The sequence below is a fragment of the Vibrio sp. R-1 genome (genome assembly GCF_035615595.1).
Lineage (GTDB): Bacteria > Pseudomonadota > Gammaproteobacteria > Enterobacterales > Vibrionaceae > Vibrio > Vibrio cholerae.
Genome location: NZ_WPDC01000021.1, coordinates 1 through 48161 on the forward strand (window position 1 = coordinate 1; position 48161 = coordinate 48161).

The 48161-nt window shown below is 48.5% G+C and carries 41 protein-coding genes and 1 other annotated feature; of the genes, 29 read left to right on the forward strand and 12 right to left on the reverse strand.

Annotated elements, in window-relative coordinates; translation table 11 throughout:
• Positions 1–175: 175 nt before the first annotated feature.
• The 3 genes from trxB to cydC all read left to right on the forward strand — a co-directional run bounded on the left by trxB (position 176) and on the right by cydC (position 4753).
• Positions 176–1132, forward strand: coding sequence for a thioredoxin-disulfide reductase (gene trxB, locus GOU96_RS06840; RefSeq protein ID WP_000073135.1), 957 nt, complete (start codon positions 176–178; stop codon positions 1130–1132).
• 119 nt (positions 1133–1251) lie between these two features.
• Positions 1252–3039, forward strand: a complete 1788-nt coding sequence (gene cydD, locus GOU96_RS06845) for a heme ABC transporter permease/ATP-binding protein CydD (RefSeq protein ID WP_267780598.1) — start codon at positions 1252–1254, stop codon at positions 3037–3039.
• Positions 3032–4753 (forward strand): heme ABC transporter ATP-binding protein/permease CydC, encoded by a 1722-nt coding sequence (cydC, locus tag GOU96_RS06850; RefSeq protein WP_267780600.1) that lies wholly within the window; start codon positions 3032–3034, stop codon positions 4751–4753. Before cydD ends, cydC begins: the two co-directional genes overlap by 8 nt.
• A 150-nt stretch (positions 4754–4903) precedes the next feature.
• Here the strand turns inward: cydC and rluB are convergent, their stop codons facing one another.
• The 3 genes from rluB to rnm all read right to left on the reverse strand — a co-directional run bounded on the left by rluB (position 4904) and on the right by rnm (position 7497).
• Positions 4904–5869, reverse strand: a complete 966-nt coding sequence (gene rluB / locus GOU96_RS06855; protein WP_267780603.1) for a 23S rRNA pseudouridine(2605) synthase RluB — start codon at positions 5867–5869, stop codon at positions 4904–4906.
• A 132-nt stretch (positions 5870–6001) separates the two neighbouring features.
• Entirely contained in the window at positions 6002–6622 is a 621-nt protein-coding gene (locus GOU96_RS06860; protein ID WP_000077260.1) for an L-threonylcarbamoyladenylate synthase, read from the reverse strand.
• A gap of 2 nt (positions 6623–6624) precedes the next feature.
• Positions 6625–7497 (reverse strand): RNase RNM, encoded by an 873-nt coding sequence (gene rnm / locus GOU96_RS06865; protein ID WP_001217212.1) that lies wholly within the window; start codon positions 7495–7497, stop codon positions 6625–6627.
• A 64-nt stretch (positions 7498–7561) separates the two neighbouring features.
• Here rnm and GOU96_RS06870 point away from each other — a divergent pair, with 64 nt between their 5' ends.
• From GOU96_RS06870 to GOU96_RS06905, 8 genes are all read left to right on the forward strand, one after another.
• The gene (locus GOU96_RS06870; RefSeq protein WP_001880954.1) at positions 7562–7699 is read left to right on the forward strand and encodes a hypothetical protein; all 138 of its coding nucleotides are present in this window, start codon (positions 7562–7564) and stop codon (positions 7697–7699) included.
• Positions 7646–7748, forward strand: a sequence feature (Trp leader region). Its footprint overlaps the gene before it by 54 nt.
• A gap of 84 nt (positions 7749–7832) precedes the next feature.
• Positions 7833–9404, forward strand: coding sequence for an anthranilate synthase component 1 (locus GOU96_RS06875; protein WP_114742864.1), 1572 nt, complete (start codon positions 7833–7835; stop codon positions 9402–9404).
• 2 nt (positions 9405–9406) lie between these two features.
• Positions 9407–10012: an aminodeoxychorismate/anthranilate synthase component II gene (locus tag GOU96_RS06880; protein WP_001961401.1), complete on the forward strand. Its 606-nt coding sequence runs from the start codon at positions 9407–9409 to the stop codon at positions 10010–10012.
• Between the two features lie 20 nt (positions 10013–10032).
• Positions 10033–11031 (forward strand): anthranilate phosphoribosyltransferase, encoded by a 999-nt coding sequence (gene trpD, locus GOU96_RS06885; RefSeq protein WP_001961403.1) that lies wholly within the window; start codon positions 10033–10035, stop codon positions 11029–11031.
• Positions 11032–11036: 5 nt separating this feature from the next.
• Entirely contained in the window at positions 11037–12446 is a 1410-nt protein-coding gene (gene trpCF, locus GOU96_RS06890) for a bifunctional indole-3-glycerol-phosphate synthase TrpC/phosphoribosylanthranilate isomerase TrpF (RefSeq protein ID WP_267780610.1), read from the forward strand.
• A gap of 40 nt (positions 12447–12486) precedes the next feature.
• Entirely contained in the window at positions 12487–13677 is a 1191-nt protein-coding gene (gene trpB / locus GOU96_RS06895) for a tryptophan synthase subunit beta (protein ID WP_055027193.1), read from the forward strand.
• The gene (gene trpA / locus GOU96_RS06900) at positions 13677–14483 is read left to right on the forward strand and encodes a tryptophan synthase subunit alpha (RefSeq protein WP_001083164.1); all 807 of its coding nucleotides are present in this window, start codon (positions 13677–13679) and stop codon (positions 14481–14483) included. The genes trpB and trpA overlap by 1 nt, the downstream gene beginning before the upstream one ends.
• A 315-nt stretch (positions 14484–14798) precedes the next feature.
• A complete protein-coding gene (locus GOU96_RS06905; protein WP_000453412.1) occupies positions 14799–16055 on the forward strand; it encodes a dicarboxylate/amino acid:cation symporter in 1257 nt (418 codons plus the stop codon).
• 101 nt (positions 16056–16156) lie between these two features.
• Here the strand turns inward: GOU96_RS06905 and GOU96_RS06910 are convergent, their stop codons facing one another.
• Together GOU96_RS06910 and aspS are read right to left on the reverse strand one after the other, a co-directional pair.
• The gene (locus GOU96_RS06910) at positions 16157–16735 is read right to left on the reverse strand and encodes a thymidine kinase (protein ID WP_001880948.1); all 579 of its coding nucleotides are present in this window, start codon (positions 16733–16735) and stop codon (positions 16157–16159) included.
• A gap of 96 nt (positions 16736–16831) precedes the next feature.
• The gene (aspS, locus tag GOU96_RS06915) at positions 16832–18607 is read right to left on the reverse strand and encodes an aspartate--tRNA ligase (RefSeq protein ID WP_258454916.1); all 1776 of its coding nucleotides are present in this window, start codon (positions 18605–18607) and stop codon (positions 16832–16834) included.
• Between the two features lie 291 nt (positions 18608–18898).
• Between aspS and GOU96_RS06920 the strand changes: the two genes are divergently transcribed.
• The 6 genes from GOU96_RS06920 (at position 18899) to GOU96_RS06945 (ending at position 25080) form a co-directional block, all read left to right on the forward strand.
• Positions 18899–19768: a DUF72 domain-containing protein gene (locus GOU96_RS06920; protein WP_258454917.1), complete on the forward strand. Its 870-nt coding sequence runs from the start codon at positions 18899–18901 to the stop codon at positions 19766–19768.
• A 137-nt stretch (positions 19769–19905) separates the two neighbouring features.
• A complete protein-coding gene (gene cmoA / locus GOU96_RS06925; protein WP_001068374.1) occupies positions 19906–20634 on the forward strand; it encodes a carboxy-S-adenosyl-L-methionine synthase CmoA in 729 nt (242 codons plus the stop codon).
• 111 nt (positions 20635–20745) lie between these two features.
• Entirely contained in the window at positions 20746–21717 is a 972-nt protein-coding gene (gene cmoB, locus GOU96_RS06930) for a tRNA 5-methoxyuridine(34)/uridine 5-oxyacetic acid(34) synthase CmoB (protein ID WP_000481534.1), read from the forward strand.
• Between the two features lie 119 nt (positions 21718–21836).
• Complete coding sequence (locus tag GOU96_RS06935; RefSeq protein ID WP_000476328.1) at positions 21837–22574, forward strand: ATP-dependent zinc protease; 738 nt, start codon at positions 21837–21839, stop codon at positions 22572–22574.
• 8 nt (positions 22575–22582) lie between these two features.
• Positions 22583–24091, forward strand: a complete 1509-nt coding sequence (locus GOU96_RS06940; protein WP_000202052.1) for an inactive transglutaminase family protein — start codon at positions 22583–22585, stop codon at positions 24089–24091.
• Positions 24091–25080 (forward strand): alpha-L-glutamate ligase-like protein, encoded by a 990-nt coding sequence (locus GOU96_RS06945; protein WP_000506956.1) that lies wholly within the window; start codon positions 24091–24093, stop codon positions 25078–25080. The genes GOU96_RS06940 and GOU96_RS06945 overlap by 1 nt, the downstream gene beginning before the upstream one ends.
• An 80-nt stretch (positions 25081–25160) precedes the next feature.
• Here the strand turns inward: GOU96_RS06945 and serC are convergent, their stop codons facing one another.
• A complete protein-coding gene (serC, locus tag GOU96_RS06950) occupies positions 25161–26255 on the reverse strand; it encodes a 3-phosphoserine/phosphohydroxythreonine transaminase (RefSeq protein ID WP_181743246.1) in 1095 nt (364 codons plus the stop codon).
• A 121-nt stretch (positions 26256–26376) separates the two neighbouring features.
• Positions 26377–27642: a YdgA family protein gene (locus GOU96_RS06955; RefSeq protein WP_000835928.1), complete on the reverse strand. Its 1266-nt coding sequence runs from the start codon at positions 27640–27642 to the stop codon at positions 26377–26379.
• Positions 27643–27864: 222 nt separating this feature from the next.
• Between GOU96_RS06955 and GOU96_RS06960 the strand changes: the two genes are divergently transcribed.
• The 3 genes from GOU96_RS06960 to GOU96_RS06970 all read left to right on the forward strand — a co-directional run bounded on the left by GOU96_RS06960 (position 27865) and on the right by GOU96_RS06970 (position 31053).
• Positions 27865–29820 (forward strand): ATP-binding protein, encoded by a 1956-nt coding sequence (locus GOU96_RS06960; RefSeq protein ID WP_267780618.1) that lies wholly within the window; start codon positions 27865–27867, stop codon positions 29818–29820.
• On the forward strand, positions 29817–30314 hold the full coding sequence (locus tag GOU96_RS06965) for a response regulator (protein ID WP_001031964.1): 498 nt from the start codon (positions 29817–29819) through the stop codon (positions 30312–30314). The genes GOU96_RS06960 and GOU96_RS06965 overlap by 4 nt, the downstream gene beginning before the upstream one ends.
• 190 nt (positions 30315–30504) lie before the next feature.
• A complete protein-coding gene (locus GOU96_RS06970) occupies positions 30505–31053 on the forward strand; it encodes a hypothetical protein (protein WP_001232641.1) in 549 nt (182 codons plus the stop codon).
• Between the two features lie 95 nt (positions 31054–31148).
• Here the strand turns inward: GOU96_RS06970 and GOU96_RS06975 are convergent, their stop codons facing one another.
• A complete protein-coding gene (locus tag GOU96_RS06975; protein WP_001005364.1) occupies positions 31149–31736 on the reverse strand; it encodes a TfoX/Sxy family DNA transformation protein in 588 nt (195 codons plus the stop codon).
• 377 nt (positions 31737–32113) lie between these two features.
• Here GOU96_RS06975 and GOU96_RS06980 point away from each other — a divergent pair, with 377 nt between their 5' ends.
• The 5 genes from GOU96_RS06980 to GOU96_RS07000 all read left to right on the forward strand — a co-directional run bounded on the left by GOU96_RS06980 (position 32114) and on the right by GOU96_RS07000 (position 37576).
• Positions 32114–33034, forward strand: coding sequence for an HDOD domain-containing protein (locus GOU96_RS06980; protein WP_000019000.1), 921 nt, complete (start codon positions 32114–32116; stop codon positions 33032–33034).
• A 20-nt stretch (positions 33035–33054) separates the two neighbouring features.
• Positions 33055–33960: a lysine exporter LysO family protein gene (locus tag GOU96_RS06985; protein WP_000948497.1), complete on the forward strand. Its 906-nt coding sequence runs from the start codon at positions 33055–33057 to the stop codon at positions 33958–33960.
• Between the two features lie 188 nt (positions 33961–34148).
• Positions 34149–34658, forward strand: coding sequence for a hypothetical protein (locus GOU96_RS06990; protein WP_000826868.1), 510 nt, complete (start codon positions 34149–34151; stop codon positions 34656–34658).
• A 109-nt stretch (positions 34659–34767) separates the two neighbouring features.
• Positions 34768–36414, forward strand: a complete 1647-nt coding sequence (gene panP / locus GOU96_RS06995) for a pyridoxal-dependent aspartate 1-decarboxylase PanP (protein ID WP_057554318.1) — start codon at positions 34768–34770, stop codon at positions 36412–36414.
• A 307-nt stretch (positions 36415–36721) separates the two neighbouring features.
• Entirely contained in the window at positions 36722–37576 is an 855-nt protein-coding gene (locus GOU96_RS07000) for a MurR/RpiR family transcriptional regulator (protein WP_001093848.1), read from the forward strand.
• A 90-nt stretch (positions 37577–37666) separates the two neighbouring features.
• On the opposite strand, the gene GOU96_RS07005 is transcribed toward GOU96_RS07000, so the two are convergent.
• The gene (locus GOU96_RS07005) at positions 37667–38914 is read right to left on the reverse strand and encodes an iron-containing alcohol dehydrogenase (RefSeq protein WP_248430058.1); all 1248 of its coding nucleotides are present in this window, start codon (positions 38912–38914) and stop codon (positions 37667–37669) included.
• A 308-nt stretch (positions 38915–39222) separates the two neighbouring features.
• Between GOU96_RS07005 and GOU96_RS07010 the strand changes: the two genes are divergently transcribed.
• The gene (locus GOU96_RS07010; RefSeq protein ID WP_000498418.1) at positions 39223–39486 is read left to right on the forward strand and encodes a GrxA family glutaredoxin; all 264 of its coding nucleotides are present in this window, start codon (positions 39223–39225) and stop codon (positions 39484–39486) included.
• Positions 39487–39687: 201 nt separating this feature from the next.
• Positions 39688–41364: an aspartate:alanine antiporter gene (locus tag GOU96_RS07015; RefSeq protein WP_001018085.1), complete on the forward strand. Its 1677-nt coding sequence runs from the start codon at positions 39688–39690 to the stop codon at positions 41362–41364.
• 68 nt (positions 41365–41432) lie between these two features.
• On the opposite strand, the gene clpA is transcribed toward GOU96_RS07015, so the two are convergent.
• Together clpA and clpS are read right to left on the reverse strand one after the other, a co-directional pair.
• Positions 41433–43703 carry an ATP-dependent Clp protease ATP-binding subunit ClpA gene (gene clpA / locus GOU96_RS07020; RefSeq protein WP_000932415.1) on the reverse strand — a complete coding sequence of 757 codons (2271 nt, stop codon included), beginning with the start codon at positions 43701–43703 and terminating at the stop codon, positions 41433–41435.
• 38 nt (positions 43704–43741) lie between these two features.
• Positions 43742–44062, reverse strand: a complete 321-nt coding sequence (clpS, locus tag GOU96_RS07025) for an ATP-dependent Clp protease adapter ClpS (protein WP_000041728.1) — start codon at positions 44060–44062, stop codon at positions 43742–43744.
• Positions 44063–44534: 472 nt separating this feature from the next.
• Between clpS and cspD the strand changes: the two genes are divergently transcribed.
• Positions 44535–44756 (forward strand): cold shock domain-containing protein CspD, encoded by a 222-nt coding sequence (cspD, locus tag GOU96_RS07030; protein WP_000190603.1) that lies wholly within the window; start codon positions 44535–44537, stop codon positions 44754–44756.
• A 98-nt stretch (positions 44757–44854) separates the two neighbouring features.
• Here cspD and GOU96_RS07035 read toward each other — a convergent pair whose 3' ends face one another.
• The gene (locus GOU96_RS07035) at positions 44855–47080 is read right to left on the reverse strand and encodes an NADP-dependent isocitrate dehydrogenase (RefSeq protein ID WP_267780622.1); all 2226 of its coding nucleotides are present in this window, start codon (positions 47078–47080) and stop codon (positions 44855–44857) included.
• Between the two features lie 309 nt (positions 47081–47389).
• Here GOU96_RS07035 and rluE point away from each other — a divergent pair, with 309 nt between their 5' ends.
• Positions 47390–48115: a 23S rRNA pseudouridine(2457) synthase RluE gene (rluE, locus tag GOU96_RS07040; RefSeq protein ID WP_001961419.1), complete on the forward strand. Its 726-nt coding sequence runs from the start codon at positions 47390–47392 to the stop codon at positions 48113–48115.
• Positions 48116–48161: the final 46 nt, after the last annotated feature.

Genomic DNA, 48161 nt, shown 5'->3' on the forward strand with positions numbered 1-48161 from the left:
GCCGAGATAGCTTCACGTCGTAAGAGCATAAACAATTACGATTTATGCTCAGCGAACCACTTTTATTCGCCATCCATATTCCCTACAATCGAGTCCAATTATTTTCATTGGCTTGCGTCTTAGTTCCGAATTCAAGCCATGAGTTAACTCCCTTTCGTCCTTATCGGAGTACTTCATGAGTAACGTGAAACACAGCAAACTTCTTATCCTTGGCTCCGGCCCTGCGGGTTACACAGCCGCGGTTTACGCTGCGCGCGCCAACCTAAAACCCGTGCTGGTCACTGGTATGCAGCAAGGTGGTCAGCTCACCACAACGACAGAAGTCGAGAACTGGCCAGGCGATGCCGAAGGCTTAACTGGCCCAGCACTGATGGAGCGCATGAAAGAGCACGCTGAGCGTTTCGATACTGAAATTGTTTTTGATCACATTAACTCGGTTGATCTCTCTTCTCGCCCATTTCGTTTGACAGGCGACAGCCAAGAGTACACCTGTGATGCCCTCATCATCTCTACTGGTGCCTCTGCTAAATACCTCGGTTTAGAATCAGAAGAAGCGTTCAAAGGTCGCGGTGTATCCGCTTGTGCGACCTGTGATGGTTTCTTCTATCGCAACCAGAAAGTCGCCGTTGTCGGTGGTGGTAATACTGCGGTTGAAGAGGCTCTTTACCTATCGAATATCGCCTCAGAAGTGCATCTGATCCACCGCCGTGACAGCTTCCGCAGTGAAAAAATTCTGATCGATCGTCTGATGGATAAAGTGGCGAATGGCAACATTGTTCTGCACACGCACCGCACTTTGGATGAAGTACTGGGCGATGAGATGGGCGTGACAGGCGTGCGTTTGAAAGATACCCAGTCAGATATGACGGAAAACTTGGATGTGATGGGGGTATTCATTGCCATCGGTCATCAGCCAAACTCGCAAATTTTCGAAGGTCAGCTTGAAATGAAAAACGGCTACATAGTCGTAAAATCTGGCCTTGAAGGTAATGCAACCCAGACCAGCATTGAAGGTGTGTTTGCCGCGGGTGATGTGATGGATCATAATTACCGTCAAGCGATTACCTCTGCCGGAACCGGGTGTATGGCAGCACTCGATGCTGAACGTTACCTAGATAGCCAGGGTAAATAACTTACGCTTCGCGTAACGCCAGTTTTTATTTTTGCCAAGCCCGACGGGTATAACCGCCGGGCTTTTCTTTGTATACTGGCGGCCTATTACAATTATTATTCTCATTAAGCCTTTTCAAAATGGACAAGAAAAAACAGCGTAGCTTGAATCTCTGGCTCAAGCAGCAAAGCAAACTGGCTAAGCGCTGGCTCGCAATAGCTGTTGGGTTGGGTGTGTTATCAAGCCTATTTCTGGTGGCGCAAGCCGCACTCCTTGCATCAATTCTGCATCAGCTGATTATTGAACAGGTCGATAAACATCTGCTCATTCCACACTTCTTTGGCTTGGTTGCACTCATTGCCGTGCGTGCGCTCTGCTCTTGGGGACGCGAAATCGCTGGTTTTCGTTGTGGAGAAGAGATCCGCCGTTATATTCGACAGCTAATCCTAGACAAGTTACGCGACTTAGGGCCAGCCTATATCAAAGGCAAACCGGCCGGCTCATGGGCAGCCTTAATGCTTGAGCAAGTCGAAAACATGCACGACTTCTTTGCTCGCTATCTCCCTCAGATGTCTCTTTCGGTTTTGGTACCGTTTGTGATCCTTGCGGTCGTCTTCCCAGTTAACTGGGCGGCAGGACTGATTTTTTTGATCACGGCGCCATTGGTGCCACTCTTTATGGCGTTAGTCGGCATTAAAGCCGCCGATGCCAGCCGGAAAAACTTTAAAGCTCTGCAGCGTTTATCCGGGCATTTTTATGATCGCTTGCAAGCTCTGACCACCATTCGTCTATTCGATCGCACCACAGCAGAAACCGAGCACATGCGCGGCGCTTCAGAAGTGTTTCGCCATCGCACTATGGATGTACTGCGGATCGCGTTCCTCTCTTCTGCAGTATTAGAGTTTTTCACCTCGATCTCCATTGCACTGACCGCCGTGTACTTTGGCTTTAGCTACATTGGTGAACTCAACTTCGGTTATTACGGCGCGAGTGTCACTCTGTTTGCTGGGTTATTTGTGTTAATCCTTGCTCCGGAGTTTTATCAGCCGCTGCGCGATCTCGGAACCTATTACCACGCCAAACAACTCGCGGTGGGCGCAGCCGAATCGATCGTCGATTTTCTGCAAACCGAAGTGGATACCTTACACAGTGGCGAGCGTCATCTCACCGATAATGACGATATTGAAATTATCGCCAATGATCTGGTCGTTCTTAGTCCACAAGGCAAACGCTTAGCAGGCCCGCTCTCATTTACGTTGCAAAGCGGCAAAACCACCGCTCTCGTCGGGCCAAGTGGCGCAGGCAAAACCAGCTTAATCAATACCATTTTGGGCTTTATGCCCTACCAAGGCAGCTTAACCATTAACGGCATTGAATTGCGCGAGTTAGATCATGCGCACTGGCGACAAACCATCAGTTGGGTTGGGCAAAATCCTCTGCTGCTGCACGGCACCATTCGCGACAACGTGACGCTAGGCAAACACAATATCGCCGATGAGCAAGTCACACAGGCTCTGCAAGCAGCTTATGCCCAAGAGTTTGTTGAGCAGCAGGGTTTGGATTACCCGATCAGTGATCGCTCTGCGGGGCTTTCCGTGGGTCAAGCCCAACGCATCGCCCTCGCTCGCGCTATTTTGCAAAATGGCCGCTTTTGGTTACTCGATGAACCCACGGCAAGCTTAGATGCGCGCAGTGAGCAATATGTGATGCGTGGACTGACCGAAAGCATTCAGCAACGCACTGCGTTATTTGTCACTCACCAGTTGCAACCGCTGCAATCGGTCGAGCAAATCTTAGTGATGGAAAATGGCTTGCTGGTACAAGCAGGACATTTTGAAGACTTAAGCCAGCAATCTGGTTTATTTGCCACTATGTTAGCCGCTAACCAAGCGCTACAAGCTGCCAACAAAGGGGATCTCGATGCGTGACCTGCTGCCTTACCTAAAACTGTATAAAAAACACTGGTTCGGTCTTACCCTTGGCATGCTGCTGGCGCTGCTGACCGTTCTCGCTTCGATTGGACTGCTGACGTTATCCGGCTGGTTTTTGTCTGCGGCGGCCGTGGCCGGACTCAGTATTGCCCGAGAAACCTTTAACTACATGCTACCCGGCGCCTTTGTGCGCGGTTTTGCCATGGGACGCACCGCGGGTCGTTGGGGCGAGCGTGTCGTTACTCACAACGCCACCTTCAAGCTGCTCACTGATTTGCGAGTGTTTTTCTTTGAGAAACTGACACCGCTTATCCCGGGACGTCTGAGCGCGGTGCGCGATGCCGATATGCTCAACCGCATCGTGGCCGATGTGGATGCCATGGACCATGTCTATTTACGTTTAATCAATCCAGTCACGGTCGGCGTGCTGGGTATTGCGGCTCTCACCACACTGATTGCTTGGTTTGATCTGCAGCTTGGCATGACCTTAGGCGCTATCTTGCTTCTGGTTTTGCTGGTGTGGCCCACGCTTTTTTACCGCTTGGGGAAAAAGAATGGTCAACACTTAACGCAGAATAAAGCGGAATTGCGCGTTCGCACGCTAGATTGGTTACAAGGTTACAGTGAACTAACCATTTTCGGTGCAGAACAAACCTATCGTCAGGCAATCTTAACGGCGCAAGACAAACTGCTGCGTAACCAATACGTTAACGCGCAAGTCTCAGGACTGGCTCAATCGTTACTGTTACTTGCCAATGGTTGGACACTGGTACTGATGATCTGGCTGGCCGCCGATGGCGTGGGTGGGCAAACTCCGGATCCGCTGATTGCACTGGTGGCTTTTGCAACCATAGCCAGCGTCGAGTTATTGATGCCTATTGCCGGCGCATTCCAGCATTTGGGGCAGACTCTCACCTCGGCTCGCCGCTTAAATGAGATTATTCTAGCCAAACCTGAGGTCGAATTTACCGCGCAACCAACCGCGCATAATGGCCAATACAACATTGAATTCAACGGTGTCCACTTTGCTTACCAAGCGAATAAACCCAAGGCCATTGATGACTTTACTTTGACTCTCGCTCAAGGTCAGAAAGTGGCGATTGTCGGCCAAACCGGCTCAGGAAAATCGACCTTAATTCAACTCCTTTGCCGCTATTGGGATGTACAGCAGGGTCAGATCACGATTGGTGGAACAGACATTCGAGAATGGCACGAGAGCGATCTTCGTGCCGCCATTAGCGTGGTCAGTCAACGGGTGGATATTCTCAATGGCACGCTGCGCGATAACCTGAAATTGGCGAAACCGGACGCAACCGATGAAGCGCTCAGTGATATTCTGCAACAAGTCGGTCTAGAGAAATTGCTACAAGATGCCGCGCTCAATACTTGGCTTGGCGAAGGTGGCCGTCAGTTATCCGGTGGAGAAAAACGTAGGATCGGCATTGCGCGAGCACTACTGCATAACGCTCCAATCTTACTGCTTGATGAACCGACCGAAGGGTTGGACAAGCAAACCGAGCAGCAGATCATGCAACTGTTGCATGGTCATTTCGGTCACAAAACCGTGCTGTTTATCACTCATCGTCTGGTCAACCTTGAACAGATGGATGCGATTGCGCTGATTGAACAGGGCCAGTTGGTCGAATATGGTCATCACCATACTCTCCTCGCCCAGCACGGTCGTTATCACAAGCTGACACAAAAGCTGTAACGCTTCCCGCCTCTCTTCGCTGAGGGGCGTAAGCATGCAGCGCAGAGCACCATGTCAAACAATAAACAGCTTCAAACAATAAACAGCAAAAAGCCAGTCAACATGACTGGCTTTTTTTATAAGCGACATCGCTCGAAGAAAGGCGGGCACTTATCCGTGCGGCTTACGCGAGCTTTGTTGCTGGTTAGCCACTTTATTGCGCGTGCTCGATTCACCACCCTGCTTACGGCGCGCAGGGGCTTTTCCACTACGACCCGGAGTAGCTGAAATTCGCTCTTCGTGACGACGTACTGCACGACGAATTTTCTGGCTACGGGTACGCTCACGCTTACGCGTTGCGGCATCAGGCGCCATGTTCAGCACCGTTTCTTTCTCTGGACGCAGTTCTACCAACTCACGCAGGTAGTTCACTTGCTTGAGATCAAGCTCCATCCAACCGCCGCGAGGCAGTTTTTTGTCGAGGAAAATATCACCGTAACGTACGCGCTTCAGACGGCTTACTGTCGTACCTTGTGATTCCCACAGACGACGCACTTCACGGTTACGACCTTCATTGATTACCACGTAGAAAGTATGGTTGATGCCTTCGCCACCGGCGTACATCACATCTTCAAAACGCGCCATACCATCTTCTAGCTGCACACCACGTACTAGATTGCGAACTTTTTCTTCCGTCACGTCACCAAAGACGCGAACCAGATATTCACGTTCTACCTGACGGCTTGGGTGCATTAAACGGTTAGCCAGTTCACCATCAGTGGTAAACAGCAGCAAACCTGACGTGTTGGCGTCCAAACGGCCAACAGAAATCCAGCGTGAACCACGAATTTTCGGCAGACGGTCAAATACCGTACGGCGACCTTCTGGATCATGACGGGTACACAGCTCGCCTTCTGGTTTGTAATAAGCCAGAACTCGGCAGATCACCTCTTCTTGCGCTTTCACAGACACAACATGTCCATCGATGCGCACGACAGCGTTATCATCTTCTAGGCGTTCGCCCAGTACAGCTACCTTGCCATTAACACTTACACGCCCAGCTCGGATCAGAGCTTCAAGCTCACGACGAGAACCATGACCAGCACGTGCTAAAACTTTTTGTAACTTTTCGCTCATTTATCTACCTATGTGTCGTCTTCTCAGACGTCGAATGACGGGTTGCGATGTTAAAATCGCGGCCGCGTAGTATCGCAAATTTTGTGGATAAAAGCACCCGTTTTGTCAGCGATTCGCGGCCACCTCATTCAACTACTGAAACGGGGTCGGATCACCGGCTCCGACACGCGCCACTACCACTTCATCGTCGCTAAAATCAATCACTGTCGTGGGTTGCTGACCTAAATAGCCACCATTGAGGATCACATCCACCGCATGCTCTAAGCGATCACGAATTTCCTCGGGATCAGACTCAGTAAAATCGTTGCCCGGCAGGATCAGCGATGTCGACATGAGTGGCTCGCCGAGCGCTTCCAGCAGATCCAAGGCAATTTTGTTATTCGGTACCCGGATACCTATGGTCTTTCGCTTCTCATTCATCAGACGGCGCGGAACCTCTTTGGTTCCTTTGAATATGAAGGTGTAAGGTCCCGGTGTATTGTTTTTCAACAAACGAAACGCCGTGTTATCCACACGCGCATACAGCGAAAGCTCAGACAAATCGCGGCACAACAGCGTAAAATTGTGCTTATCGTCGAGACGGCGAATTTGACAAATACGTTCCATCCCGTGCTTATTTTCAAGCTGGCAGCCCAGTGCGTAACCAGAATCGGTTGGGTAAACCACTACCCCACCATTGCGAATAATCGCGACCGCTTGGTTGATCAGGCGGGTTTGAGGGTTCTCAGGATGAACATAAAAAAACTGGCTCATGGTTATTCCTCTTCATCGAGTCTCTCGACTCTATTGCTTGGGGATAAGCCCCAATCTTTCCATACAGGTTCTACTCCGGCAGGTAACCAAAGGTTTCGGCCCAACTCCATCCAAGGAGAAGGATAGTGAAAGTCACTGCCTTGGGAGGCGAGTAGCTGGTATTCCATTGCGTAATCACCCAAGGTTCGTTTTTCCTGTGGTGATTGCTGCGGCTGGGCCACTTCCATGGCATCGCCATCCGCTTCAACAAACGCGGTCATTAAGCGCTTAAGCCATTTCGCCGTCAAGTCATATCGTCCCGGATGCGCTAATACGGCTTGTCCACCTGCGGCGTGAATCGCGCTCACTGCTTCACTCATTGAACACCAGTTAGGCGGTACATAACCCGGATTATCACGGGTGAGGTATTTCTTAAATACTTGCTGCATGTTGGTTGCGTAACCATTATCCACCAACCATTTGGCAAAATGGGCACGCGTGATCGGCGCACCATCGGCAATATGTTGAACCTCTTCTAACACTCCCTCACGCGTCGCTTTTTGTAAACGATGGGCGATCAGTTCAGCACGCTCAACTCGACGTTGCTGCTGCCGCGCAATCAGCTGCCCCAATGCCTCACTGTTTGGGTCGATGTTTAAACCGACAATATGAATGTCTTTATTTTGCCAAACCGTTGAAATCTCAATGCCGTTCACTAATTGTAGCGGATATTGCTGCTGTGCAATGTAAGCACGAGCATCCGCCAATGCAGCCACGGTATCGTGGTCTGTGATCGCCAAAACATCAATCTCAAAGCTGACGGCGCGATCGATCAATTGTTGATAAGTAAACCGTCCATCAGAAGCGGTGGTATGACTATGCAGGTCAATTCTCATATTTTTTATTTGCCTGATTTTTAGGCTTGACTTTTTATCGCCGCACTAGTTAACTAGTACGCAAATGCAAGACTCTCTGTTAGGGCTCACTATGTTACAAGAATTTAACCCAAACCATAAACCCAATTTCAGTCCAGCAGATGCTGAACTGGCTTGGTGGCGCACTTGGACAAGTTCTTGGTGGGCTCACGTGTATTTCTAAGTTTAGATACTCACACACCTAGCCCGCCAACTTGAGCGGGCTTTTTATTGGTTTTTTCCACCTATCACTGCTGTTTAGCTAATTTCTCATCGCGGTGATCAGTGCACAATCGAATCATGGTTAAGGAGGTCTTATGAATAAGGCCATCAACATAAAGAAAACCGCGCCGCTTGAGGTGCTACACAGTGAACTGCCTTATACGCAAGATCCTACGGCTTTATTTCATGCTCTTTGCGCTGGGCGCAGCGACTGCCTACTACTGGAATCTGCAGAAATCGACTCCAAGCAAAATTTGAAGAGCCTTCTGTTAGTGGATGCTGCCGTGCGCATTGTGTGTGAAGGCCATCAAGTGACCTATCATGCGCTCAGTGCAAACGGCCAAGCTCTGCTCAACATCATTCATAGCAACCTCACTGATCGGATTCCTTGCAAAGTAGAGAAAGCGAAACTTACCCTCACCTTCTCTACACCCTGTGATACGTTGGATGAAGACTCACGCTTGCGCGAAGCGTCTTCTTTCGATGCGCTACGTTTAGTGCAGCACAGTTTTGATCTCACTGACCACGGTAAATTTGCGCTGTTTTTAGGTGGCTTATTTGCCTACGATTTAGTGGCTAACTTTGAGCCGCTCGGTAAAGCACCAGCCGACAATCAATGCCCTGATTACGTGTTTTATGTAGCAGAAACTCTGATGGTGATTGATCATCAGCGTGAAACTTGCCAACTGCAAGCCACCCAATTCCAACCGGGCGATGCGCTGCACAGCCAACTCAAAAGCCGGATGCGTGAAATTCGTGCGCAAGTGAATCAACAACTGCCTTTGCCGAGTGCGCAATCTTTATCTGATGTGGAAGTGACCACCAATATTAGCGATGCAGCGTTTTGCGATATCGTGCGTGACCTCAAGCAGTACGTGGTCAAAGGCGATGTGTTCCAAGTTGTGCCTTCGCGCCGTTTTCGCTTACCTTGCCCTTCACCACTCGCAGCTTATCAACGGCTGAAACAGAGTAACCCAAGCCCTTACATGTTCTACATGCAAGATGAACGCTTTACCCTGTTTGGCGCATCCCCCGAAAGCGCGCTCAAGTATGAAATGCACACCAACCAAGTGGAAATCTACCCGATTGCAGGGACTCGCCGCCGCGGTAAGCGCGCCGATGGCAGCATCGATTTTGACCTCGATAGCCGCATTGAGCTTGAACTGCGCACCGATAAAAAAGAGAACGCCGAGCACATGATGCTGGTTGACTTAGCACGCAACGATGTCGCGCGCATTAGCCAAGCCGGTACTCGCCATGTCGCTGACTTGCTGCAAGTAGATCGCTACAGCCATGTGATGCACTTGGTGTCGCGCGTGGTGGGTCAGTTACGTGAAGATCTGGATGCGCTTCACGCTTATCAAGCTTGCATGAATATGGGCACGCTGACTGGCGCACCGAAAATTCGCGCCATGCAGTTAATCCGCGATGTGGAACAAGCGCGTCGCGGCAGCTACGGCGGCGCGGTGGGTTATCTCACGGGTGAAGGCGATTTGGATACCTGTATCGTGATCCGTTCTGCTTATGTGGAAAACGGCATCGCCCAAGTCCAAGCCGGCGCGGGTGTGGTGTACGACTCCGACCCACAAGCCGAAGCCGATGAAACGCGCGGCAAGGCGCAAGCGGTAATTTCCGCCATTTTATATGCTCATCAAGGGAAGGAATGATCATGGCCAATATTCTGTTTATCGATAACTTTGACTCCTTCACTTACAACTTGGTGGATCAGTTTCGCTCACTCGGTCATGTCGTAACGATTTACCGTAACAACATCCCGGCTGATGTGATCGAACAAGCACTGCAACAATTAGACAATCCCGTGGTCGTGTTATCCCCCGGCCCAGGTGCACCTTCTGAAGCGGGCTGTATGCCAGAGCTGCTGCAACGCCTGAAAGGCAAGGTACCGATGATTGGTATCTGCTTAGGGCATCAAGCCATCGTCGAAGCCTACGGCGGTGTGGTTGCTGGCGCGGGTGAAATCATCCACGGTAAAGTGTCGATGATGGAGCACCAAAACCACGCGATTTATCGCGGCCTCCCTTCTGCACTGGCGATTGCACGTTACCACTCACTGGTCGCAACGCAAGTACCGGCAACACTGACCGTGACGGCAGAAGTGAATGGCTTGGTAATGTCGGTGGTTAATGAAACCGACAAGGTGTGCGGCTTTCAATTTCACCCAGAATCGATCATGACCACCCACGGCGCTACCTTGCTGGCCAATGCCATTGATTGGGCATTGTCTGCAACGCCAGCACAGACTCAATTCGCGTAACCGCACAGGGAGAGAATGTTATGCAAACCATTATTAATAAACTCTATGAACAGCAAGGGCTTACGCAAGCCGAGAGCCAACTGCTTTTCGACCAAATTATTCGCGGTGAAATGGATCCTGTATTGATGGCGGCAGTGCTGACTGCACTGAAAATCAAAGGCGAAACGCCAGATGAAATCGCGGGTGCGGCTAAAGCCCTGCTCGCCAACGCCAATCCATTTCCGCGTCCTGATTACGACTTTGCCGATATCGTCGGTACCGGTGGCGATGGCTCAAACACCATCAACATCTCAACCACCGCCGCATTTGTCGCCGCAGCGTGTGGCGTGAAAGTCGCCAAACACGGCAACCGTGGGGTATCGAGCAAATCCGGCTCTTCCGATCTGCTCAGCTCATTTGGGATCAACCTTGCGATGAGCGCGCAAGATTCGCGTCAAGCCTTGGATGATCTCGGTGTCGCTTTCTTGTTTGCCCCTCAGTATCACAGCGGTGTGCGCCATGCGATGCCTGTGCGTCAAACCATGAAAACTCGCACGATTTTCAACATCTTAGGCCCCCTGATTAACCCTGCTCGTCCCAATATTGAATTGATGGGGGTTTACAGCAAGGATTTGGTTCGTCCTATTGCGCAAACCATGTTACAAATGGGTCTGAAACGCGCGGCGGTGGTGCATGGTTCAGGTCTGGATGAAGTCGCGATTCATGGCGAAACGCAAGTAGCAGAAATTCGCCAAGGCGAATTGATTGAGTACACGCTCACCCCAGAAGATTTTGGTGTTAGCCGCTACCCACTGGATGCGATCCGTGGCGGAGAGCCGGAAGAGAATCGCGCCATCATCACCCAGATCCTAACGGGCAATGGTACAGCAGCACAAATGGCGGCAGTGGCAGTCAACGTTGCACTTCTGCTGCGTCTATTTGGTCAAGAAGATCTGAAAGCCAACACCCAACAAGCAATCGCCGTAATGAAATCGGGCCAAGCCTATGGATTGGTTCAGCAGTTAGCACAACGAGGTTAAGTAGAATGTCCGAGCAGTTGTCTGAGCATATTTCCGTACAAACCGCGCAAATGGCGCAAGTGCTGGTCAAAATCGTCAATGATAAATACCAATGGATTGAGGAGCGCAAAGCCAAGCAACCTCTTGCGAGCTTTCATCCATTACTGACTCGCTCAGAGCGCGATTTCTATCAAGCCTTGAGCGGCGACAACACCGTATTCATTCTCGAATGCAAAAAAGCCTCACCGTCGAAGGGGCTGATCCGCGAAGAGTTTGATCTCGATTACATCGCCTCCGTGTATGGCGAGTACGCCAATGCCATTTCGGTACTGACCGATGAAAAGTATTTCCAAGGTCGTTTTGAATTTTTGCCACAAGTGCGCGCTCAGGTAACTCAGCCTGTGTTGTGCAAAGATTTTATGGTCGACCCGTATCAGGTTTATCTGGCGCGTCATTATCAAGCGGATGCGATTTTGCTGATGCTGTCTGTGCTCAACGATGATCAATATCGTGAACTGGCCGCTGTGGCGCACGACCTTGGTATGGGCGTGCTCACCGAAGTCAGCAACGAGCAAGAACTGAAACGTGCAGTTGATCTGCAAGCGAAAGTGATCGGCATCAATAACCGCAATCTGCGTGATTTGACCACCGACCTGAATCGCACCAAGCAGTTGGCACCGCTCATTCCACAAGGCACTATCATTATTTCCGAATCCGGCATTTACACCCATCAGCAGGTGCGTGATTTAGCTCAATTTGCCAATGGTTTCTTGATTGGTAGCTCGCTGATGGCGCAAAGCAATCTTGAACTGGCAGTGCGAAAAATTGTGCTCGGCGAACACAAGGTGTGCGGTTTGACTCATCCTGATGATGCGGTGAAAGCCTACCAAGCCGGTTCCGTTTTTGGTGGACTGATTTTTGTTGAGAAATCCAAACGCTTTGTCGATGTAGAACAAGCTCGCCTGACCATGAGCGGCGCACCGCTACAGTATGTCGGCGTGTTTCAAAACCACCCAGCCGCGCAAGTCGCCGATATCGCAACCGAATTGGGCTTATTTGCGGTGCAACTGCACGGCGAGGAAGATTCTGCGTATGTAAGCGAATTACGCGCTGCCCTTCCAGAATCCATTGAAATTTGGAAAGCGTATGGCGTGAGTGATGCTTTACCTGAGCTACTACCAGAGCACATCGATAGGCATCTGCTCGATGCCAAAATCGGCGAACAAAGTGGCGGCACAGGACGCAGTTTTGATTGGCGCTTGCTGCCAAAACATAGCGACCTGATGCTCGCCGGTGGCTTGAGCGCCGAGAATGTTGCCCAAGCGGCGCAACTTGGCTGCCGTGGACTCGATTTCAACTCTGGCGTGGAAAACGCTCCGGGTAAAAAAGACGCCAACAAGTTACAACACGTTTTCCAACAATTACGGAATTATTAGATTATCAGCATGGCAACATGCATAGAAAAGGAATGTAAGCATGGCTAAATTAAACGCCTATTTTGGCGAATTCGGTGGGCAGTTTGTGCCACAAATTTTGGTTCCAGCGCTCGATCAACTGGAACAAGCCTTTATTGATGCCCAGCAGGATGATGCTTTCCGCGCTGAATTTATGAGCCTACTGCAAGAATACGCCGGTCGCCCAACCGCGCTAACGCTCACGCAAAACATCACCAAAGGCACTAAAACTAAACTCTATTTGAAACGTGAAGATCTACTGCACGGCGGCGCGCACAAAACCAACCAAGTTTTGGGTCAAGCCCTGCTCGCCAAGCGCATGGGCAAACATGAAATCATCGCCGAAACTGGCGCAGGCCAACACGGTGTCGCAACCGCATTAGCCTGTGCGCTGCTTGGCTTAAAGTGCCGCGTGTACATGGGTGCGAAAGATGTTGAACGCCAAAGCCCGAACGTGTTCCGCATGCGCTTAATGGGCGCCACCGTTATCCCTGTTCATTCTGGTTCAGCAACTCTAAAAGATGCCTGTAACGAAGCGCTGCGCGACTGGTCTGGTAGCTACGAGACCGCGCATTATCTGCTTGGTACTGCGGCAGGCCCTCACCCATTCCCAACCATTGTGCGTGAATTCCAACGTATTATTGGCGAAGAAACCAAAAACCAAATCCTTGCTCGTGAAGGTCGTTTGCCCGATGCGGTGATCGCCTGTGTTGGCGGTGGCTCAAACGCCATTGGTATGTTTGCTGATTTCATCGAAGAAGAATCGGTACGTTTGATCGGTATTGAGCCAGCTGGTAAAGGCATTGATACCCACCAACATGGCGCGCCACTTAAGCACGGTAAAACCGGCATTTTCTTCGGTATGAAAGCGCCCTTGATGCAAGATGAACATGGTCAAGTGGAAGAGTCTTACTCTGTCTCTGCGGGGCTTGATTTCCCATCGGTGGGTCCACAACATGCTTACCTGAATGCCATTGGTCGTGCGGAATATGAAAGCATTACCGATGATGAAGCGCTTGATGCGTTCCAAGCGTTGGCACGTAACGAAGGCATCATTCCAGCGCTGGAGTCTTCACACGCTCTCGCGCATGCAATCAAAATGGCGTATGCCGAGCCAGACAAAGAGCAGTTGCTCGTGGTTAACCTTTCGGGCCGTGGTGATAAGGATATTTTCACCGTACACAAATTACTTGAAGACAAAGGAGCGTTGTAATGAACCGTTATCAAGCCCTATTTCAACGCCTAAGCGCTGCGCAGCAAGGCGCTTTCGTTCCTTTCGTAACGATTGGTGACCCAAACCCCGAGCAGTCACTCGCCATCATGCAAACCCTGATTGATGCAGGAGCGGATGCGCTTGAGCTTGGCATGCCGTTTTCAGATCCTCTGGCGGATGGTCCGACGATTCAAGGCGCGAACTTACGTGCATTAGCGGCGAAAACCACGCCAGATATCTGTTTTGAGCTGATCGCACAGATTCGTGAACGTAACCCTGAGACTCCGATTGGTTTACTGATGTATGCCAACTTGGTTTACGCACGCGGCATCGACGATTTTTATCAACGCTGCCAAAAAGCTGGCGTGGATTCGGTACTGATTGCCGATGTACCCACCAACGAAAGCCAGCCTTTTGTGGCGGCCGCAGAGAAATTTGGCATTCAACCAATCTTTATTGCGCCACCAACGGCCAGTGATGAAACCTTACGAGCAGTGGCTCAACTCGGTAAAGGCTACACTTATTTGCTTTCGCGCGCTGGGGTGACTGGGGCTGAAACCAAAGCCAACATGCCTGTGCATGCCCTGCTTGAACGTCTGCAACAATTTGATGCGCCACCAGCACTGCTAGGTTTTGGTATTTCAGAGCCCGCTCAAGTTAAACAAGCGATTGAAGCTGGCGCAGCGGGAGCCATTTCCGGATCGGCGGTGGTAAAAATCATCGAAACGCATTTGGATAATCCAGCTAAGCAGCTGACTGAGCTGGCAAACTTCACTCAAGCCATGAAGAAAGCAACAAAAATTTAACTTACATTATCTTAAATCAGCGGCGCACCCTTTGGTGTGCCGCATCATTTCATTAACAACCCCACTCAAACAAAAGACATTTCAATCAAAAATCAATCCAAGACTTCACATAACCAAAATCAATAGCAAACGTTTTCTTTGCAGATAAAAACGCCAAATTACTCTCGTTTTACTCCGCTATTGAGAAAACGCTCGATGTGCTTATTGCTAAATGTAAACATTCCGTGTAAAAAGCAGGAGCAAAATTTTTGCCCATTTAGTGATATGACACTAGTGGCTAACACTAGGAATTTACAATTCATTAGCACAGAGGTTATGGAAGTGTTAAAGACAAAGGGTTTACTAAACAACATCGGCGTGCAAGTGGTGATCGCCATGCTCGCGGGTACCGCAGTCGGTGCTGCAATGGGTCACGATGCGACACTATTTGCCCCACTGGGTGCGATTTTTATTAATCTGATCAAAATGCTGGTGATTCCTCTGGTGGCTGTGGCACTGATTTCTGGTGCAGCTGGTCTGGGTGATAGCCATTCTGCTGGCAAGGTCGGTGCAGTGACGTTAAGTTACTTTGCTATTACCTCTGCCGCCGCCGTAGCTCTGGCATTGATCATGGGTGAACTGTTCCAACCGGGTGTCGGAGTCGATGTTTCTGGTGTAGAGAGCATGTTCTCTTCTGAATACGCTGCGCAAGGTGAGCTCCCCACTTTCTGGGCAACCATCATTGGTATGATCCCAACCAACGTTTTCCAGTCACTGAACGAAGCGAACATTCTACAGATCTTGGTTTTCTGTCTGTTTTTAGGCATTGCGATTTCTAAGCAAGCCAAAGAAAAACGTGACCCAGTGATCAACGCGGTGAACACCATTGTTGATGCCATGGTGTGGATGATCAATAAAGTGATGCTGATTGCGCCGATTGGTGTATTTGGCTTAATGGCTGATGCCGTGGGTACTTTCGGTTTCAGCGCGCTGATGGTGGTGTTTAAGCTGTTCATCGTTTACGTAGCGGCGATTGCGATTTTTGGCTTTGTGGCTTACCCAGTCATGATCCAACTGTTCAGCAAAACATCGGCGAAAAAGTTCATTCAAGCAATGAAAAAGCCACAAGCGGTTGCACTGTCTACGGCCTCTTCTATGGCGACACTGCCTGTCACTATGGATACGGTGAAAAACGATCTGGGTGTGCGCAACTCAACGGCTTCTTTCGTACTGCCTTTGGGCGCGACCATCAATATGTCAGGTAACGCGATCTACTACGGTCTGGTGGCTATCTTCTTTGCTCAGCTGTTTAATATTGACCTGAGCATGGGCGCTTACATTGCGATCATCGTGACGGCAACTTTAGGTGCGGTTGGTCAAGCGGGTGTTCCGGGGCCTTCATTCCTTGTGGTGGCGGTTCTGCTCTCTGCCGGTATTCCTATTGAAGGTCTACCACTGCTGTTTGCACTGGATCGTATCTTTGACATGATCCGTACTGCGCTCAACATTACCGGCGATGCGGCTTGTGCAGTGATTGTGGATTCGATGATCACTGAGGAAGCGGCGGCTGAGCTGGAAAAACGTGAAGCTTAATCGCTGATCATTATCATTCATAAAAAAAGCCAGACATTAACTGTCTGGCTTTTTCTTTATTGAGTCACGGGCAAATTATCCCGCGAAGGAGATGGGTTCGCTTAGCGTCCCAACGCCTCTTTATAGTGCTGGCGACAGACTGAAACATACTTATCATTACCGCCAATCGCCACCTGATCCCCTTCGCTGATGGCGTTGCCATGCTCATCGGTACGGATCACCATATTGGCTTTGCGTCCACAGTGGCAAATGGTTTTCAGCTCAATCAGTTTATCCGCCCATGAGAGTAGATATTTACTGCCTTCAAACAGCTCACCGAGAAAATCGGTACGCAAGCCGTAGCACAATACAGGGATATCCAGTTTATCCACCACTTCGGTCAGTTGGTAAACCTGCTCTTTAGAGAGAAACTGGCACTCATCCATCAAAATACAGTGACGAGGTTCAGCCTCATGCAATGTTGCTATCACGTGCAACAGATCGGTATCGGCATGGAAAAGGTGCGCTTCGGCCTCAAGGCCAATCCGAGAACTCACTTTACCGACACCAAAACGATCGTCGATCGCGGCGGTAAAAATCAGTGGGTTCATACCGCGTTCTTGGTAGTTAAACGCCGATTGCAATAAGGTGGTCGACTTACCCGCATTCATTGCCGAGTAATAAAAGTACATCTGAGCCAAAGAAGAAATCCTGTTTGTATCATTTTACTGTCTGCGCTCTCGTGCCGCGCAGGTTAAAAAAAAGGGTGGCTAATGCCACCCTTTGCAAGGCGTTGATTACGCTTTGTCTTTCGTTGCAAGCTTGACCGCAATCGCCAGCTCTTCGAGAGCGGCAGGGTTTGCCAAACTTGGTGCATCGGTCATTAGACACGCGGCGGCTGTCGTTTTCGGGAAAGCGATAACATCACGGATGTTTTCCGTGCCGCACAGCAGCATCACCAGACGATCCAGACCGAATGCCAGACCTGCGTGGGGTGGCGTACCAAACTTCAGCGCATCGAGCAGGAAGCCAAACTTGAGACGTTGCTCTTCTGGCGTGATACCCAAAATGTCAAATACGGCTGATTGCATTTCTGCGTTGTGAATACGGACTGAACCACCACCGACTTCGTAGCCGTTCAACACCATATCGTAAGCGTTTGACAGCGCCTCTTCTGGGTTGGCTTTCAACTGCTCAGGAGAGAGGTTCAGAGGGGATGTGAATGGGTGGTGCATTGCCGCCACGTTACCTTCATCATCGCTTTCGAACATTGGGAAATCCACGACCCACAATGGAGCCCACGCCGATTCATTAGTAATACCCAACTCTTTACCCGCTTTCAGACGCAGTGCGCCCAGCGCTTCAGCCACGACTTTGGCAGAATCGGCACCGAACAGAATGATATCGCCAGTTTGCGCTTGAGTACGCTCGATAATCGCTTGAATGATCTCTTCAGTGAGGAATTTCGCTACAGGCGATTGGATACCTTCCATACCCGCAGCCAAATCATTCACTTTCAGCCATGCCAAGCCTTTCGCGCCGTAAATAGCCACAAATGCAGTGTATTCATCAATTTGTTTACGGGTCAGAGCTGCGCCACCTGGGATGCGCAGTGCAGCCACGCGGCCTTTTGGATCGTTCGCTGGACCAGAGAAAACTTTGAAATCGACGTCTTTCAGCAGATCCGCCACGTCCACCAACTCCATTGGGTTACGCAGATCTGGCTTGTCTGAGCCGAAACGACGCATCGCTTCGCTGTAAGGCATGATTGGAAAATCGCCCAGATCCACATTCATCAGTTCAAGCCACATTTCACGAATCATCTTCTCCGTCACGGCACGCACTTGTTCTGCGGTCATGAAAGAGGTTTCGATATCGATCTGGGTGAATTCTGGTTGACGGTCAGCGCGCAAATCTTCGTCGCGGAAACATTTTACGATTTGGTAGTAACGGTCAAAACCAGACATCATCAGTAGCTGTTTAAACAGCTGTGGTGATTGTGGCAGCGCGTAGAAACTGCCTTTGTGTACACGGCTTGGTACTAGGTAGTCACGCGCACCTTCTGGTGTCGCTTTGGTCAACACTGGGGTTTCGATATCAAGGAAACCGTGTGTATCCAAGAAACGGCGTACAAAGCTTGAGGCTTTCGCACGCAGTTTAATGCGGTCACTCATCTCAGGGCGACGCAGATCCAAGTAACGGTACTTGAGGCGTTGCTCTTCTGAGTTCTTCTGGTTGAAGTCGAGCGGCAGAACGTCTGAACGGTTAATGATCTCAAGGCTACGTGCCAACAGTTCTACTTCACCGGTTGCCATCTCTTTATTGACTTGGCTTTCTGGACGCGCACGCACTTCACCGGTCAATTTGATACAGAATTCGCTACGCAGTTGGTTAGCCACGGCGAATACATCCGCCATATCCGGATCCACTACTACCTGAACAATACCTTCACGATCTCGCATATCAATGAAGATCAGACCGCCTAAATCACGACGGCGATTAACCCAGCCGCACAGCTCTACAGTTTGTCCTACCAAGGACTTGTTCAGGTGACCACAATAATGGCTACGCATAGTGAATTTCCCAATCTCAATTAGTCATCAAATTTAACGCTGAAAGGTCGTTGAGTACTCGACAGACTGCCTATTCAGCAAAGTTCCATTTATACGCCGAAAGAGATTTAAGATCGACCTTCCCACGTACAATTTGTTGTCTTTTCTTACCCCTTGCTGCTTTTTAACGCAATAATCCCGTCAACCGGAGATTAAAGGCTAACCAGAAGGGAAAAATAGGCGCTGATTATAGCGCTAAAATCTCGTATTCTTCAAAACTCTCGTGATGATGATTTAAGGAGCCCGAGCAGAGTGACGTCCTCTCTTCCCTTGCGACTCGGTTTAACCCTGTGGTCTCACCCTGCATGGCAGAGTGAGTTTTATGGCAGCGGCACGCAAGCCTCAGAACGCCTTGCGAAATACGCCAGCGTTTTTCACACCGTGGAGGGGAATACCACCTTTTACGCGTCGCCCTCGCCCAGTACTGTGCTCAACTGGCGCGCCGCGACTCACGATGACTTTCGCTTCACCTTTAAGCTGCCAAAAAGCATTACCCACCAGCATTTACTGCGTGATTGTAAAGAAGAGCTGCTGAGTTTTTTGCGTTTAATGCAGCCTTTACACGACCGAATTGGTATGTGGACGATTCAACTGCCCGCTGCATTTGGGCCTGAACATCTGGCGCAATTGAAAAACTTTCGAGAATGGCTTCCAGCCGATTTTCCGCTCGGTGTGGAGGTGCGTCATCTGGCCTTTTTTGGCAAAGGCGAAGCGGAAAAAGCGCTCAATCAATGGCTGATTGAGCAAAACATTGATCGCATCATTATGGACAGTCGCCCCGTTTTTTCGGCGCTGCCGAATACCGAAGCGGTAATTGATGCGCAGCAGAAAAAACCGAAAGTGCCGGTGCATGCGATAGCCACCGCCAAGCATCCGATGATCCGTTTTATCGGCCATCCTGAGATTGAGGCCAACCTACCCTTTTTCGGTGCGTGGCTACATAAACTGCCCGAGTGGATTGCCCAAGGTAAGCAGCCTTATCTGATGATTCATACACCGGATAATGATTTCGCGCCTCAGCTGGCGGTGCAACTTTACCAACAATTACAACAGGCTATCGCGCTGCCTGATCTGCCGCCGTTTCCCGCGATGCCCGAACAACCACAACTGAGCATGTTTTGAACTCACAATCCGGTACGGCTGATTTACCCTAAAGGCGATGTGTTTAATGACAGACGCTGCGATTTTTCATAAAATACGCGCCTTTTATTGAGCCAGCGCCACAAGAGCTGGCACAAGACGCTGCCATGAGGTCTGCTATGAACCCAAAAGATACTCTCTTTTCCGCACCCATCGATAAAATCGGTGATTTCACCTTTGACGAGCGCGTGGCTGAAGTTTTTCCAGACATGATCCAACGTTCGGTGCCGGGTTACAGCAACATCATCTCTGCGATTGGCATGCTGGCGGAGCGCTTTGTAAAGCCTCATTCCAAGATTTACGATTTAGGCTGCTCACTGGGTGCGGCAACCCTTTCTATGCGCCGCCATATCAAACAAGAAGGCTGCCAAATCATTGCGGTCGATAACTCAGCGGCCATGGTGGAACGCTGCAAGCTGCACCTCAACGCTTATCGCTCGGACACACCAGTGCAGGTGATCGAAGCGGATATTCGCGATATCGCGATTGAAAACGCCTCCGTCGTAGTGCTCAACTTTACCTTGCAGTTTCTCGCGCCGGATGATCGCTACGCGCTGCTAGAAAAAATCTACGCCGGATTACGCCCGGGTGGCATTTTGATCTTGTCGGAAAAATTTGTGTTTTCGGATCAAGAAGCCCACGAGCTGCTGATCGATTTGCACCACGATTTCAAACGTGCCAACGGATACAGCGAGCTAGAGATCAGCCAAAAACGTAGCGCGATTGAAAATGTGATGCGCCCTGATTCCATCCAGACCCACAAACAGCGTTTTGCCACGCTCGGCTTTTCAAGCTTTGAAGTCTGGTTCCAGTGCTTTAACTTTGGCTCTATGTTCGCCATTAAGTAAATCGCTTATTTTGTTAACTATTTTTGTCATTTATCTTCATGTTAGCGACTCTCTGCGCCAAGCATGATCCTGAAGTCATGTGCAGAGAGCATAGTTTAGGTATTTAGCCCCATGTTCAACTTTGCCAACGTTTACCAACAGATCGCTCAACATCCGCAGTTACAGTTGTGGCTCAACACCCTGCCTCAGCAATTGACGGATTGGCAAGCTAAACAGCACGGTGATCTCGATCGCTGGATGCGTAACCTCAAGAAAATTCCGGTCGGTCAACCGGAGGTGATTGATCTGAAAAATGCGGTAGCGGCACACAATCATCAGCCACTCGCGCAAGGTGAACAGAAGAAATTGGAAGCGGTGCTCAAAACCTTTCACCCTTGGCGTAAAGGTCCTTACCATCTGCACGGCATTCATATTGATACCGAATGGCGATCCGACTGGAAATGGGATCGCTTACTGCCACACATCTCGCCACTGAAAAACCGTTTGGTACTTGATGTGGGTTGTGGCAACGGCTATCACATGTGGCGTATGTTGGGTGAAGGGGCGCAGCAAGTGTTCGGCATTGACCCTTCCGAGCTGTTTCTGATCCAGTTTGAAGCGGTACGTAAACTGCTGGGCGATGACCAACGCGTTCATCTCTTGCCACTCGGTATTGAACAGATGCCGGAGCTCAACGCCTTTGATACCGTGTTCAGCATGGGTGTGCTCTATCACCGTCGCTCACCACTCGATCACCTGCTGCAACTGAAAAATCAGTTGGTTGCTGGCGGTGAATTGATCCTGGAAACCTTAGTCGTAGAAGGGGATGAACATACGGTACTGGTGCCGTTTGATCGCTACGCCCAAATGCGCAACGTCTATTTCTTCCCTTCTGCACTGGCTCTTAAAGTGTGGTTAGAAAAGACAGGGTTTGTCGATGTGCGTATTGTCGATGAAAATATCACTTCACTCGGTGAGCAGCGTACCACAGAGTGGATGACACACAATTCACTGCCCGATTACGTTGACCCACAAGACCCAAGCAAGACCATTGAAGGCTATCCGGCGCCGCGACGTGCCATTCTGATTGCCAAAAAGCCATAATTGACACAGTTTTAACTCGCTTATTCGGGTATCACGTTACCCTTGGTAAAGGATGCGCTAAGCATCCTTTGCTATAACTTATCTATACAATCACTCATTAGAAAATAATAAGGTCGCAAATGTTTAAGCGAATTGCACCCTTTGCCGCATTGAGTTTGCTTTCGGGCTGCGCACTCACCAATGGCGATGAATACCATCAAGCGACGCTCTCCGCGATTCAAAGCTCTGAAGCCAATATGACCCAAAAAATGACGAACTTAGAATCACAAATGGGTCTGCAGAATGATTATATTGAAAGCCTTGAAAAACAAATTACTGAGCTAAAAACTCAAGTTAGCCAAATTAAACTGCCACCACCCCCTGCCCCGAAACGAGTCTCCACTGCGAAACCGTCTAATGATCAGAACACCGCTATCAGCAAGCCTCGCCATGATGTGGTGCTGGGCGAAATTGAGAGCGTCACCATTGATGCGATTAAGCAAACCTTTGATGCTCGTATCGATACGGGTGCCGCCACCTCATCACTGAACGCCGTCGATATTGAAGAATTCGAACGCAATGGCAAAAACTGGGTGCGTTTCCACCTCGCTGATGAGAAAAACCCTAAAACAGAGGCTAACTGGATTGAAGCGCCCGTCTTGCGTTATGTGCGTATTCGTCAATCCACCAACGAAAATACCGAGCGCCGCGCCGTTGTCGAGCTTTGGGTAAAACTGGGCTCTATTCATGAGAAAGCGCAGTTTACCCTCGCCGACCGTTCGCAAATGACACATCCCGTGCTGCTTGGCCGCGAGTTTATCCGTGATATCGCCCTAGTCGATGTCAGTCGCAAATACATTCAGACCGAACAAAAATAGGCGAGACGATGACTTCGAAAATTCCTTTTTATATTTCTGTCTTTCTGCTCTTTGCTACAGGTATCACATTGAGTGTTTTGCGCCACCAAGATTATGGTGTGCCATGGACCCCCGGCGAAACTCGTCAAGTCTGGGATATTGAAGCGAGGATCGAGTTTGCAGCGCAAGGGAAAGAGGCCAAAGTTTCCCTTGCCGCACCGCTCACGCAAGAAGGCTATACCCTGATCAACGAAACCGCGTCCTCCCCGGGCTACGGCATTTCTTACCTAAATACCGAATCAGGCCGCCGTATTGAGTGGTCGATTCGTCAGGCGAGCGGCCCGCAAACCATCTACTACAAAGCGCAATTTCTGGTCGACCCACAAGCCAAAGCAGTACAAATTCCGCCAACACAACCGATCACAAAACCCGCCTTTGATGGCCCCGAAGAGTCAGCGGCTATCGCCTTGATCGACAGTGCTTCGCAGCGCTCAGCAGATCACGTTACCTTTGCTCGCGAGCTGATTAAAGGACTCAACGATAGCGAGAGCCAAAACGCCTCTTTGCTGCTGAATAAAATGAGTAAAGTCGATGCCACGCAAAAACTGCTCTCTTACGCACTCGTACCCAATAAAGTGGTCGGTGTGATCCAGTTAGAAGATGGTCGCCGCCGTCAGTCGATTCAGCATATGAATGAAGTGTGGAATGGCAGCGCTTGGATCCTGTTTAACCCAGAAACAGGCACCCAACCAACACATCCGAATCTTCTGGTGTGGGATGAATCCAACGTCTCTTTACTCGATGTGGTCGGTGGGCAAAATAGCCAAGTCATGTTCAGCATGATTTCGCAAAAAGTCACGCCTCAACAAGCCACCGACAGCAAAGTTGAGGCAGACGGTTTACTCAATCTCTCAATCCATAGCTTGCCGCTTGAAGAGCAAGCCATGTTCAAGACCATCATGTTGATCCCGATTGGTGCCTTGATCGTGGTGTTTTTGCGCGTGATTGTCGGACTCAAAACCTCGGGGACTTTCATGCCCGTCTTGATCGCGGTTGCCTTTGTACAAACCCAGCTCACAACGGGTATTGTCGGCTTTCTGCTGATTGTAGGCACTGGCTTAATCATTCGTAGCTACCTCTCCAAGCTCAATCTCTTACTGGTTGCACGGATTTCAGCCGTGATCATCACCGTGATTTTGATTATTTCGGTGTTTACTGTGGTGGCGTTTAAAGTCGGTTTAACCGAAGGCTTAACCATCACTTTCTTCCCGATGATTATTCTGTCGTGGACCATTGAGCGGATGTCCATTTTGTGGGAAGAAGAAGGCGCTAAAGAGGTGCTACTGCAAGGCGGTGGCTCACTGTTTACCGCTATTTTGATCTATCTGGCGATGACCAACACGTATGTACAACACTTAACCTTTAATTTCATTGGGTTACAGTTGGTTGTTCTCGCGGCAATCCTACTGTTGGGAACTTACACCGGTTATCGAATTTCAGAGCTGCGTCGCTTCAAGCCTTTGGTGGAGGAGAAGTAATGGGGTTCTCCTTTTCGTTCTCGGATTACACCTCCCCTTTTAAGCTGCGCCGCAAAGGGATCATGGGGATGAATAAGCGTAACCACGCTTATATCGGACGTTACAACGATCGTTCCAAGTACCCTTTGGTGGATGACAAGCTCAAAACCAAGCTGATCGCTCAACGGGCTGGGTGTACGGTTCCAAAGCTCATCGGCGTGATCAGCAATCAAGCCGAAGTGAAACACATCCATGAAATGGTCAAAGACTGGCCGGGGTTTGTGATTAAGCCTGCGCGCGGCAGCGGTGGTAAAGGCATTTTAGTCGTCACCTCCCATCAAGCAGGTGTGTATACCAAACCCTCAGGTTCGACCATGAATAAAGAGGATGTGGAACGCCACATCAGCAATGCCCTCGCCGGACTTTTCTCTCTTGGCGGCAAAAACGATGTAGCAGTGGTCGAAAACTTAATTCAGTTTGATGACTGTTTTGAGGGGTTCAGCTATGAAGGCGTACCCGATGTACGGATTATCGTGTTCAAAGGTTATCCGGTCATGGCGATGATGCGCCTTTCCACTTCCGCTTCGGATGGTAAAGCCAACTTGCACCAAGGTGCGGTCGGCGTGGGAATTGATATTGCCACCGGTAAAGCGGTGCGTGCCGTGCAATTTAATAAACCCGTTACTCATCACCCCGATACAGACAAAGAGCTGGCCACCTTAGTTGTCCCACACTGGGAAAGATTGCTGACATTAGCAGCCAGCGCTTGGGAGATGACTGGATTAGGCTATCTCGGAACCGATATGGTACTGGATAAAGAAGAAGGCCCCATGGTGTTAGAACTCAACGCACGTCCCGGACTCGCGATTCAGATTGCTAATGGCGCAGGACTCTTGCCTCGTTTGCAGCACATTGAAAGTTTAGGTTCTTCACTGATCTACCCAACACCCGCCGAGCGTGTAGCGTATGCAGTGCGTAAGTTTGGGGTTCACTCACCGATAGCGCAGTAATCCTGATTTTATTTACCGCGCCAACATGACAAAAGGCTTCCGAATGGAAGCCTTTTTCGTGAGCTATCAACCACATGCCATTAAGCGTGTTGCGCTTCAAACTCTTTCATAAAATCGACCAGCGCTTGCACACCCTCTAGCGGCATCGCGTTATAGATAGAGGCACGCATCCCCCCCACAACACGGTGCCCTTTCAATGACACCAAGCCACGCGCTTCAGCCAGTTCCAAGAAGGTATCATCCAACTCGGGTTTCACCAGTTGGAATGGGACGTTCATCAGCGAGCGGTTGTCTGGATGGATCTCGTTACGGTAGAAATCGGATGAATCAATATAGCCATAAAGCAGCGCCGCTTTTGCACGGTTCACTTCTTCAATCGCTTTGACGCCACCTTGTGCTTTCAACCATTGGAAAACAAGGCCGGAGAGATACCAAGCAAAGGTAGGCGGGGTATTAAACATCGACTCTTGCTCAGCAAGAATTTTGTAGTTCAGTACTCCCGGTAACAGATCGCTAGCCAAATCCAGCAAATCATCACGCACGATGGCGATACAGATCCCCGCAGGTCCAATATTCTTCTGCGCGCCAGCGTAAATCACGCCGTATTTCGATACATCAATTTCACGAGATAAAATGGTCGAAGACATATCGGCAACAATCGGTTTGTCTGTGACAGGCAAATCGTTGATTTCAATACCATCAATCGTTTCATTCGGGCAGAAGTGCACATAGGCAGCATTGTTCGCAATGCGCCATTCGCTCGCAGGTAATACGGCAATTTTGCCTTCTTTTTCAATTTTGGCGTCAAAAACATCGACGGTGCAGTATTTCTTCGCTTCTTTCACTGCGCTCATCGCCCAGTAACCGGCATCAATGTAGGTTGCCGTCTCTGCATCCCCGAGCAAGTTAAGTGGTACAGCCGCAAACTGTGCACGCGCTCCGCCTTGACAAAACAGTACTTTGTAATTATCTGGGATATTCAGAAGATCGCGCAGATCGCGCTCAGCTTGCTCGGCTACTTGAATGAATGGCTGACTACGGTGGCTAATTTCCATCACCGAAGTGCCAAGATGATTCCAGTTTACAAACTCCGCTTGTGCTTGCAGCATCACAGCCTTAGGCAAGGCGGCGGGACCCGCACTAAAGTTATAAACCGTATCGGTGTTGTGCTCCATGTGTTCATTGCTCCTGCTAACGAAAAGTGTTGTGATTAATACCACTTTTTACGCCAGATAAAAAGCGAGAAAAGAGGCCTTAACGCCTCTTTCCCCAAGCAACGAACGACCGCGCGAATTTTTAGCCTTGCGACATCATCAGCGGCATTAACAACATGACGAGTGGCATGGTTTTTCCGTTCGGGAATACCACATTACCCTCTTTGATTTCCGCTTGTAGGGTGTAGCCTTTATCATCTTGAGTCATCATTTCCATCATCATGAGCTGGTCAATCCCTTGTGCAATAAATGGGAAAGCCGTCACCAACTGGTTGGAAATATACGTTTTAGTCTGCCCGGTCAGCGCTGGGATGACCGCCATCGGATCTTGCAGTAGATTTTCCGTCCCTTCAGGCACATTCAGTCGCCAGTTCGATGCAAAATCACCACCAGAAATATTGGCCGAGAAGTTATCCACTGAAACGAAGAACCCTTTACTGAACAGTGCTTCCACTTGTGGCAAGATCTGCTCAACATCCTGCTCGGTCATCTCTGGCGCACCTTGATAAAGTTTAGACAGCGCTTTGGTGGCCGTGGTATCCAAATCCCCCAACGTGAAATCTAAAGCGAACTCTTTAAACTCGCCGCCGCTGTATTTGGCATCGGCAATCTTCATTTTGTGAGCCGTGGTAAAACGAGTCTGTGTGGTATCCAACCCTGAAGTGAAATGGTAAGTAAAACCACCCATATCAAACTCCGTTTGTCCCTCTTGGTTGACACTCAGTTTATCCAGCTTGAAATTCTGTGCGCCTAGCCACAAACCATCACTCTCTTTACCTTGACCGTCACCGGTGATCTGGCTGAGTACCATCTGCGCTTGGTTTTCAAAATCCAAAATGATCTTTGGTACATTCAGTTGGAACGTCATTTCACCCAATGTCGTTAAAGAACCGCTCATTTGTGCCGGTTCAATGGTCACTGCGACAGGCTCTTCACCTTGGAATACGTAGTTCCACTGTTCCAGCTTCACCGTGTAATCGGTGTTACCGTTTAACTTGGTATTCGAAAGAATCTGCAGTGGAAACTCAGGGAATTGCGGCAGTGTTGATACCGCTGACACCCCCATCAGGCCATGAGTCAGTGTACTGTCGACTAAAATTTCGGTCGGAATACCTTCTGCTTCTAACTGCGCCACAATCGTCGGGTCTGTGATTTTGTAACGCGTCTGCATTTGTGATGACAGATAACCGCGCTGATAGTTAACCAGTTCAGCCTTGGTTGATGAGCTTTCAAAATTGTTGAGGCCATCTTTGATCGCAGATTCACCGATTTGGCCCACCGCGAGTGGCCAACACAAACCTAGCGCAACAGCCCCACCCACTGCACCGATCATTTTTATTGATTTCATAGTCGAATATTTCCTTGGGATTGAGTTTCCTTAGTTTAGGTGACGAAACTCGTACAAGATACAAATAATTGTCAACATTTGTGCAAACAACGGGAAAAGTATGAATCAAATCAGAGTATTGAATTGCAACAGCCTTGATTGGAAATTCTCCAACTCTGCTCCCACTTCATCAGCGCCATCCCTGCTAAAGTAACGGCGTGAACCCTTGCCAGAGAAAAGGTTGTGAATCGCTACGCCCTGCTCATTTTAGATAACAATCCGTTCAGTATTGAACAATGGCGTCAAGAACTGTCTGGTTTTGCCAGTAAATTCGACCTATGCAGCGCTGAATCTATTGATGAAGCTCAGCAGTGGCTTGAATTTATTGAACAACGTGAACAGATCGCCGCGTTAGTTATCGCCAGTCATCACGAAGCGCTCAATGGTGCGGATTTTTTGATTCGATTAGATAAAGTGGCGCACACCAAACACGCTCGCAAAGTTCTGGTGAGTGGTGGACAAGATATCCAAGCCATTCTGAGCGCGGTCAACGAAGGTCGCTTAGACTACTGCCTGACTAAACCACTGCAAGATAACGTGCTACGCAAAACGGCTTTACAAGAACTGACCTCCTTTGTACTTGAACACGATAAAGACAATATCTTGAGCTACAGCACGGTGTTGGATCAGCAGCGTCTGTTACGCGCGCACATCGATAATAAGATGCGCAGCTACCGTGAAGGATTCATCACGGATTATCACCGCTTATCCGATAGTGAATTAGCCGAAAAAGTGATTGGGGCGCTGTACCAGTTTTTTGATGAGAAAGACGAGACTCAAGCGTGCCGAACCTATTCCGCGCAGCATTTACTGACCGAAGAGGGCGAGCCTAACCGTTTCTTATGGTTTATCACCGAAGGCGAAGTGGCTTTATATAAGCAAGACGATCTTGGCCAACAGCGTGAAGTGGTACGCCATAAAAAAGGCAATATTATCGGCGGTATGTCATTTGTGACTGGCGAACCCTCTTTTTCGACTGCGATCACCCTAACCCAGACTGAAGTGATAAAACTTGATCGTGACGTGTTCGCCAAAGTCATGCACAACGACACCAGTCTACTGCCTCTGTTTACCAACTTACTTCTGCGCCATTTTAATCGTCGATTGCAACGCAGTATTACCACGAAACTTGAACTGCAAAAAACGTTGGAGTCTTTAGAGTCTGCCCATCAACAATTGATGGAGCGTGAAAAAATGGCGATGTTAGGACAACTGGTGGCAGGCGTTGCCCACGAGTTGAATAATCCGGTCGCTGCCATTTTGCGCGGTACTGAAACCTTATCCAGCCATATTGGACATTTGATTGAGGGTGAAGAGCGAGCGCCAACCGAGCAATTAGGTGCGCAACTATTGCAAAAAGCCATGCAGGCTAAGCCGATCTCCACTTCCGAAGAGCGTCACAAAGCCAAACAGTTAGAAGAGCTTATCCATCACCGTTTAATCGCCAAAAAAATGGTCAAATTGGGCTTGGATGACGATGAGGCCATGATCCAACTCGCCAAAAGTCGACCGGAAATAGCGCAAAAACAACTTGAACAGCTGGAAAGCTATCACCTCACCGGCAGTACTCTGCGTTCAATCCAAGTCTGTGCCCAGCGGATTGCTGACATGGTGAAAAGCCTTAAAGGCTATGCACGTCCTGACGATGAAACTTATCGACTCTCCGATATTCATGAAGGGATAGAAGATACCTTGGTCATTTTTGAAAATCGCCTAAAACGGCATAGTGTCGAAAAAGAGTACGCACAATTACCATTAATCTATTGTTTGCCAATTGCGCTACAGCAAGTGTGGACCAATCTCATCTCAAATGCGATTGACGCTTTTCCTGAACATGGCGTATTGCGTATTGAAACCGAGCAGCAACGTCGTCAAGATATCGACTACGCCGTGATTCGCTTCACCGACAATGGTTGTGGCATTCCACAAGCGTTACAGCAGAAGATTTTTGCCCTCAACTACACCACCAAACGAGAAGGTAACTTTGGTCTTGGGATTGGCCTATCTGTCTGTCAACAGATCATTATGCAACATCAAGGTTGGATTGATGTCGACTCCCAACCTAACCACTACACCACCATGACGGTGTGGCTGCCTTTAATGGTATCCGCCCCCACCTTGGCAAGGAGCAAGCCATGAACAAATTTTTGATTTTATGTGTGGATGACGAACGAGAAGTGCTCGACAGTGTGGTGCAAGATCTCGACTGTTTTGAAGAGCATTTCATTATTGAAGCGGCCGAATCGGTTGCGGAAGCAAAATCCGTGATTGAGGATTATCGCCAAGAGGCGATTCCCCTCGCCCTGATCCTGTGTGATCACATCATGCCGGAGCAGACTGGCATTCAATTTCTTATTGAGCTCAACCAAGAAGCCGATACCACCCGCACACGCAAGATGTTACTCACAGGCCAAGCAGGGCTGGAAGATACCGTACAAGCCGTTAACCATGCCAGTTTACACTTTTACATCGCTAAGCCTTGGCATGGAGAACAACTGCGCCAAGCCGTAAAAGAGCAATTGACTCATTACGTGATTGAGAACGAAGAGGACCTAATGCCTTGGATTCAAATTCTCGATGCAGAAAAAATTCTAAATGCGATCGCCGCTAAAAGAATGAGCTTTGGCGAATAGGGAATTTGGCACTCTAATTGCTTAAATTTCATATGAACGACAAAACTCTGACATTTTTTGATAGTAGCTTGATACATCAATGCTTTATGATGTCAAACCATGAACCCGGAGTCGATTTTAAGGCTTCAGTCACTGCAACTTTCAGGTAGTGGCCTTGGAATTAATCAGAAGATAAAGGTTTATCTTAATTATGCGTAAAACAATCGTTGCAACTGCACTACTTCTCGTCGCTGGCTCGGCACTGGCTGAAGGTGAGCGTGATAGCCGTACCGTAATGAGCAACTTTAGCTATGACTATGTAGAAGCGCGCATCGGCGCCAGCCCTATGACTTTTGGTGCTGCGATGAGCCGCTCTGTTCACCCTAATGCTCATGTGATCGGTCGAATCGACTCAGAATTTGAAAGTGACTACGATGTCGCGGCCGGATTTGGATTCCACGCGCCAGTCAATAACTGGGCAGATCTTACCGGTGAAATGCTGTTTCGTTTAGTCGATGATCGCAAACGCTCTAGCGCCGATACCGGCATGGAACTAAACATTGGTATTCGTCAGTGGTTAGGGCCTCAGCTTGAGGTGGGCGGTAAAGCAGGTTACGTCTCTATCGACAACAATGATGATTGGCTAGGCTCAGTATACGCACGCTTCCACGCAACCGAGCTGTTCTCTCTCGGTGCAGAAGCTCGCATAAACGACTTTTACGACGATCAGTTGATGTTCACAGCTCGCTTTAACTTCTGATCCGTTAGCGTTCGTCGCGATACAGTAAAAAAGCCATAAACCAGATTTCTGGCTTATGGCTTTTTTATGATTGAGAACGTGGGTAACGCTTTAACTTAACGCTGCTGACAACTTTCTAACAGTTGGCGCTTACGCGGCTCTTGCAGCAATTTCCAGTGAATGCCTTCAATCGCACCCGCAAACTTCCACAGTAGTTTTACATCGACATCACTTCCATAAGCTTGACGCACCTTATTAAACACTTCTGGCGCACCGAGACTAATAAAAGTTTCCACATCGTCAATGCCCGCTTTTTTTACCATACGCTCCAAAGTCAGTTGCATATTAGGTAAATCCCGTAGACGACGACTGGCTGCTGAGCGTTGAAATTCCCGCTGATTCACAGAAAACTGAATCGAGCGTTCAATGATCGAGTCTAGCTCAGGGTGATGTTGCTCATACAGTTCAGTGATGTCGTAATAGTTTACGGTTGCCGTTGTCTGTTTTTTAACATGGCGATATTTCTCGCACCCTAAGGCCAAGAGCTCAGGGTCGAGCTCTTCTCCACCACGCACAAAAATGCGGTCTTCACTGACCAACACATACATAGCGTCGTGTTGAAACAAGCCAATACCACCAAACATCGAGCGTTTTTGGTAGGCGCCAAACTTAGTTACGTAGTCGAAAAACTGTTGCTCATTCATATCCATTGATCCTTTAATCACGTTCCCCGATTAAGGAAGATCACCAGATAGCAGCAATAAAGCGAAAATAATGAAATTGTTTAGCAAGTCTATTCAATCGTTCGTATGAGCTTGCTTGTTTTATGAAGCTAATGATAGTTTACGAAGAGAAATAAGTCTGGACTTATCTCACATCGATGCAATACTTTTGCGCCATATTATGAGACAAGTATCACAGCGTCAATTTTTTGTTGCTCCTCTATACTTAAACCTCATCTATTAAATCGCTCAATAGTTCAACGAAAAAACCAGCGTAATCGGTAAAATGCATGGAACCGTTTGCTTATTTAGTTTAGCGATAGTTAAAATGCTACCAACTTTGCTTGATCGTGTATTTTATGAGTCACCTATCTTTTTACTGGTTACCCGAAACCAAACATAAACTCATCCAAGGATTGGAAAGTGAATTTGCGCAATTGGTCGAGCTTTCTATCAGTACCGGGAAAATTTCACTTCCCCCAATTCCAGATGTCGTTTTAAAAATTCAGCGCCTGTGCTTAGCGGAATCGACATCCATATCCGATGTCGCGGACTGCTTAATTGAAGATCCTGGGCTCTCCGCGATTGTGATTCGCGTGGCGAACTCAGTTGTGTTTAATCGTCGAAACATTACGTGCACCGATATTGTCACGGCCGTTTCACGTCTTGGCATTTTGCGCGTTCGTGATATTGTGACGGCGCAAGCTATTGAACAGTTGAAGTACTCCGTCAACCTCAGTAAAGAGTGCAATCGCATCTTACTTAAAAGTGCGACCATTTCTCGCGAAATGGGGGCCACCATGTTACTGGTGACCCAGACATTTAAGTGTGTGGATGCGAAGAAATACCAGTACCTTGAGCTGGAAAAGGCACTGCTAGTCGGTTTGTTGGCGGATATCGGTATCTTCTGTCTGGTCAATGAATACCATTTATATCTACAAAATGGTAATTATCTGGATCCCACTATTGCACTGAAGATTTTCCAATCTCAGTGCTCACCAATCAGTCAATTGGTGTTACGTCACTGGGGATTTGACCATGACTTTTTGGAAGTCGCTTGCAACACTGAGCTGGTAACCGAGCGACAAGAAGTCACTTACCTCGATATTGCTCGTATTGCTCATCACTTACTGATGTTCAGAAAGAAAGATGATGCGATTGATGATCATAATGTCGAGATCAACTCTGAAGGCGCTGAAGTGCTCTACCAGCTCAGCAACTTAAGTGAAATGGAATTTAACAACAAGCTAAGTGATGTGATCAGTGCCAGTGGCATCTGATGTACCACTGTGAGGATGTTATGCTGTCAGGGATGATCTTTGTTTTTGCACCACTCGTGGTGGGTTACCTATTCATTATTCGTAACCCATCTCATCTCCATCGTTTGAGTCGAGCGACTTCGCATCTCGTTTACGTCATCTTATTTTTGATGGGTCTGAGTCTCGCGGGCTTAGATAACTTACAAAGTAACTTACAAACCATTGTCAAATACACGGCTGTTTTTTTCGTGGTGCTAGGGACATGCAACCTCTTAGTCTTACCTTTAGTTGATCGCTATCTGCCACTTAGTACCGATATCACTCATAAAAAAGTCCCGCTCTCAAGCATGATGTTGGAGTCTGCGAAGCTTATTTTGGTGGTCGGTGCAGGCCTGGTGGCGGGTGTGTTACTGAATCAAGACTTACATTGGGTCGAATCCGCAAGCGGCTGGATCCTCTTCCTTTTGCTGTTTTTTATTGGTATTCAACTGCGCAACAGTGGTTTATCGCTCAAACAGATCTTGCTAAATAAGCACGGAATGGTTATCGCGGCAGTGATCATCCTAACCAGTTGGCTAGGTGGCGTGATTGCTGCGTGGCTACTTGACATGCCAATTTACCAAGCACTGGCGATGGCCTCTGGCTTTGGCTGGTACTCATTAGCCGGTATCTTAGTCGGCGATGCTTTTGGGCCGGTACTCGGCGGAGCCTCTTTTATGATTGAGCTACTGCGCGAGCTAGTCGCGCTGGTGTTAATTCCCATGCTGATCCGGCGCAAACCCTGTACCGCGATTGGTTATGCCGGAGCGACAGCCATGGATTTTACCCTGCCCGTCATTCAAACCACTGGCGGTGTAAAATGTGTTCCGGTGGCGATTGTTAGCGGCTTTATTCTGAGTCTATTGGTGCCGGTTTTGATCCTGTTCTTTGTTTCTCTTGCAAGCTAGATCGCAGGATTTCCCTCTGAGCTCGTTTACAATGTTTCGCCTTGAGATTTACAATTTAGTAAACAATATTTTAACCTAGCGCCCCTAAATGATTGGGTAGAACAAGTCTCTTCGAGTTAGGGGTTAAGGTTTATCTCAATGAAGTCCCATCAAGAACGACTAAAAATAACAATTCAAAAGGAAAGATTATGAAACGCCTGAGCACTGTTTTACTGATGTCGGTCGTCTCCGCTTCAGCCTATGCGGATAACACCTGCTTCAGCCAAAAATACGATGCCTACATCGATGCTTCATTGAACTGGTATGCCGATCTCACCAAACTGACCAGTGAACGTAACCCAGATTTAGCCGAAGTGAGTCAATGGTTTTTAGAGGGCAGACAGCACCACTTTGCCTTGAATCGCGCGGCTGTTCATTACTACTTACAACATGACCCAAGTAAAGTCGCAACCACCCAACATGTTGAATCATGGTTAAAACTAGAACAGCCAGAAATCAAACAATTGGCGACACGCAGCGATGAGCTTGGCAAGTTAGCCAGCGTAACCTTTGCCGACCGACAAGCCACACCTCACCCGAAAAATTATGAACTGCGCTCCGCGTTGGCAGACCTGCTCAGTCACCCTAAGCAGATCGAATCGGCGCTGAATCGCTATAATCAGGCGATTGAAAAAGTCGAAGCGATGAAGTGTCAATAATCACACACCAATGCAATCAAGGCTTTCCGAATTAAGACGGGACATTGTTCCCGTTTTGAATTAGATTGTCCCGCTTGAAGCCCATCAATCAAAATAATAACGACGCTGTATGGTATCAGAACACAAATCCGCGCAAGTCAACTTCGATTCTCTGCTCAAGATCTTCACCGTCCCGGAAGGTCCAGACTCAACATTAACCAAAATCGATGAAGAGCTTTCTCGCAATTTAAACCACTTCTTGCGCAAACACATTGTGGCAGAAGAAAAGCCGCTCAAAGAGATTGAGAAAGATTTTTCCAACGCGCACATTCCCGAACAGCCTCAATTCGTTTCCGATCATACCCAACATTTACTGGATACTCTGGTGTCACACTCAGTGCACACCGCATCGCCCAGTTTTATTGGCCACATGACATCGGCACTGCCCTACTTCCTGATGCCGCTGTCAAAAATTATGATCGCTCTCAACCAGAATCTGGTCAAAATTGAAACCTCGAAGGCATTCACGCCGCTAGAGCGTCAAGTGCTAGGCATGATCCATCGCTTGATTTATGGCGAGACGGATCACTTCTATCAACAGTGGATGCACAGTGCTGAGCACTCACTCGGCGCTTTCTGCTCAGGCGGAACCATAGCCAACATTACGGCACTTTGGGTTGCTCGCAATAATGCGCTTAAAGCAGAAGGCGATTTCCCCGGCGTTGAAAAAGCGGGGCTCTTCAAAGCCATGCGCCACTACGGTCATGAAGGTTTAGCCATTTTGGTTTCCGAACGAGGCCACTACTCGTTGAAAAAAGCGGCCGATGTGCTGGGTATAGGCCAAGAAGGCTTGGTCGCGGTCAAAACCGATGCGCATAACCGTATCTGCCCACACGATCTAGAGCAGAAAATCACCGAGTTAAAAGCCAATAAGATCAAAGTGTTTGCCGTTGTCGGAGTCGCCGGCACCACAGAAACCGGCAATATTGACCCACTGCGCACCATTGCTCAGATTTGTCAGCGTGAACAGATCCACTTCCATATCGATGCGGCTTGGGGCGGCGCGACGTTAATGTCAAACCGTTATCGAGGACTGCTTGATGGTGTCGAGTTGGCCGATTCAGTGACTATTGATGCTCATAAGCAGCTCTACATCCCTATGGGTGCGGGTATGGTCTTGTTTAAAGACCCGAATGCGATGCGCTCAATTGAGCATCATGCCCAGTACATTTTGCGTCAAGGCTCTAAAGATTTGGGTAGTCATACCCTAGAAGGATCACGCTCAGGCATGGCGATGTTGGTTTATGCCAGCATGCACATCATTAGCCGCCCAGGCTATCAGCTACTTATCGATCAAAGTATTGAAAAAGCGCGTTATTTTGCCGACCTGATTGATGCGCAAACTGACTTTGAGTTGGTTTCGCAACCGGAACTCTGCTTGTTGACTTATCGATATTTACCCGCGCATGTCCGCATGGCGCTAGGAAAATCGCAAGGGGTACAGCGTGCTCAGTTGAATGAGCTACTGAACGAACTCACTAAGTTTATTCAGAAGAAACAAAGGGAAACGGGAAAATCCTTTGTGTCACGTACCCAGCTCAATCCACACCAATGGGATAAATTGGCAACCATAGTCTTCCGAGTGGTATTGGCCAACCCGCTGACAACCAAAGAAATTTTGCATAACGTGCTGGATGAACAACGAGAAATCGCGCAACAAGCGCCAAAGTTGATGCGTCAAATCGAACATCTGACCCAATGCATTCTGAACCAATAATCCTTCGCTAAGAGTTACAGCAAACAGAAATAAAATTTCAGTTTGCTGTAACTCTTGCGTCAATCATGGGCTAGAAGCACCAGATATGGGCAACACCACACCTCAAAAGTGTAGTTTTTATAAAATTTAATTGAGGCTTGTCATATTCTCACGGTCTTTCTGAGAGTTTCGTTTCTGGATCCATCACGCTTAGGTTTATACTCGGTTTATTGGCGTTGGTGGGTTTAGCATTTGGAAGCCATTGATTTCTCCCCTATTGTTTCCAAAGCCCAGACCAACGAGTTGTTCTCTAGCCTGCGTGAACACTATGAATACATTAGAAAAAATTCAAAAAAACCTGGAAAACTTTAGCAAGTCTGAGCGTAAGGTTGCCGAAGTGATTATGGCATCACCACAAACCGCTATTCATTCCAGCATTGCTACGCTGGCGAAAATGGCGGACGTGAGTGAACCTACGGTGAACCGTTTCTGTCGCCGCCTTGATACCAAAGGTTTTCCGGACTTTAAACTGCATTTAGCTCAAAGCCTTGCAAACGGCACGCCTTACGTTAACCGTAACGTAGAAGAGGATGATGGCCCAGATGCATACACCCACAAGATTTTCGAATCGACTATGGCGTGTCTGGATGTAGCGAAAAACAGTTTGGATCCCGTGCAAATCAACCGTGCTGTTGACCTGCTCACTCAAGCAAAACGTATTTCGTTTTTTGGCTTAGGCGCGTCCTCTGCGGTCGCACGCGATGCACAGAATAAATTTATCCGCTTCAATATTCCGATCAGCTGCTTTGAAGATATTGTGATGCAGCGAATGAGCTGTATCAACTGCACTGATAATGATGTGATTGTGCTGATTTCTCATACTGGCCGCACCAAAAGTCAGGTTGAAATCGCCAATCTTGCTCGTGAAAACGGAGCAACGGTGATCGCGATTACCGCTAAAGATTCACCACTGGACAAAGCCAGTTCATTATCGATCTGCTTAGATGTGCCTGAAGACACAGACGTGTATATGCCAATGGCAAGTCGCGTAGTGCAAATGACCGTGATCGATGTATTGGCAACTGGCTTTACTTTGCGCCGAGGTTCAGGCTTTAGAGAAAATCTTAAGCGCGTGAAAGAAGTGCTGAAAGATTCTCGCTACGACAAACTACCGCCTTACTAGGCCACACACAAAGACAGAATAACGGAGCCCAGTGGCTCCGTTTTCATTTTGAGTCAGAATAATGATGGTTTCCAATAAGGAGGAATAGGCTCAATGTTGCCCGCTCAAGCGGCTTCCTTCCTCTTTTAGCAAATGGCGAATCTCCACCTCACCTTGTGATGCTCGAGGCTCTATCGCCGCAAGTGGTTGACAAGAGCAGACTTGATGCAGAATGTGAGTCAAGCGATCCATGGTCAAAGGGATCGGGTTACCTTTAATCGCTGTTGATTTCAGTGCATCTGCGGCCACGCGTTCAAAAGAGGTCGCGCAGACACCAAAATCGGTCAAATTAGGAATCGATAATTTTTCTAGCATCATATTGACCCATAAGATGCCATCTTCCACACAGGCATTTTTGCGACCAGTCAGAATGCGCGAAACGATCTTGTAGCGCTGTAGAATATCACTGCGCCCAGCCTCTTTAGCCACATCAATATTTTCTCGCATCACAATCGGCGCAAGTCGCGCGGTAATCACACTGTGTGGCGCATCCAATTTGCCGCCCAGTGCAGAAGCCAGTCCATGGGCGGCCCCTAATTTGGCATTGGTTGTCGCCATTCCACCCAGCATGGCAGCGAAGGAGAGATCACTGCGTGCTTTTTTATCATCGCGCAAGCAGCCCGCGATCATCGCTCGGCTTAAACGCCGTAACCCTTCCTCACAAATCATATCGGTTAGAGGATTGGGCTCTCCACACACGTAAGCTTCCATAAGATGAGTAAACGCATCCATGGCTCCTCGACCGGACGTCACAGGATCCGTACCGTAAGTCAAAGTGGGGTCAATGATCGCAACGTCCGCTAACATGTCAGGACTGCGCAAGCTAATTTTGACTCTGTCCTGCGCCGATTTCAGCACCGCATTACGCGTCACTTCAGAACCCGAGCTAGCAGTAGTCGGAATCGCGATAAATGGCAGTGGTTTGGCTTTGAGTGGCACACTGCGCCCAACCACCTCAACATAGTCATACACGTTGCCTTGATTGGGGATAATCGCCGCGACCGCTTTCCCCATATCCAACACACTACCGCCGCCTATCGCAATCACCATGTCAGGTTTAAAGCGACGACCGAGCATCGCGGCTTCTTCAACCATAGTGATATTGGGCTCGCCAGAAACTGCAACATGTTGGTAGCGCATGTTCTGCTGTTGTAGATAGGCCGTTAGAGGAGCATAGCGCTCAGCGTTTTTCCCCGAGACCAGTAGCACGCTGTATCCGTACTGGCTGATTATCGAAAGGGAGCTCTCTAGCGACCCCTCACCAAAGATGATCCGTGTCGCGGTCATAAACTGGAACATGCTCCCTCCAAGGCCTTTCACACATCCGATAGTGCTAAGCTTGCGCCCAAATGGGAGAAATTTGTTTGACCCAGTGCAACTTGCCGAAATTAACCACAAAAAATCTGCTAGTTCTTGCACAACCTCACATAGAAATTGAGGATTTTCAATCTCTTCCATGATAACTGCGAGCCAAGAAGAGTGGTGAGAAAAAGCGAAGCAGAGAGTAAAACCATTGTTTTTATCTATTAAATCAAGAGGAAAAATCACGCTTTATTTCCCCCTTTGAATCGGGCATAGTACCCGCAAACAAAATGAAGGAGAAAGATATGTTTGTGGTCATTTTTGGTCGTCCTGGCTGTCCTTACTGTGTTCGTGCCAAAGAGCATGCTGAAACATTGAAAGCAAAGCGTGATGATTTTAACTACCGCTATGTTGATATCCACGCCGAAGGCATCACTAAAGCCGATCTAGAAAAAACCATCGGCAAGCCAGTCGAAACCGTTCCACAGATTTTCATCGATGAACAACACATCGGCGGCTGCACAGACTTCGAAGCGTACGCAAAAGAGAATCTAGGTCTATTTGACTAATAAAATGATAAATCGAAAAAGCCTGTGAATATCGCAGGCTTTTTTGTTCGTACGAGATTCTGCAGACTTAGGATTTTTTAGCTATTTCGCTCCAAATAATGCGCATCCGCGCAAAAATTCACTTATCTTTTTGCAATATTCGGATACAATTCCCAAAATTTTATTATTTCCCCTCTTGTCACGCGTGAATTGAGTTAAATCGTGAACATCGACGTCGTTTTGTTGCTAGAGCAAAATCCAATTTTGCTGATATTTGTTGTCCTCGCCATCGGTCTCTCTTTCGGGAAAATTCGCTTTGGCAGCTTCCAATTGGGTAATTCGATTGGAGTGCTCATCACCTCTCTAATCATGGGGCATCTTGGTTTTTCCTTTACACCGGAAGCGTTAACCATCGGCTTTATGCTCTTTATTTATTGCGTCGGCATTGAAGCGGGTCCTAACTTCTTTGGTATTTTCTTCCGCGATGGTAAACACTACTTAATTCTAAGCTTAGTCGTATTGATCACTGCGACTTGGATTGCCTACTTTGGTGGTTACTATCTTAATCTGGATTATGGCTTAGCCGCCGGGATGATGGCGGGCGCATTGACCTCAACGCCTGTGCTGGTAGGTGCTCAGGATGCGCTCAATTCTGGACTTGCCTCGGTACCAAGACATATGGATTTGTCACTGATTCTAGATAATGTCTCGGTCGGTTATGCGATGGCCTACTTGATCGGCCTTATCAGCATGATCATGTTTGCTAAATTACTCCCTAAGTTGCAAAAGCAAAACCTGTCCGATTCTGCTCAACAAATCGCGCAAGAACGAGGGTTAGGCAGTCAGCGTAAAGTCTATCTGCCGATCATCCGCGCCTATCGAGTCGGACCTGAACTGATTAACTGGATCGACGGCCGTAATCTGCGTGAGCTGGGTATCTACCGTCAAACAGGCTGTTATATTGAGCGTATCCGCCGACATGGCATTTTGGCTCATCCTGATGGTGATGCCATCTTGCAAGAAGGGGATGAAATTGCTCTCGTAGGTTTCCCAGATAGCCACGCTCGTCTTGACCCGAGCTTTCGCAATGGCAAAGAAGTGTTTGACCGTAACTTACTCGACCTACGAATTTCAGAAGAAGAGATCGTGGTAAAAAGTGACAGCATTGCGGGAAAACGTCTCTCCGATCTTAATCTTTCGGAATACGGCTGCTTCCTTAACCGAGTCGTTCGTGCGCAAATCGAAATGCCGATGGATCTGGATATCGTGCTCGCCAAAGGCGATGTCCTGCAAGTCAGCGGCGAGAAAAGCAAAGTAAAGGGGCTGGCAGATAAAATCGGTTTTATCTCTGTACACAGCCAAATGGCTGATCTGCTTGCCTTCTGTAGCTTTTTTATTCTTGGCATTCTGTTTGGTTTGGTCACCATGACCTTTGGCCAAGTCTCGTTTAGCTTAGGTAATGCGGTAGGGTTACTGCTCTCTGGTATCACTTTGGGCTTTTTGCGAGCCAACCACCCGACTTTCGGTTATGTTCCGCAAGGCGCACTCAATATGGTCAAAGACCTTGGTCTAGCCATCTTCATGGTCGGGATTGGGCTCAATGCAGGTAGCAAAATGTTCCAACATCTCTCCGAAGTAGGTGTGCAAGTGATCGGCTTAGCCTTTTTAGTGAGCGTTGTACCTGTCGTGTTCGCTTACTTGGTTGGTGCCTACATTCTAAAGATGAACCGCGCTCTATTATTTGGTGCGATTATTGGCGCGCGCACCTGTGCTCCGGCGATGGATGTGGTTAATGAATACGCTAAGTCTACCATTCCAGCACTGGGTTATGCGGGCACCTACGCGATTGCCAATATCTTAATGACCTTAACGGGCACCATCTTTATCTTGCTCAGTTAAATTGGAGTTATCCAATACTGTGGATCAAAAAAGGCACCTTGCGGTGCCTTTTGCGTATTGTGAGACGTCTAGTGAACCACCTCTTCGCGAGTACCGAAATACTCGAAAGCCAGTCTGTCATCACTCAGCGTCACTTTCACGGTGCCACCATCGACTAACGAGCCAAACAACAGCTCGTTGGCGAGTGGTTTCTTCAGTTGTTCTTGGATCACACGTCCCATCGGACGAGCGCCCATCTCACGGTCATAACCTTTCACTGCTAACCAGTGGCGGGCATCTTCCGAGACTTCCAGAGAAACGCCACGCGCATCCAACTGAGCTTGCAGTTCCACGATAAATTTATCGACCACTTGATGAATCACACGCTCATCTAAGCTATTGAACCAGATAATGTGATCAAGACGGTTACGGAATTCGGGAGTGAACACCTTTTTAATTTCCGACATCGCATCATGACTATTATCTTGCTGGATCAAACCAATCGATTTTTTCACCGTTTCGGCCACACCCGCATTGGTGGTCATCACAAGAATCACATTGCGGAAATCGGCTTTACGGCCGTTGTTATCCGTCAGCGTACCGTTATCCATCACCTGCAATAGCAAGTTAAAAATATCGGGGTGCGCTTTTTCAATTTCGTCCAACAAAACAACCGAGTGCGGGTGCTTAATCACGGCGTCCGTCAGTAACCCACCTTGGTCATAACCCACATAACCCGGAGGTGCACCAATCAAACGGCTTACCGAATGGCGCTCACCGTATTCCGACATATCAAAACGTAGTAGTTCGATACCGAGCAGCTTAGAAAGCTGCAGAGTCACTTCTGTTTTACCAACCCCAGTTGGGCCTGCAAACAGGAAAGAACCGACTGGTTTATGTTCTGCGCCTAATCCAGCACGGGTCAGCTTGATCGCCTCTGTCAGCACATCAATCGCCGCATCTTGACCAAACACCAACATTTTCATCTTCTGATCCAGATTCTTCAGAATGTCTTTATCAGAAGAGGAGACGGATTTTTCTGGGATCCGCGCCATTTTGGCGACCATGGATTCAATTTCCGCCACACCGACCGTTTTCTTACGACGGCTTGCTGGCATCAAACGTGCCCGCGCACCCGCTTCATCAATTACATCAATCGCTTTGTCAGGCAGATGACGCTCATTAATGTATTTGGCTGAAAGTTCAACCGCAGCACGCAGCGCTTTATTGGTATAGCGCACATCATGGTGAGCTTCGTATTTGGTCTTCAATCCCATCAAAATCTTGGTGGTATCGTCCAATGAAGGCTCAACAATATCAATCTTTTGGAAGCGGCGAGATAGCGCACGCTCTTTCTCAAAAATATTGCTGTACTCTTGATAGGTGGTTGAGCCGATACAACGCAGTTTACCGCTACTGAGCAGAGGCTTAATTAGGTTCGCCGCATCGACTTGACCGCCAGAAGCGGCACCCGCACCGATGATGGTGTGAATTTCATCGATAAACAGGATGGCGTCTTTCTCTTTCTCAAGCTGTTTCAAAATCGATTTGAAACGTTTTTCGAAATCACCACGATATTTGGTGCCCGCTAACAGCGAACCAATATCCAGTGAATAAATCACACTACGCTGAATCACTTCCGGCACATTGCCTTCAACAATTCGCCATGCCAAGCCCTCCGCAATCGCAGTTTTGCCGACACCCGCTTCTCCCACCAGCAGTGGGTTGTTTTTACGACGGCGACACAGAACTTGAATCGTGCGTTCCAACTCTTTGTCACGGCCAATCAGTGGGTCGATCTGGCCTTGTTTTGCTAACTGATTAAGATTGGTCGCAAAACTTTCCAAACGCTCGTCAGCACTCACCTCTTCAGAAGTATCACTGCTGCCAAACGAATCGGAAGAAGAGTCTTCACTATGGTTAGACGCTTTGGTAATGCCGTGCGAAATAAAGTTAACAATGTCCAAGCGGCTGATGTCATTTTTCTTAAGCAGATAGGCCGCGTGCGACTCTTGCTCACTGAAAATCGCCACCAGCACGTTGGCTCCCGTCACTTCGCTTCGACCGGAAGATTGCACGTGGAACACCGCGCGTTGCAGTACGCGTTGGAAACTCAACGTCGGTTGTGTCTCGCGAGTTTCGTCATTTTTGGGGATAAGGGGCGTGGTCTGGTCGATAAAAGTATCCAGCTCACGGCGTAATACATCAATGTCGGCTTGACAGGCTAACAGGGCTTCCCGCGCTGCATCGTTTTCCAACAATGCAAGTAGGAGGTGCTCGACGGTCATAAATTCATGTCTTTTGTCTCGTGCCCGAGCGAACGCGCCGTTTAGACTCGACTCTAATTCTTTGTTAAGCATAAGGCCTCCTTAAGGAACAACCACATTGCCCGGCAAGTTTAAGCTTGCTCCATCGTGCACAAAAGTGGGTGCTCATTTTCCCTTGAGTACATCGTTACTTGAGCGACTTTCGTCTCTGCAACTTCTGCAGTAAACGTGCCACATATTGCTTTTCCTTCGTAATGCACTTTGAGCATCACTTGCGTCGCTCTCTCTATATCCATAGAGAAAAAGCGCTCAAGAATCTCAATTACAAAGTCCATCGGTGTGTAATCATCGTTGTTTAACACCACGTGATACATAGATGGTGGCTTAACCGCCGTCTTTTCTTTCTCCAGCAAATCAAAGTCTGGAGAGATCCATTCAAAGTTTTTACTCATGACACTTCAATATTTGAGGGCTTCTTACAGAGAATTCAACTATAAAGTGCTGTAAAACTAGCCGTTTAAACTCACTGACGGCATCCGCACTTTAATGAATTTCGCCTCTTACTTAGAGACTAATGCAGCAATTGTAACGCTGCAAATAAAACATTGCGAATGGCGATCACGAATAGCGCGATTGCTTACTTTACAGACACCAATATGCAAGCTTGTTAATAATTTGCTTCGCGATTTGCAAATGACAAATTTATATAATTGCAATGGCAAAATTGAGTTTGCATATCAAACTGTGTGCTTTTATACGTTCGTCCTATTGACTGCGTTCAATCATCGTCTAAATTGGTCAATTAGTGACTAACGTTAAGCATAGGCTGAATCGCTATTCACTTCTGAGAAGTCAGGAAGTCCTGGGGACAGATTGACGTTTCTCTTAAAACATCAGTTATAAAATGCATGAGGGATGTATAGCATGGCTACAGGTACAGTGAAATGGTTTAATAATGCCAAAGGCTTCGGTTTTATTTGCCCGGAGGGTGAAGACGGAGATATTTTCGCTCATTACTCAACCATTCAGATGGACGGATACCGTACACTCAAAGCCGGTCAACAGGTTTCTTATCAGGTGGAGCAAGGTCCTAAGGGATACCACGCGAGCTGCGTTGTGCCAATCGAGGGACAATCAGCAAAATAGTGGATTTCTTGCCACACTGGCGTGTTTTGGCAATTTGCAAAGCACAAAAATAGAAACCCGCCCCATTGGGCGGGTTTTGTTTTGTTGTCTGAGCTAGATTAACGGTCAATGATCGCGTTGAAGGTCGAGCTAGGACGCATAAGCGGAGCCGCCTTCGCAAACTCAGGTGCGTAATAGCCACCCAAATCGCCAGGCTTGCCTTGTGCGCCATTCAACTCTGCGACAATTTGCGCTTCTTTCTCTTCAAGCGCTTTTGCAATCGGAGCAAATTCAGCCGCGAGATCTGCATCTGCCGTTTGTTCAGCCAGTGCTTGCGCCCAGTAAGTCGCCAAATAGAAATGGCTACCACGGTTGTCAATTTCACCGACACGGCGTGAAGGCGATTTGTTCATATCGAGGAACTTACCCGTCGCTTTATCAAGCGCATCCGCCAACACTTGTGCTTTGCGATTACCAGTGACCACACTCAAGTGCTCCAGAGATGCGGCTAGCGCTAAAAACTCACCCAGTGAATCCCAACGTAAATGGTTCTCCTTTTGTACTTGTTGTACGTGCTTCGGTGCAGAGCCGCCCGCGCCCGTTTCAAACAAGCCACCGCCGTTCATCAACGGAACGATAGAGAGCATTTTCGCTGAAGTACCCAGTTCAAGGATTGGGAATAAGTCGGTCAAGTAATCACGCAGCACGTTACCTGTTACAGAAATGGTGTCTTGTCCCGCCTTCATACGCACAAGTGAATATTGCGTGGCTTCAACCGGTGACAGGATCTTGATTTCCAAACCAGAGGTATCGTGATTAGGTAGGTACTGATTCACTTTCTTGATCAGCTCAGCGTCATGAGCGCGTGCAGGATCCAGCCAGAAAACGGCTGGCGTGTTGGAAGCGCGAGCACGAGTTACTGCCAATTTTACCCAGTCTTGGATTGGCGCATCTTTTACCTGACACATACGGAAGATGTCGCCCGCTTCCACGCTTTGTTCCAACAGCACTTTGCCCGCATCATCAATCACACGCACCACACCTTCAGCATCCAGAATAAAGGTCTTATCGTGTGAGCCGTATTCTTCTGCTTTTTGTGCCATCAGACCCACGTTGGGCACACTGCCCATAGTGGTTGGGTCAAACGCGCCGTGCTGTTTACAGAAATCGATCACGGTTTGGTAAACGCCTGCGTAGCAGCGATCGGGAATCGTCGCTTTGGTGTCTTTCTGCTTACCATCAGGGCCCCACATTTGGCCTGAAGTACGGATCATTGCTGGCATAGACGCATCAACAATCACATCGCTTGGTACATGCAGGTTGGTGATACCGCGATCTGAGTCCACCATCGCCAAAGCGGGTTGAGTCGCATATACCGCTTGAATCGCCGCTTCAATTTCTACACGTTGCGCTTCTGGCAGCGATTGAATTTTCGCGTAGACATCACCTAAGCCGTTATTAACGTCCACACCCAGTTGATCGAACAGTTGACCATACTTATCAAAAACCGCTTTGTAGTACACCTTCACCGCATGACCGAAGATCACTGGATCCGAGACTTTCATCATGGTCGCTTTCATGTGCAGTGAGAACAGCACATCTTGCGCTTTGGCGTCCGCGATTTGTTTTTCAAAGAAAGCAATCAGCGCTTTTTTGCTCATCACGCTGGTATCGATGATCTCTTTATCTTGCAGCGCAAAAGGCTTTTTCAGCACTTTCACTGCACCCTCTTTACCCACGAACTCAATTGCCACTTTAGTTGCGCCGCTCACCGTCATCGACTTCTCGCTACCGAAGAAATCTTTATCGCTCATGCTTGCAACATGTGATTTTGAATCCTTACTCCAAGCGCCCATGGAGTGCGGGTTTTTCTTGGCGTAGTTTTTCACCGAGGCTGGCGCACGGCGATCGGAGTTACCTTCACGTAACACCGGGTTTACCGCACTACCCTTGATCTTGTCATAAGTAGCTTTGATCGCTTCTTCTTCGTAGCTGCTTGGTTCTTCTGGGTAATTTGGCAGTGCGTAGCCTTTGTCTTGCAGCTCTTTAATCGCCGCTTTGAGTTGAGGAACAGAAGCAGAAATATTTGGCAGTTTAATGATGTTCGCTTCAGGCGTTTTTGCTAGCTCACCCAGTTCAGTCAACGCATCGCTGATACGTTGTTCTTCGGTCAAATGCTCAGGGAAATTAGCCAGAATACGACCAGCTAATGAAATATCGCGTGTTTCTACGTTAATGCCTGATGAAGCAGTAAATGATTGAATAATCGGCAGTAATGAATACGTTGCCAGCGCTGGGGCTTCATCAGTAATGGTATAAATAATTGTAGGTTTATTGGTAGGCATGAACTTTCCCTATCTGTTCTAACAGCACCATTGGATGCAATGACACTGTGTGACTGTCCGTTCTCAAGTCGGCGACATCCCCTCAACCTGAGTACGATCTTCTCACTCTTGCAAATCCTGTGTTCGAATGACGTTGAGCCGCCTTCGAGCTCGTCCTTGAGTGAAGGTATTTATAATTAAACAAATTGAAGACAATAGTCTATTATCTTGTTCGTTAAACCTTTTCCAGGGCGCGCAAATGATAGCCGATCTCGCCTCTGCGGAAAACTTTCAAACACAGTTTATTTACATTTTTGCAAGGTGCTTAACATGTCATCTCGCTTGTCCAGCGATGCCACCTCCTCTTCTTCCGATCAACGAAAGTCGCATTTTAAACAAAGAGCCGCGAGAAACGCTGGCCATCCACCAACGAGAGCAAATCGAAAGAGTGTTGCTAACAAGAAAAAAAATGCCACTCAAACGGCTTTTTCACCTAAGCGCCCCCTTTCTCCTGCTGAGCGAAAAGTGATCCTGTTTAATAAACCTTATGACACTTTAAGCCAATTTACCGATGGGGATGGAAGAAAAACCTTGGCCGACTACATCCCAATTAAGGATGTTTACGCCGCAGGACGTTTGGATCGCGATAGCGAAGGACTACTGATTTTAACCAATGATGGAATTTTGCAGGCCAGATTGACTCAGCCGCAATCCAAAGCGCCAAAAACTTACTGGGTGCAAGTTGAAGGTGCGCCACAAGAGAGCGACCTTGAGGCATTGCGCCACGGAGTGACCTTAAAAGATGGCCCGACTTTACCGGCGAAAGTCGACATCATGCCCGAACCCACGCTTTGGCCACGCAATCCGCCGGTGCGTTTTCGCGCAGCAATTCCGACCACATGGTTAGCCATTACTTTAATGGAAGGGCGTAATCGCCAAGTACGACGCATGACGGCGCACATCGGTTTCCCGACTCTACGCTTGATTCGTTACTCCATGGGCGATTGGAACTTGGGAGATTTGCAGCCCGGTGAGTGGCGGGAAGTGACGCTTTAACACTCTGATTAATCAAAAATATATAGCCAAACTACTTGGAGTTGCC

Excerpts from the sequence above, each read along its gene's own strand:
- trxB (WP_000073135.1), top strand. The coding sequence starts at position 176 with ATGAGTAACGTGAAACACAGCAAACTTCTTATCCTTGGCTCCGGCCCT.
- cydD (WP_267780598.1), top strand. The coding sequence starts at position 1,252 with ATGGACAAGAAAAAACAGCGTAGCTTGAATCTCTGGCTCAAGCAGCAA.
- cydC (WP_267780600.1), top strand. The coding sequence starts at position 3,032 with ATGCGTGACCTGCTGCCTTACCTAAAACTGTATAAAAAACACTGGTTC.
- rluB (WP_267780603.1), bottom strand. The coding sequence starts at position 5,869 with ATGAGCGAAAAGTTACAAAAAGTTTTAGCACGTGCTGGTCATGGTTCT.
- GOU96_RS06860 (WP_000077260.1), bottom strand. The coding sequence starts at position 6,622 with ATGAGCCAGTTTTTTTATGTTCATCCTGAGAACCCTCAAACCCGCCTG.
- rnm (WP_001217212.1), bottom strand. The coding sequence starts at position 7,497 with ATGAGAATTGACCTGCATAGTCATACCACCGCTTCTGATGGACGGTTT.
- GOU96_RS06870 (WP_001880954.1), top strand. The coding sequence starts at position 7,562 with ATGCAAGACTCTCTGTTAGGGCTCACTATGTTACAAGAATTTAACCCA.
- GOU96_RS06875 (WP_114742864.1), top strand. The coding sequence starts at position 7,833 with ATGAATAAGGCCATCAACATAAAGAAAACCGCGCCGCTTGAGGTGCTA.
- GOU96_RS06880 (WP_001961401.1), top strand. The coding sequence starts at position 9,407 with ATGGCCAATATTCTGTTTATCGATAACTTTGACTCCTTCACTTACAAC.
- trpD (WP_001961403.1), top strand. The coding sequence starts at position 10,033 with ATGCAAACCATTATTAATAAACTCTATGAACAGCAAGGGCTTACGCAA.
- trpCF (WP_267780610.1), top strand. The coding sequence starts at position 11,037 with ATGTCCGAGCAGTTGTCTGAGCATATTTCCGTACAAACCGCGCAAATG.
- trpB (WP_055027193.1), top strand. The coding sequence starts at position 12,487 with ATGGCTAAATTAAACGCCTATTTTGGCGAATTCGGTGGGCAGTTTGTG.
- trpA (WP_001083164.1), top strand. The coding sequence starts at position 13,677 with ATGAACCGTTATCAAGCCCTATTTCAACGCCTAAGCGCTGCGCAGCAA.
- GOU96_RS06905 (WP_000453412.1), top strand. The coding sequence starts at position 14,799 with ATGGAAGTGTTAAAGACAAAGGGTTTACTAAACAACATCGGCGTGCAA.
- aspS (WP_258454916.1), bottom strand. The coding sequence starts at position 18,607 with ATGCGTAGCCATTATTGTGGTCACCTGAACAAGTCCTTGGTAGGACAA.
- cmoA (WP_001068374.1), top strand. The coding sequence starts at position 19,906 with ATGAACCCAAAAGATACTCTCTTTTCCGCACCCATCGATAAAATCGGT.
- cmoB (WP_000481534.1), top strand. The coding sequence starts at position 20,746 with ATGTTCAACTTTGCCAACGTTTACCAACAGATCGCTCAACATCCGCAG.
- GOU96_RS06935 (WP_000476328.1), top strand. The coding sequence starts at position 21,837 with ATGTTTAAGCGAATTGCACCCTTTGCCGCATTGAGTTTGCTTTCGGGC.
- GOU96_RS06940 (WP_000202052.1), top strand. The coding sequence starts at position 22,583 with ATGACTTCGAAAATTCCTTTTTATATTTCTGTCTTTCTGCTCTTTGCT.
- GOU96_RS06945 (WP_000506956.1), top strand. The coding sequence starts at position 24,091 with ATGGGGTTCTCCTTTTCGTTCTCGGATTACACCTCCCCTTTTAAGCTG.
- serC (WP_181743246.1), bottom strand. The coding sequence starts at position 26,255 with ATGGAGCACAACACCGATACGGTTTATAACTTTAGTGCGGGTCCCGCC.
- GOU96_RS06955 (WP_000835928.1), bottom strand. The coding sequence starts at position 27,642 with ATGAAATCAATAAAAATGATCGGTGCAGTGGGTGGGGCTGTTGCGCTA.
- GOU96_RS06965 (WP_001031964.1), top strand. The coding sequence starts at position 29,817 with ATGAACAAATTTTTGATTTTATGTGTGGATGACGAACGAGAAGTGCTC.
- GOU96_RS06970 (WP_001232641.1), top strand. The coding sequence starts at position 30,505 with ATGCGTAAAACAATCGTTGCAACTGCACTACTTCTCGTCGCTGGCTCG.
- GOU96_RS06975 (WP_001005364.1), bottom strand. The coding sequence starts at position 31,736 with ATGAATGAGCAACAGTTTTTCGACTACGTAACTAAGTTTGGCGCCTAC.
- GOU96_RS06980 (WP_000019000.1), top strand. The coding sequence starts at position 32,114 with ATGAGTCACCTATCTTTTTACTGGTTACCCGAAACCAAACATAAACTC.
- GOU96_RS06985 (WP_000948497.1), top strand. The coding sequence starts at position 33,055 with ATGCTGTCAGGGATGATCTTTGTTTTTGCACCACTCGTGGTGGGTTAC.
- GOU96_RS06990 (WP_000826868.1), top strand. The coding sequence starts at position 34,149 with ATGAAACGCCTGAGCACTGTTTTACTGATGTCGGTCGTCTCCGCTTCA.
- panP (WP_057554318.1), top strand. The coding sequence starts at position 34,768 with ATGGTATCAGAACACAAATCCGCGCAAGTCAACTTCGATTCTCTGCTC.
- GOU96_RS07000 (WP_001093848.1), top strand. The coding sequence starts at position 36,722 with ATGAATACATTAGAAAAAATTCAAAAAAACCTGGAAAACTTTAGCAAG.
- GOU96_RS07005 (WP_248430058.1), bottom strand. The coding sequence starts at position 38,914 with ATGTTCCAGTTTATGACCGCGACACGGATCATCTTTGGTGAGGGGTCG.
- GOU96_RS07010 (WP_000498418.1), top strand. The coding sequence starts at position 39,223 with ATGTTTGTGGTCATTTTTGGTCGTCCTGGCTGTCCTTACTGTGTTCGT.
- clpA (WP_000932415.1), bottom strand. The coding sequence starts at position 43,703 with ATGCTTAACAAAGAATTAGAGTCGAGTCTAAACGGCGCGTTCGCTCGG.
- clpS (WP_000041728.1), bottom strand. The coding sequence starts at position 44,062 with ATGAGTAAAAACTTTGAATGGATCTCTCCAGACTTTGATTTGCTGGAG.
- cspD (WP_000190603.1), top strand. The coding sequence starts at position 44,535 with ATGGCTACAGGTACAGTGAAATGGTTTAATAATGCCAAAGGCTTCGGT.
- GOU96_RS07035 (WP_267780622.1), bottom strand. The coding sequence starts at position 47,080 with ATGCCTACCAATAAACCTACAATTATTTATACCATTACTGATGAAGCC.
- rluE (WP_001961419.1), top strand. The coding sequence starts at position 47,390 with ATGTCATCTCGCTTGTCCAGCGATGCCACCTCCTCTTCTTCCGATCAA.